The following is a 57,671-nucleotide window of genomic DNA, read 5'->3' as shown; positions in this document are numbered from 1 at the left end:
GACGCATCAACATGCAAGAGACTAGATGCCCGAGCATCATGAGCAGCCACAACACGCGGCGCGTCAGCCAAACAACCGCCATCGCCAGGTACAAAACAATGGCCAGGCGAAAGTCACTGTTCTTGGCCGCACCTGCCAACCACTCGTCAGCCCGGTCGCGCTGGTAGACCACGCGGGCAAACCACATGTTAATTGAGCGAATGATGTAGGTCAGTCGCATGCCGACGCCCTGCGAGAAGTGCCCGAACTCGTGAGCAAAAATTCCGCCCAGTTCGCGAACCGATAGTCCCTTCACTAACGGCATGCCGATCGTCAGCACCAAATCATTGGGCTGGAGCAGACTGAGCCAACCATTGCGAAAAGAGGCAGACGCATTGACATCGGTATCGATATCGATGCGTTTGGGCATCGGAGCCCCAACCGCTTGACAAATGCGCGCCACGAAATCAAACAAGATAGGTTGCTCTTCGCGCGTGACCGAACGCGGCTTGGCGGCCTTGGGCATACGAGCAAAAAACGGCTTGACCATGAAGATGACGGTAATGGTTGCAATGACCAGGGGCGTAAGGTAGATCAAGATCAAGCCACCACCCCGTCGGCCAGAGCCACTCTGTGCGCCTTGGAAGATCGATAGCCCGGCTACGCTGTACAGCGCTGCCCCATAGATAATCAAACAGATCAGACCGATGTAGATCAGCGGCAAGAGGACCATCAACAGTGACACCGCGGTCAACGATAATTTGTAGCCGATCGATACCGGCACCTTGGCGATGCCACCGGTAAAGGCCAACGCCATTTGTTCAGGCGTCAGTTGCGAAGCCGCCGTGGGTGCGACCGCTGCGGCCGATATTCGCTGAGGCTTGGCAGCTGGTTTGACGGCAGCCAGCGGTGCGGCTGGGCCGGCAAGCACTGGAGTAGGTTGGATGACTTCGGGCACGGCTGGCGCGGCCATGCGAGCTACCACCGGCACACTGGCTGGGGCTGCAACTACTTGCACCGCTCGCGCGACAGGAGTAGGAGTAGGAGTAGGAGTAGGAGTAGGAGTAGTCTGGGTAGGGCCAGCAATGGTGAAGCGACCGCCACACTTTTTGCAGTTGGCGTTCTTACCTACGTATTCATCGGGTGCGTTTAGTTGCGCACCGCAACCTGGGCAGGGAAAGCGAATGGGCATGAGTGTCACCGAGAGGGGATAATGACGAGATCGGGCGTTAGGGGGAAACCTCTTTCCGTTGAGCCTCAATTAAGATGGCAGCCCGCAAGCGCGCAATCAAGATCCCATAAGAGGTAAACAGCCGGAATGTCATGGCCAGACAGACCAACGCCAACGGTAACCAGACGACCGAGCTGAACATCAACGTGAAATGCAATGGAATCCAAAAGACCCCCATTACCATGGCCGCTGCCAAACTCAGGCAGACCACCACTAGGAAAGTGCCAAACGATATCAAGCCACCGATCATCGCGCCGCTCAAGGTCACCGCATAAGGCCGCAAGTCAGGCCGATCCACACGCTCCATCAAACTCCAGAGATAGCCTACAAAGGTGCTGGCAGCAATCAACTGCCCCAAACACAAAACGCCCAGGATCGGTCCGCTCAACATGGGCCGCTCATACAGATCGATACTCAGCAACAGGGCCACGATGATGGCAGTCATTTGAGCGATGGTGGATGCGATCAAGCGGTGGCTGCCAACAACACCGCCGGCCATACAGCATATGCGCCCGACACTATCGACCAACAGCGACAGCGCTAAAACTCCGGCTGCCACCCAGATTGGATTACCCGCTCGATACCAGACGACTCCCATCACCAGCGGGACGCTCAGCAGAATCCACATCGCCACGAGTTTCAGTTGCAAACCGCGTGCGACCCAGAGCCAACCAGGGCGATCGAAGACTATTCCGCTGCTTTGGCTGCCTCCACCCATGCTGCTACATCTTCGCGTTTAGGAACAGCTGTTTTCCGCAGAATGCGTTGGCCTTCTTTACTGCCAGCAAACTTAGCAATCTTCGCATGCAAATGAGCCGCATTGGCGCTGGCCAAATCGTCGACCGTTCGGCAATCGACCGCCACCAATAACTGCGACTTATATCCACACAGTATATCTAACTCGCAAACCAAAGCCGCCTGGTCTTGCCAGTCTTCAATCAATTCCGGCGTTATCCAATCTGCTGCCAGCGCCTCGGCCATCGCCGACGCATCGTTATCCAGGAACTCGCCTATCGTATGGACGCCGATAGCCGTAAATCGATCGGCCGTCTTCGGCCCAATCGAAGGCGCATCCACCAGCGGCGACTCGTAACTCACCCTGGCCCCACTAGCTTCTCGCGATGAGGTGGCTCTCGGAGCTCGACGCTTCTCCTTGTGATCGACTTCATCTTCATCAACGACTTCATCTTCATCGTCGGTTACATCTTCATCGTCGGTTACATCTTCATCGTCGGTTACATCTTCATCGTCGGCTACATCTTCATCGTCGGCTACATCTTCATCGTTGACTACATCGTCGTCATCTTCCTCCTCCACTTCAGCTGCTGAATCGTCTTCGTCGTCTTCGTCGCCTTCATCCGATTCTGATTCGTCATCATCGTCGCGATTGTCATCAGCTTCGTCGGTGGTCAGCGGATGCGGAAAATCGTCAGTGGCAAGTTCATCATCGTCTTCTTCAATTACCGGAGCCACCGGAGCAACCAGCGGTAGCTCAGCGGCTTTCGGTCGAGCTGGTACGAGCGCCGCGGCTGGTGCCGGCGCGAGCGGTGCCTGTAATTCTTGGAGATGCTTGGCGAACTCGCGGCGGACAACTTTCTGCTCGGCAGGCAAGTTATCCACGACCTTGCCGGTCTCGGTGAATTCATCAAAGATCCGCTGCACTTCGGCGCGCTGGGCTGCGTCGGTGAATTTGCGGATTACCATCGCCCGAGGCATGTCGAGGCCAGCGATGACCGTTGACAGCGTCAGTGAACAATCGGGCGGCATGGTGGGCATGTCGGCTGCCATGCGCATCAGAATCGCTGCCCAGCCGCCCATGGCCAGGTCGAACAGGTCCGCCAGGATCTGGCGAGCTTCTTTCGTCAGACCGCGCGGAGGATCTGCTACGCCCCGCGCCAAGTTGTAGATCTCGATCAAGCGTTCGTAGTGACTGTTAGCGATGCGTGCACAGTCCAACACGGCAGCAGCGACCCAGTTATCGTCCTCTTGCAACTTGAGTTGGTACGCGGCCTGTTTGAATTGGCACGTAGCATAGATTTCTTCGTACGCTTTACAAACACTCCATTCCAGCGGACGATGCACCACCGATTCTTTAGGAGTTTGACCGGTATGCAGCGGCATAATGGGATCGGTGAAGTAATGGCTCAGCACCCCGCAAGCATAAGCTGCCTCGGACCATTCGCCGCTTCGCAGATGCTGCATGGCTTTGTCGAGCCACTGCTGACATGCGCGCGGGGCGCCGCCCCAGTTGTTTTGGGTGACATGAATGACATGATTCTGAAAGTCTTTGAAGGAGTCGTCCGGATCCTTCGCACCTTTTAAATAGCGGGCGTAGTGTTTGAGCAGAAGCTCGCCCAGACGTCGCCCGCTTTCGGTGCCCAGTCGCTCTAGCGCATCGATAGCAAAGAAGTGATGTGTGCTACGGCAATGCGCAGCCCTCAAGATCGGCACTAACATCGTACTCGTTCATTGTTGAGCGCGGCTATCGAGACCGTACAGCTTTTATGTAGTGCAATTGCATGGCGTTAAGTTGTCCCCCAAGGGATGCGAGCACAACTTCGCATACATTGGCTGCTCAACTGGCTCGCCAACGGCACCACTTCGTTCCATGCACTGGCAATGCTGCGCATAGCCAGTGCCACCCAAAGACCTGCTCTAAGGCGGCTGCAGTCAAGCGGCTCTACTCAATAGGCGTTTCCACATCGCCCTTCTTGATGTACGGAGGTTTGACTTGCTTGCCCTCAACCGGCACTAGCTCGCGTACCCAAATGTTGCGGAAGCGCATAGGATTGCCGTGATCTTGCAAAGCCAAGGGGCCCTTAGGCTCGTGCGCTTCATACTTGGGTGGCCGCACAAATGGTGTGTCGCCTTTGAGCTGAAAGTGATTGAGGATCAGCACGCCGTTGTGGACCGCGGTGATATAAGCAGGCGATTCCAGGGAACCATCCGCCTTGAAACGCGGCGCAGTCCAGAAGACGTCATAGGTATTCCATTCGCCTGGCGGACGCGTGGCGTTGGCCATGGGTGGCGTTTGTTTGTAGATCGCGCCGGCCTGGCCATCGAAGTACGTTTCATTATCGTAGGAATCCAAAATCTGCAATTCATAACGGCCCATCAAAAACAGACCGCTGTTGCCACGACCTTGTCCACTGCCGCGAGCTGGCGTCGGAGCAGACCATTCAATGTGGACCTGACAATCACCAAAGCTCTCTTTGCTGGTGATCTGGCCGCCGCCCACAACCATCGCTCCGTCGACCAGTTTCCATTTCTCTGCACCGTTCCAGTGCGAAAGGTCTTTGCCGTCGAAGAGGACAGTCGCATCCGAAGGTGGATCCGAATTGTTGGCTCCTGGTGTAACCATCGCAGGCTTCTTCCACTCAATGCCGTTCTGATACTCTTGAGCTGGAACAGAAACCGCCGCAGTTAGTAGCCCTAAAAGAGCCGGGAGAATTTTTCGCAAACGCATGCGATGAGTTCCTTTGGGGGGAAGTACGTGAGAGTTAGTCCGAAGATAAGATTCTAGATTTGAAATCTCAAAATTCAAACTTTGGGCAAGTCAAAATTGAGACTTTGAGATATCAAGTTTCAAATTTCAAATGGAAACAGGGGTTTTCTGCGATGCTTGAAATCCAGCTCATCCAGATCGGCACAAGTCGATCCAATAGTATTAACACGTATGAACTTGTCGCACACGTCGCGATATGCGGCAATCGGCGCGTTGACTCCTTTGGCCACCAGGATTCGAAAATCCTTGGGCTCGACCTGACAACTGGTTAACTGTTTCAGACTGAATGGCACCATGCGCCGACTGGTCAACATGACCGTCAGATGTCCATCGACGGATTCGACCACAGCCGTCGCACCCTGATCGAACTCTACGATACCACCGTGCCGTGGCTCGTCTTCGCGAAAGCGTCCCGAGTGCAACGACAACAACCGCGCATCAAACTTCAATGGCTTGCCATGTTGATCATCGACCTTGCCACCCACGGTGATCGTCAAGCGTGATTCGGCGCCGGCCGCAATGCAAGTCTCAACAGCATCAGGATCGTAGATACACACAAAGCTCGGACCAAGGCGCTTAGCCAGTAACGCAGTGGCCAGCGCCGTGCCATCGGCGGCTGAGCCTCCGCCGACGTTGTCCCCCATGTCGAGCAAACAATAGCGAGTTTGCGGATCAGCGCGACATTGCGCGAGGGCTTCTTCAATTGAAACCAGTTTGCCAACTAGTTCCTGGCGCTGTTGCCAAAGTTGGTCAGCCAGTTCGTCGGCCAACTTCTGAGCCAAGGCGGGATTGTTATCGGTGACCACGAGCGTGGCTGAACCCATCTCAGCCACATCCGCATACGGAAAGCCCAGCAAGATGCTGTTAGAAAGCACCTCGGCCTGTTGTAATTGTGCATCCGCGTAATCGTAGATTGGTTTTAAGTGTGGCTCGCTGGTGCATTGACGCTCGATGTTAATCACCAGATCCGCGAAACTGGCCGCCATGGTTGGATGAATTTCGCCATGCACGGTTCGCACCATCAAGTTGGCGGCTTCGATGCCGCGTTCACGTTGATCCAAATGAGGATTCGTGCGATATGCGACCCAGGCATTGCAGGCGGCCACCATATGTGTAGAGAGATTGGCATGCGCATCGAGCGTGCCGATGATCGGCAATTGTGGTCCAACTTGTTCGCGAAGCTTGCTCAACCAATAACCATCCGCATCGGCCGCCACTTGACTGACCGCCGCGCCATGGGGTGCCACTAAAATTCCATCCAATTCTGGACAAGCCTGCACGAGCGTCAGGATGCGTTCGGTCAGTTGTTGCCAGGCGTCTGCTGTAATGATGCCAGCCGGCGTGGCGCGGGCGGCTAGAATAGGTACCGCTTCGACACCGGCGGCCTCTAAACCTGCGAAAAAGCCACCTATTTCGTGGTGACTGCCCGCCAGTTTTTGCCGAATCGACTCACCTTCCAGATAGAGATCCTCGCGAAAGCGATCCAGCGTTGTGGGTTGGAGTACAAAGGTATTGGACTCGTGGAGCAGGGCGATGATGCCGATACGCATAGTCTGGAATTGGGCAAGAGTTTGGGGAACAATAGGCGGGGCAAGTATGGCAGATTAAACACTATGGCACCAGCAAGGCATAGCACACATGACTCGTTCGTTGGACCAGCTACGATCACAACTTTACTCGGCCGTGGTGGCCGACGCGCTCGATAAACTTGGCTTGACGCATCAGTCGCCGCGCATTCCGTTGCCACCTCTGACCAGGCCTGAGGCGGTTCTGATTGGTCGTTGCAAGACCACCTTGTGGGCTGATATGGCTCATGTGGACCCCAAACCCTATGAACTGGAGCTCCGCGCAGTGGACGAATGTCAAACGGACGATGTGCTAATCGCAGCGGCTGGCGGTTCCATGCGTTCGGGCATTTGGGGGGAACTGCTCACGACCGCTGCCCTCAATAGCGGCTGTGTCGGCGCGATTATCGATGGCGCGATCCGCGACCTGGTAAAAATAACTTCGATGAATTTTCCTGTTTGGGCTCGTGGCACCTGCGTTTATGACAGCCTGAATCGCCAACGTGTGGTTGATATCGATGTGCCAGTGGAAATCGAGGGTGTCACGTTCAATCCTGGTGACCTGGTGATCGCCGACCGCGACGGCATCGTAGTGATTCCACAAGCGGTCGAAGATCAAGCTCTCGAATTGGCACTGGAAAAAGTCCAAGGCGAGAACGTCGTGCGCGAGGCAATAGGGCAGGGCATGAAAGCCACTGCCGCGTTCCAGAAGTATGGCATCCTATAAATTCTGCTCACTGGGTCAACAAGGTAAACACCATGTCCACCAATCGCCGCGATTTCATTCGCCAATCAGCCGCAGTTAGTTCCTTGGCTTTCCTGCCTCTGGCTGTGCCTCAGTTGCCCAAGAAGCGTATGGCTGGCGTCATCACCATCTATCGCAAGAATTCACATGCCGATGTGATCTTGAGCAAGATTCTTTCAGGTTGGAAACACGACGGTGGTGCTGGACCGCAGTTAGAACTCGTATCCCTGTATGTCGATCAATTTCCGGAGGACGATCTAGCCCGTGACCTGGCCAAGCAGCATGGGTTTCGCATCTACCCTTCGATTGCTGAGTCGCTGACGTTAGGCAGTGACAAGCTGGCGATCGATGGAGTGATCTGTATTGGCGAGCACGGAGACTATCCACACAACGCGATCGGTCAGCATCTGTATCCGCGACGTCGCTTCTTTGAAGGCATCTTGTCCACCTTCGAGAAGTGTGGCCAGGTTGTCCCAGTCTTCCACGATAAACATCCTGGTCCAGAACTCCAGGACATGTTGTGGATGGCACAGCGAACCAAGCAGTTGCAAGTGCCTTGGATGGCAGGTTCATCGTTACCGGTGGGTTATCGCGATCCACAAGTAACCTTGCCATGGGGCGACAAACTACTTTCGAGCGTGGCCGTCGGCTACTCAGGGCTGGATGTATACGGTTTTCATACGCTGGATGTTATGCAGAGTATTCTGGAGCGCCGGGCCAGCACGCCTGGAGCTACACCGCGCGAGCGCGGGGTCGAGTGGGTTGAAAGTTTACCACTCAGCAAACTACAGTCGCTGATCGATGCTGGTACGATCGACGGTGAGGTACTCGATGCGGCTCTCAAGAGCAGTCAAACGACGCGGGCCGCCGTGCTGCAGTCGCCACCCGAAGCGGGCGCTCTCTTTTTGATCAAGTATCTCGATGGTTGGCTGGCACCGGTGCTGATGCTTGACAACAGTGCCCAGGCGATATCGATGGCTTATCGCAAATCGGATCGCCAGGTAGAAGCCTTTCGCGCCGAGGAACGCGTCGAACCTCGCTATCCGCACTTCGCCTGTTTGCTAAAGGGCATCGAAAAGATGATGCTCTCCGGGCGGCCAGCATACCCGGTTGAACGCACGCTACTCGCAGCCGGCATGCTCGACCGCTTGTTAACGTCTCGCGCTAAAGGTGGCGTGCGCTTGATGACGCCGGAACTGGCCATCCCATATTCACCCGTCGACTATCCGTTTGGCGAGCAATAACCGCAGGTTCTCCCCTGCGGTCGACTTTTACTTTATGCATAAAGTAATTAATCAGAGAACGGGCCCCGGGAGGTCAAGGTGCGCGCATGATTTCGAGCAAATTGTTGAAGTCGTCGGTCCAGTTGCGAAAGTTGGGCCGCGCGTGGGGCTCGAAGCGATAGTTTACTAAATCCGGGTGATCGAGCAGTGATGAGCTTCGAGTGACCAACATCCATTCGCAGGATGCTATATGGATGCCCTCAGATCTGTCCTGGCTTATGTGCGCCGCTTGTAAGTGGAATTCTTCGGCCAGGCCGGCTACCACTGGCAATAGCTCCACATAACGATTGCTGACGTGAACCGCGATGACACCGTCGGGTTTCATGTGACGCAAATAAACCTCCATGGCTTCGCGAGTCAACAAGTGCACGGGAATGGAATCGCCACTGAAGGCGTCGAGCACCAGCACATCAAACTGCTGATCCGTTTCGCGCTCCAGTGACAATCGAGCATCACCAGGAACGATCTCTACTTGTCCCTGGCAAGCTCTCAAGAACGTGAAATCACTCTGAGCCAACTGAATGATCAGTGGATTAATCTCGTACATGCGATACGTATCACCAGGCTGTGCGTAGCTGGCCAGCGTACCGATACCCAGACCAACCACGCCCACTTTCAGAGGACCGGAGCCGCGTTTGGTTAACAGCAGCTTGCCCACTCCGCTATCTTCCGTGTAATACGTAGTCGGCGTTTGCTCTTCCCCCGGGCTGAGGAATTGATAGCCGTGCAAGATCGCCCCGTGGTAAAGTCCAACGCCGCGCAGTGGATGATCATCTGGATACCAGTTGCGCACGGTCAGAGCGCCATAAAAGTTTCGATAGTGCTGGGCATAGGGCGAATTCTCCATGGCTAACCATTGGGTCAAGATGACGATCACTAGTATCACGCTGGAAAGCAGCCCCAACAACCAGGGCGAAACGCGCGAGCGCAGATCGGCCGGTGATTTTTGGGCGGTAGTCGCGGCCCGCTTTTTGGACGCTTTGACCGCCACCGGCGCTCGGGTTTCACTTGAGGCACCCCAGCGTAGCCGGGACAATTCTCGACAGGTGACGGCCAGCGCTAAACACAGGCACAGCACTAACCCGATGCGGATCTCCATAAAAGTCGAGAACACGGCTGGGCAAACAATCGCCACGACCAGCCCGCCTAAGGCTCCGCCAGCGGCAAGCGTTAAATAGTACTCGGTCAACTTCGAAGCCTTGGGGCGACAACGATAAACTTCGCCATGACAGAGCATGCAAGCGAAAAAGAATACTGAAAGATACACGCCGATCAAAATGCGGACATCGTAACGCAGCAGGAACATCAGTCGCGATAGCGGTTCTTCAGCCTTGGTCGAAAGATAATAGACATATGCCAAATCGGTCGCAGCCAGAATCGTGATAATCGAACCGACGCCAAACCACAGCGGTCGATACCACTGCTCGCGATCAAAGCAGATGATGAGCGTAATCAGATAGATGCTCAAAGGTACAATCCACAGGAATGGTACCACTGCCACGTCCTGACAAAGGTGGTTGGTCACCGCCATCAGCATCATCGAACTGAGCGCGGGCAGTAGCAACCAACTGAGCCGCCTCTGCCAAGTCACCACTTCTAAATCTGTGCTCTGGCTGCGGCTGGAAGCTGTATTGCCCGTTGTTGGGGCAGTGGTGCCCGACTCCCAACTCCCGGCTGCCAGTTTCCAAGCAATCACTGCCGAGACGAGTACGTAGAGCACAAAAGCTCCGCTCCAGATCCAACCTTGCTGCGAGGTCCGCAGAGCCGGTTCGACCAGAAATGGATACGCCAGTAGCGCTCCGAGCGAACCGATATTGGATAGCGCATACAGCCGGTAGGGCGATCGATCGGGATGTACTTGCGCAAACCAGCGCTGGACAAGGGGCGAATTAGCCGACAACAAAAAGTAGGGCATGCCGACGCATACCAGCAGCATGATCAAAATGCGCTGCACGGGTTGTTCACCATCTAGCGGCTTCCATGTGGCGCTGGGCGTTACCGGTAAGAGGCACATCGCACCGACAAGCAAACTCAAGTGCAACCAGGCTTGATGTTTCGTTTTCAACCAGCGGGTTATGGCTGCGGCGTAGGCATAGCCACCCAGCAATAAGACTTGAAAGAACAATAGGCAAGTCGTCCACACCGCCGGCGTACCGCCGAACCAGGGCAGAATCATTTTGCCCAACATGGGCTGCACCAGAAACAACAAGCAGGCGCTGAGGAAAATCGATAAGGCTGCTGCAAAACCCATGAATTTAAAAGTGTGTATCTAGAGCTGTGTGAGGAGTTTACGGTTTGGAGAACGAACGCTCGACTTGATCGTTTGGATCGGTGGAGACCCCATGATCACGCCACAGCCAGCGCATCATGTCGGGCATGATGGCTCCACCGTGCTGTGAACTATGACCGCCAATACCCCAACAATAATTGATGTCGTAGTTTTTCTCTTGCATGGCACTTACCAGCCGAACATTCTGCAGGAACCAGTCGCGAGTTTCATCATACTGGCCGCGGCGCTGGCCACGATTGTCGTTGCGCCCATCCTGAAAATACACACGAATTGGTTTGGCTGGGTTGTCGCGAATCATCTCGGGATAAACATGACCACCGCGCAAATTCGTGAAACTGCCAATCATGCTAACGACCTTGGAGAACTGTTCCGGACGATGCCAGGCAACGGTAAAGGCTGCGATCGCACCTGAGCTGGCACCGCCGATGCCATGGTCCTTGGCTTCTTTCGAAATATTGTACTTGGCATGCAGAGCCGGCATTAACTCGTCCACGATCACGCGTGCATAGCGATCATCGAGCGAATTGTATTCAGTCGGCCGATTGGTGTTACTGTCACCCCAGTTCTTGGGCGTTGGTTCAGGTTGATCTGGCGTGCGCCCCGGATTGATGAAGACGCCGATCATGACCGGAATTTCGCGACGATGAATCAGATTGTCCATGACATGCTGAGCGCGGATGGCCCCATCTTCTTGCTTGAAGGCCTGGCCATCGTTGAAGTTCATCAGGGCCGCGGGCTTGTCCGCCGTATATTGAGCTGGAACATAGACCCAGTAAGTGTGCTGCGTCCCTGGATAGGCTTGACTTTGAATAACCTCCGCGTCCGAGAGCGTACCGTGCGGGACACCTTCTTGGGGCAGTGAATCTGGACCAAGTTTATAGTGTTCGTCAAAGTTCTGACTATGCGCCAGTCGAGCGAAAACCATGAGGCTAAAAATCACTAGCAGTCTAAACCTGTGTGTACCTATCATTATTTCTCATCCAGCAGGGTAAGCGCGTCGACACATCCAATTCGGGAGTCCGCATTGTAATTGCTGAGTGTCGCTACACCGACTCTGGGATACGAAACTCTTTGCGACCTTCGCGTTTGAAGAGAGCGTTGACTTCGTCGTCGCCGACACACTGCTGCGACTTGGAATCAAACTGCAGTGAGCGGCCTACGCGGAATGAGAGATTGCCCAGGTGAGCCAGCAAGGTGGACTTGTAACCTTCTTCGATATCGCAGTTCGGTGTCTTGCCTTCCTTGATGCAGCTCACGAAATTCTTCAGGTGCGGAACTTCCGAAAAGCTCGCCTTTTCCTCCTGAGCGACTTTGTTGCGTTTCTCGACGACCTTCCAACCTTGACGGCCGGCGATGATGTATCCATCGGTGCCATAGAATGCTACACCATTTTCGTAACCTTCCACGAAGTAAGGTGACCAGAGGCGTTGTTCGTAAACCAGCATCGATTGTTTTTCGGGAAAAGTGAAGGCCACGATTTGAGAGTCGGGCGTCTCTTGTATGTCGCCGGCGAACACCAGTTTGTCGGCCGTGCAATTGATGTTGGTTGGATAGTCGACGCCGAGGCCCCAGCGAGCGATGTCCAGGTCATGCACGCCATCATTGCCCATGTCGCCGGTACCGTAGTCCCACAACCAGCGCCAGCCGTAGGTGTAACGGTTCTCGTTAAAAGCACGCTCCGGCGCTGGTCCTTGCCAGATATTCCAATCGAGTCCCTCTGGCACAGCCGCATCCGGCTTGGCAGGCACCTTGCGTCGCAGTTGACTGTTCCAAGCTTTAGCCATATGAACTTTGCCGATGCGGCCGGCGGCTAGTTGTTTCATGATCTCGATATAGTGATCGGCGCTGCGACTCTGTGTGCCAACTTGCACCACGCGATTGTATTTACGCGCCGCAGCAATCATCTGCCGACCTTCATAGATGTTGTTGGAGATCGGCTTCTCCACGTAGACATGTTTGCCTGCCTGGCATCCCCAGATCGTAGCCAGCGCATGCCAATGATCGGGAGTTGTGACGACGATGGCATCGACGCTCTTGTCATCCAGCACGCGTCGCAAGTCTTGAACGGCTTTGGGAGAGGACTTTTGAATCTCGGTGATCTGTTTGCCGAAGTCACCCATCAGTGGTTCGTTGACATCGCAGATATGCGTTACTTGGGCTTCGGGTAACGCGGCGAAGTTTTTGCCCACACCCTGACCACGCCCGCGCACGCCGATCACACACACATTCACTCGTTCATTGGGGGAAGCTTTAGTCGGGGTCGAGCCCAGGGCGGCGGTGGCGATGCCAACCATCGAAGCGGTCTGAACAAAGCGGCGACGATTGGGAGTGATCGAAGAACTCGAGCGATCGGCAGGCAGGTGAGACATGGTCAATATTCCTGTGATCTGAAGGTGGGGCTAGAGCAACGGGGCGCGAAACATTGTACTATGAATTCGGTGCCGAATTTGCAGCGATTTCGATCTGGTAAGCACGTGGACACATCCAATTCGGGATTAGGGCACAAACAGGAATCGAGGATAGTGGTTGGCACAGACCATTTCCGAGTGAATAACACGTGGTGAGCTTAACAATTCCAATAAAGCTTGGAGCATTGGTGAATGGAGTTCGCAGCTGCTACCGTTGGTGGGGCTGCTAGTCGGTAATGTTGTCATGATCGTAGACTTTTGGCTGGAAAAAAGGGGCCCTGATTGCAGGTTTGGTTGGAGAGGAGGATGACTTGCGGCCTGGCGGTAGTCCCGCACCAACGCAAATCTGTCCGCAGAGCTTCCCATATTTTCTTTCTTAAGAATCCTTAGTTCGTTCGGGGCTTAATTTGCCCTGACACGAAGATTGCCCTAATCCCGAATTGGATGTGTTCACGTGCTTAGTTCAATTCTCTAATCCCAATCAGAACCGTAAACATAAACGGCTCCGTAGACGAGGCTCCAAACATGCGAACCTTCACGCTCCTCTGGCTGAGTTGCCTGGCTTGCTGCACTTCCCTGGCTCATGCGCAAGATTACCAGCAGCAGTTGGCCTCCGTCCGCAGCAAGGCCATTGATTATTTGAAAACCCGGGGTCAATCGCCAGAGGGTGCCTTTAGTCCACGCGTGGGGATTGGTGTGACGGCGCTGGCTGCCACGGCGCTAATGCGTAGCGGCGTACCGGCCTCTGATCCGACGGTCAGCCAGGCTCTGAAACTAGTGGTCGCAGCCGCCAAGCCCGATGGTGGAATCTACGCTGACAATTCGCGCCTGATCATGTACGAGACTTGCGTCGCCATCACTTGTTTGCAGACGGCCAATGACGCAGGCAAGTACAAAGAGATCATCGACAAGGCGGCCAAGTTTGTGCGCGGCCAGCAGTTTGACGAAGGCGAAGGTAAAACGCCCAGCGATGTCGACTACGGTGGTGCAGGCTATGGCGGAAAATCGCGACCGGACCTTTCCAATACCGCCTTTATGGTCGAAACACTGCAAGGCTTGCAGTCGCCCGAAAACGATGAAGCCATCGAACGAGCATTGCTCTTCGTATCGCGCTGCCAAAACTTGGAATCGCCGTACAACACCAGTGCCGAAGCGGCCAAAATCAATGACGGTGGATTTTACTACACGGTATCCGAAGGCGGCGCATCACCGGCGGGCGAAACTTCCGAGGGCGGTTTGCGCAGCTACGGATCGATGACCTACGCCGGTTTCAAAAGCATGATCTACGCGGGGCTGAAACCCGATGACCCACGCGTCAAAGCCGCGCGCGAGTGGATTACCAAAAACTACTCCGTGGAAAACAATCCAGGAATGGGCGATGCGGGGTTGTACTATTACTACGGTTTGTTTGCCAAGGCGCTGCAGGTGGCGGGCATGGATAAATTAACCGATGCTCAAGGACAGGAGCACAATTGGCGCAGCGAACTGGTAGCGCACCTGGCATCGTTGCAAGCCGAAGACGGTTCCTTCACCAATAAGAACAACAAATGGATGGAAGGTGATCCCAACCTGGCCACGACGTTTGCCCTGTTGGCGCTGTCTCACTGCCAGTAAGGCACTGCAATCAACATTCGAGCAAACGAAGATTTCTGTCCAACTAGATTTCGCTAACGTGGCGGAGACTATATCCTAGAGGCTCGCACAGGTACGGGCGGGTATCGACAGTGCAGATAGACTCGCGTTTCTATTTGACTGGAAGGAATGGTATCTTGCTGACTGTCGACGATCTCAAGATCAAGACGTTGGGGCCTTGCCGTGTGGATTCGCCGCTCATGCCGCTCTTGGCCAAGCGGCAGCACTCGATCAACTATGCAGACGAGTCCGATCGCGTGCTGATCGATACGACGCTCTCGGCGGTTAGCCAACTGGGCCAACCGCTGGACCAGTGGCCTGGTATGGAACCAGCCGGCGCCCGCAAGAAGATCTACTTTGATCCATCGAAGACGCGCGCGGGCATCGTGACCTGTGGTGGATTGTGCCCGGGCTTGAATGACGTCATACGAGCCCTGGTATTGGAACTGACCAGGCTATATGGCGTGCGCACCGTGTACGGATTCTGCAATGGCTTTCAGGGCTTCATTGCCAGTTATAGTCGTCCGGTAATTCAGCTAACGCCAGAATTGGTCGATACGATCAACGAGCATGGCGGTACGATCCTGGGATCCTCCCGAGGCAAGCAGGACCCGGCTGAAATCGTCGATTGCCTGGAACGCATGGGTATCAACATGCTCTTTGTGATCGGCGGTGACGGCAGCATTCGCGGAGCGATGACGATAGCCCAAGAGATCGAAGCCCGCGGTGCCAAGATCGCAGTGGTGGGTGTACCCAAGACGATTGATAACGACATCAAGTACATCGATCAGAGCTTTGGATTTCAGACGGCTTTCAGCGAAGCGGCCAAAGCCATTCGGGCGGCGCACGTAGAAGCGCAAGGCGCGCCTAATGGCGTTGGCCTGGTGCGGCTGATGGGGCGGCACAGTGGCTTTATCGCTTGTTATGCTTCGTTGGCCATGAGCGATGCGAACTTTGTACTGATCCCTGAAGTCCCGTTTCAACTGGATAGTGAAAACGGTTTGTTGCTGTCGTTGCGTCGTAGACTGGAACGTCGCGGCCACGCTGTGATCGTGGTAGCTGAAGGTGCAGGCCAAGACCTGGTGCCACCCAGTCAAGGCACCGATGCCTCGGGCAACAAGAAACTAGTCGATATCGGAGTTTTCCTGCGAGATCGGATTACCCACTATTTCCAAGAGAATCATGTAGAACTGAATCTCAAATACATTGATCCCAGTTACGTTATTCGCAGCGTGCCAGCCAATCCTTACGATAGTGTTTTGTGTATGCGACTGGCACATAATGCCGTGCATGCGGCCATGTGTGGTCGGACTGAGATGATCGTTAGTCGCATGCACATGAGATTTGTGCACATCCCCATGGAGTTGTCGATACGCGAACGAAACTCAGTTGATCCCCATGGCGATTTATGGATGACGGTTTTGGAATCTACGGGACAAAACATCCAATAAATCGCGATTGGCCGAGAGGGCTTGTCACAGCCTGGGCGGAGCCTGCTACACTTAGGACAAATCAGCGCCCCCCGATCGGACGGCCTCACCGTCGCTTGAGCTGAAGTTGCCCTCAATGTCACACACCGCGAACGATTCGCCTGCACGTCTAAGGATCGATAGTACCCACGTCCACGGACTGGACACACGCCTGCTCGATTCACTACCGGATGCATCCATACTGACTGATACAGCTGGCGTTGTGGTGTACTGGAATGACAGCGCTACACGCCTGTTTGGTTGGACCGCGCAGGAGATGGTCGGCCAGTCCTATGGTCAGCGATATGCTGAACCGATGCGCAGTTGGATCGCGCAGGAGATCTCCAAACGAGCGGCGGGGAATGATTGGGAAGGAGAATTCGAGGACTATCGTCGCGACGGTAGCCGCGTTTGGATCCATTCCTCGGTCAGTCGCATCCTGAATGGACTAGGCCAGCCGATTGCCATTCTGGGCATTTCTCGCGATATCTCTACGCGCAAACAGACGGAAACGCAACTGCTCGAAAGCCAACGACGGCTCGACGAGGCCCAGCGCATTGCGCGGCTGGCCAGCTGGATTTGGGAGCCGCACACCCAACAGGTCTGGTGGTCCGACGGACTGTATGACTTGTTTGGAGTCAGCAAAGGTGAAGTGCAACCGAGCTTCGAAGCGTTTCTAGACTTGTTGCACCCGGAGGATCGACCGTTCGCAATGGAGCGTGCCAAGGCGGTACATGCAGGCACCGAGACGATTGCACATGACCTTCGATTAATTCGGCCTGACGGAACCATGATTTGGATTCACAGCCGTTCTCGAGCGACACGAGACGCCGCTGGCAACATTGTCCGTGTTGAAGGAACCGATCAAGACATCACCGAACGCAAACTAGCCGAGCAAGCCTTGAAGGAAAGCGAAGACCGCTATCGAATCCTATTTGAAGGGCTGTTCGACGGCTTGGCAATTCACGATGCTGACGGCGAGATCATCGATGTCAACTCGCAGATGTGCAAACAATTAGGCTACGAGCGGCATGAACTGATCGGCCAATATCCAGATCTCTTCGATCCAGAATTTTCACGTCTGAAGCTGAGCCTCATTTCTGCCCCGCGAAACGTAGGTAAACCGGTTTACTTCGAAACCACGCATCGCCGGCGCGACGGTCACGTTTTCCCCGTCGAAGTTCGTATGCGCCGCATTCCCATGCTCGGTGAGAATTGTTCGCTGTCGGCTACTCGCGACGTCACTGAGCAAAAAATCTTGGAAGAGAAATTTCAACAGGCACAGAAAATGGAAGCCATCGGTCAATTGGCCGGTGGCGTTGCGCATGACTTCAATAACTTGCTAACCGTGATTCGCAGTTACAGCGATCTGCTACTGGCTCGTTATCCAACACTCGATGAAACCGCTGAACAGATCATCGCCATACGCGATGCGGCCGAGCGGGCGGCAGGCCTGACCGCCCAACTCTTGGCTTTCAGTCGTAAAGCGATCATCGAACCGAAAGTGATCGACTTGAATACGTCAGTTGAATCTGCGGCCCGTTTGCTGGGGAGGTTGATCGGCGAAGATATCCAGCTGATCACCCGCTTGGCACCTAATCTGTGGAAGACCAAGATCGATCCAGTGCAGCTGGAACAAACGCTCATGAACCTGGCCGTAAACGCGCGCGATGCCATGCCCCGCGGAGGCACTTTATCGATCAGCACTGCCAACGTGGAATTGCCCGATGTCAATTGGCCGGAGACCAACTTATGCAGCCCCGGCCCTTACGTACTGTTGACATTTGCCGACGACGGTTACGGCATGAGCGACGAAGTCAAACGCCATTTGTTTGAACCGTTCTACACCACTAAAGGAGCCGGTAAAGGAACCGGACTTGGGTTAGCCACCGTCTACGGTATCGTGCATCAAGCTGGAGGTGTGATCGGTGTCGATAGCCAACTCGGTCAAGGTGCCACGTTTCGGATTGCGTTACCGGCGGTCGTTGCCGCGCAACCTGCCGGAGAAGTTATTGCTGACCCAGCGGTGATGCGGGGAAACGAAACAATCCTGCTGGTCGAAGACGAGCAAGCGGTTCGGCAGTTAGCCAAGTTGATACTGGAGATGCAAGGCTATCGAGTGATCGCGGCCAGCTGCGGCGCCGAAGCATTAGCGGCTGCGCAGATGCATGATGGGCAAATCGGTCTGCTAGTTTCCGACGTCGTCATGCCCGATTTGTCTGGCCAAGAACTGGCCGATAAAGTGCGACAGTTGCGACCGAATCTGCGTGTCTTATACATCAGCGGCTACACCAACGACACGCTCGTCCGCAGCGGCGTTGCTACCGCTGCCGAAGCCTTCCTGGCCAAACCGTTCACCCCAGTGAGCCTAACGCAAAAAGTCCGCGAAGTGCTGGATGCACCTTGAAAGTAACTAAACCAGCGAGGTACCCCCGGGAGGAATCGAACCTCCATCTGAGCTTTAGGAAAGCCCCGTTCTATCCGTTGAACTACGAGGGCAAAAGTGTATCGCCAAACGGACTGCCCCAGTCTACCACCGCAGGCAGAGATTCGAAAGTCTATCACCTTCGCGGCCAGTCACCTCTCCATGCGCAGCATGGGGAGGTCGAATCGAGGCTTTGCGAGATTCGGGAGGGGCGCGTCCGCGGAAATAGATAGGCGGACGAACTGTTCGCAGGGTGAAGTAACATACAGTCCTTCGCACTGATGACTTAAAAGCTGTACCATCTCTATAGTATGTGGTGGGCGTGGTATTTTGGATGGTGCTTTGCCTTTTGCGGAGCGAAAGCAGACTATTTTAGAAAGAGTTCAATGACAGCAGTTGAGATGCAGGTTTGGCGAGTGCTGGATGCCAATGCCAATCGAGCGGCCGAAGGTTTGCGGGTTCTTGAGGAGGTCGCGAGACTGGTGCGCGAAGATGCACCACGGGCCGCTCGACTGAAGGCCTTGCGCCATGATTTGGCGGCCGCTACTGCTGGCCTGGATCGAGGCCAGCGACTCGCAGCCCGCTCGACGGCCGCAGATGTAGGTACGCGCATCACCTGCCTCACCGAGGCTCAGCGCACTTCAATGACCAGCCTGATCAGCGCCGAAGTCAGCCGCGTCGGTGAAGCCCTGCGCGTACTGGAAGAGTTCGCCAAGTTGATCGACGACCAGGCGAGCGCTGCTCTCAAACAACTGCGCTATCGCGCGTATGACGAGTTGGCCGAAATCGAATTGGCTTGGACAACTCATGCCTGGCTAGTGGATATGAGGCTGTGCATTTTGATCGACGCCACGCGACCACTGGACCAGTTTGCCGGGTACGTCCAGTCCTTGGCGACCGCCGGTGCAAACTGTTTGCAACTACGCGATAAAACGCTCGACGGTCGCGAGTTGGTGGAGTACGCGCGCTGCGCAGTCCAAATTATGGCCCAATGCGGTGGGCATGTGATCGTTAACGATCGCCTCGATGTCGCCTTGGCCAGCAATGCTGCCGGTGTGCATGTAGGCCAAGAGGATATGCACATCCGCGATGTGCGTCGCATAGCCGCCAATCGATTGTGCGTGGGCGTATCTACTCACGATATCGACCAGGCTCGCCAGGCCGTTAGCGATGGAGCTGACTATATTGGTTGCGGTCCAACTTTTCCTAGCCAGACCAAGAGCTTTCAAAGCTTCGCTGGACTAGAGTTTCTGAAACAAGTCGCTGGCGAGATCCGCCTGCCCGCGCTGGCCATCGGCGGTATCGGGCGAGACAATATTCAGCAAGTCATGGCCACCGGCGTGCGCGGCGTGGCAGTCTCGGGTGCAGTGCACCATGCACCAGAACCAGCCCAAGCGGTCGCAGAGTTGATCTCAAAATTAACTGTCTGAATTCTCAAATCGTATTGAGTTTGGTTTGCAATTCTTTGACCAGTTGGTCTGCCTCGGCCAAGCCTTGCAGGACGGTCTTCCTGAAACGCATGTTGTTGGATTCATCTTTGAACTTCTCGCCAATCAACGTCCTCAAGTCTTTCATTTTGGCGGCGTACGTTTGTAGCGTGGTCACGAGGGGCGGTCGATGCGTTGGGCTCAACTGCGCTGGCGGTGAGGCAGCGAGCTTTTCGCAGGCTGTCTGCAGCGTTTCCAAGCGGAATTTCAAGGCGTCGCGAATCGTCGGCCGACGCGCAAACCAGTCGTCCAGCGATTGGGCTAACTGCTGCGCGTAAGCGCTGTCGCTGGCTGTCGAGGCAATCACTTCGGGACGAGCCGGTCCCCACGGCCGCAGTTGATAACTGATCCAACTGCTGATGCCCAAATACACGGCCAAGGCAATCAACCCCACTACGCCTACGGCTTGTAGTTTGGAACTTGTGCTCTTCAAATTGGCAAGCCGTTTATAGATATAGGGCATCGCGAAAATTACACCTGAGGAAATCAGGCAAGTCGTCGCCAGGAAATAGATGCCGATATCGTACGAACCAGTCAGCGTCTTTACCTTGCCCACAATGGCTGGTCCCAAGTAACCTCCGAGGTTCCCCACAGAATTGATCAGGCCAATACTGCTGGCCGCGGCGGCAGCGGTGAGATACACATTGGGCAACGACCAAAAGGCTGGCATGTACGATTTCATACCCGTAGCCGCGAGCGTAAAGCAAATCATGGTCAAGACCAGGTTGCCTTGAGTCAATGTCGCGCCTATCAGTCCACAAGCACCCACCACAATCGGCACAATCGCATGCCAACGTCGCTCATGAAAATGATCCGAACTCCATCCAATCGCTAGTTGTCCAGCGATTACCAGAAAAGATGGAATCATAGCCAGTTTGGTCACGGTCGATGATCCCAGACCATACCAGTCTTCCAGAATGCTGGGCAAGAATATCTCGACCCCATAGTTGCCCGTCACCACGCCAAAGTAAGCCAAAGCCAACATGAGCACGTTGGGATTGCTGAGTCCTTGCCAGATCGACATGTGTCCCGACGATTTATGTTGGGCTTTCTCTTCGGACAGGCGCGTAGTCAATGCATCGCGTTCATCATCGGTCAACCACTTGGCCTGCTGCGGCCGATCGGTCAATCCAAACAACACGTAGATCCCCAGCAGCACGGCAGGTATACCCCAAAAGATAAAGACCCACTGCCAGCCCTTCAGTCCCAAGAAAGGCGGATTGCCATTTTCGCCGATATCGAGCATAAAACCCGATATGAAGTTGCCAACGATCATCGCAATTGGAGAGGCAACTAGAAAGATCGACAGTGCCTTGGCTCGGTCACGCTGAGGAAACCAGTGTGTCAGATATACGATAACACCTGGAAAGAACCCTGCTTCGGCCAGGCCTAGCAAGAAACGAATGCCATAGAAGTGAGTGGGAGTTTTAATAAAGGCAGTCAGGGCCGCCACGATCCCCCACGTGACCATGATCCGACAAATCCACTTCCGCGCACTCCACCGTTCAACCAAGATGGTGCCGGGTATCTCGAGTAGGAAGTAGCCAAAAAAGAAGACTCCCGCACCATAACCAATCACCGCTTCATCAAAAGCCGGTAGTGATTCTCGAATGCGCAGGGCTACGACGCTGACGTTGTTTCGATCGATGTACGCAATGATGTAGCACAAGAACAGCAGCGGCAGTGCTCGCCAGTAGACCTTGCGGCGCGCACTATCCAGGGCAGGAGAAACAGGTAGGCTTTGCGACACGCGGACTCTCCACTGGCATTGAGTGCGGCATTGAGTTGCTCGTAAGGGAGGAACGCTGATTGTAGCCACCTCTCCCAGGCTTCGCCTGGGGGAAGCGCAAATCGTGCATGTAGCGTTAAGGGTTCTGGGTGGCACTGGCTTGCCAGTGCTCCAAACGAAGCGTTTGATATTCGGTCTTTCGGTTGCATAAACCATGCACTGGCAATGCTGCGCATAGCCAGTGCCACCCTAAGGCCTTTGTATCTCGATAGTTAAAAGCTGTACGATCTCAAAGCTCGGTGGGAGTGGCGATACATATGGCTTGGTTGCCGATGCGGATGACGAAGCGGTCTGGGGCTACGGCCAGGCCATACAAGGTGGGTCCGCTGAACATAGCAGCTCCGCGCTGACGATCGGGAGTTGATTCACTGGCTGCGTAATTCGTCTCGGGCTTGAGCTGACTGGCGTCCCAGGTTTCATTTTCCGTCAAGACTTTAAATTCTGGCCCGGCAGCCAGCACGGTGCAAACGCCTTCTTTGCCGAACAGATAAATGCGATCTTCCACTGCGGGCTCGGACGAACGGGGGACAGACACCGTGTCGATATGCTGGCATTGCATGCGGGCTACCTGTGCGCGTGCTCTGTCCCCAGACGCGATCGGGGACAGACACCAGGCTGCGATCCGGAAGTTTGGCGACTCCGGCTATGGTGCTAATCAATGAGCGGCCCTGGAGAGCCGCTCTACGGGGGGAGCAGATCGGAAGATCGGGGACAGACCTCGTGTCGATATACTGGCATTGCATGCGGGCTACCTGTGCGCGTGCTCTGTCCCCAGACGCGATTGGGGACAGACACCAGGCTGCGATCCGGAAGTCTGGCGACTCCGGCTATGGTGCTAATCAATGAGCGGCCCTGGAGAGCCGCTCTACGGGGGGAGCAGATCGGAAGATCGGGGACAGACCTCGTGTCGATATGCTGGCATTGCATGCGGGCTACCTGTGCGCGTGCTCTGTCCCCAGACGCGATTGGGGACAGACACCAGGCTGCGATCCGGAAGTCTGGCCACTCCGGCTATGGTGCTAATCAATGAGCGGCCCTGGAGAGCCGCTCTACGAGGGAGCGGCTCGGAAGATCGGGGACAGATCGGACACACCACTGGTCTTTTTGCTAGCGTTACCCATGTGCGCGGGGGGACAGACCCGGCCGTTCGTGCTGCCGACTCGACTACTTCGGCATGCCGCCCCCTCCCGGAGCCTAGCTAAACGCTGGCTCCGACCTAGTATATAGCGGCCAACTAAGATGTTCATGTTCGACGTCGTTGCAACGGTGTCGGACTCAGCTACCCAGACAGTTTATCGACCCCGAACGAATGTACACATTTGTAGCTCGTGGGGGAGCGAAGTCGGGCAGCTGATTGTTTTCTATCCGAACGGTCGCTGAGTGCTCTTCGCCAAGTGCGAGGAAGCCTGAATTTACTAGGTAGGAGTTTACAATGACAACATATGATCGCGTGATCGGCATTGATGTAGCTTCCAAGAAGCTAGACATTTCCGATTCCCAGGGCAAGCTGCCTTCAACGATTAGCAACACGGTCTCGTCCATTGGCAAGTTGATCGAGCGCATCCAAGAGCCTGAAAAGACACTTGTGGTTTGCGAGAGCAGCGGTGGTTATGAGAATATCATGGTTGACCTGCTACACGAGGCGAAGGTCAACGTGGCGGTGGTCAACCCGCGCAAGACTCACTACTACGCCAAGGCACACGGGTATCTAGAAAAGACGGATACCATTGATGCCAAAGTAATTCGGCATTTTGGTGAGCAGGTCAAAGTCCATTTGACCAAGCCGCTTACCGAGCGAGAGAAGAAGCTTCGGTCGCTTACGCGTCGTCGAGTACAGGTCATGACGATGATCAACCAAGAGAAGAATCGCTTGCGTTTTGAGGATGAGACGGTCAAGCAATTCGTTGAAGAGAGCTTGAAAATGCTGAAAAACCAGCTAAAAGCTCTGAACGAGCAGCTCAAGGAGCAAGCCAAGGAGATGAGCAAAGAGACACCTAACGTAAGGATCATCTCCAGCGCGCCAGGCGTGGGTCTCATCACGACAGTCACTCTGTGTGCTGAACTTCCTGAACTTGGAAAAATCTCTCGTACGGAAATTTCCAAGCTTGTTGGTGTAGCTCCGATGGCCAACCAAACCGGTCAGAGCGATGGCAAGAGACGCATTCGCGGAGGTCGATCAACGGTGCGTCGTACACTATACATGGCGGCCTTAGTGGCAACCAAAAAGAATCCAGTGGTCGAGAAATTCTATTCGAGGTTATTAAGCCGAGGAAAACCGAAGAAGCTGGCGTTGATCGCGAGCATGCGAAAGCTGCTCCTGATCCTTCACGAGATGGTACGTACGCAAACGATGTGGGACCCCGAGAAGAAGGCACGTGACCAAGCTGTCGCCAGCCTGGCCACGGGCGCTACGTGCTCGGCGGGTCATTGACTCACCGGCGACTAAGTTATCCCTTACAAAGTTGCGTCCCCGCAGAGCTTTGCTATGTTTCACTTAGCACAGTTCATAGTAATGCTGCGCCTGTAGGAAATCAAACATTGAGTTACCGGCGCCATGCCTTGAAAAATCCCGGGGGTTTGGGGGCTGGCCCCCAAGATGCCCAAGCGAAGGGAAGAAATTTAAGATTCTTCCTTGACTACCAACTAGACGGTCGCTCCCCCAAGCAAAGCTTGGGAGAGGTGACATAATGCCCTCCGTACAACTGACTTAAGAGCTGGACGATTTCAAAGCTTGGGAGAGGTGACAGCGCTTCAGCGACCAGTGGCGATACACATGGCTTGGTTGCCGATGCGGATGACGAAGCGGTCTGGGGCTACGGCCAGGCCATACAAGGTGGGTCCGCTGAACATAGCAGCTCCGCGCTGACGATCGGGAGTTGATTCACTGGCTGCGTAATTCGTCTCGGGCTTGAGCTGACTGGCGTCCCAGGTTTCATTTTCCGTCAAGACTTTAAATTCTGGCCCGGCAGCCAGCACGGTGCAAACGCCTTCTTTGCCGAACAGATAAATGCGATCTTCCACTGCGTATGGCGTGGCCCAACAGGATTGCTTGGTGCGCTGGGTGTAAACAGTCTTGCCTGTAGTGACGTCCAAGCAATTAACGACACCCACGCGATTGATCCAGTATGCATAACCTTGATGGACGATTGGCGAAGCCCAACTGACATTGGCTTCTTCGGCGACCCAAACTCGCTCGGCGGTCCATTCAGTACCCTTGCGTTTGATTTGCATCAGGCAGTTTGATTTCTTAGCTTCCGCCGCATTCTCTCCCTGTCGACCAGCTGATGCACCTACTAGAAACTTACCGTCACCGGTATCGATGGGCGTCACCCCCGTGTTGCCACCTACTTCCGTAAAGCTCCACAACAATTTGCCGCTGGCAGGATCGTAACCATCGATGCTGCCAGCTGAACTGACGACGACTTGAGGTTCGCCTTCGACGGTGATGATCGCTGGTGAACTCCAACTGCGGCGCGACTTGCGTTCAGCTTTCCAAGCCGTCTTGCCACTGGCTTTTTCCAGTGCGATAAGTCCACTAGGACCGTCATGTTCAATCAACACAAGTACATGAGCAGCAGTTTGACAGGGTGAAGCGCCCAATCCAAACTCCGATACCAGCGGAGCCAGTTCTTCAGTCACGTTGCGTTTCCACAACTCTTCGCCTGCATGTGAGTAAGCGACTATATCACCACTTTCGAATTGACAGATGATTCGCTGGTCGTCCAGCACAGGTGTGGGTGCCGCGCGACTGACATAGACGCTGTTATCGACCGGACTGGAGTTCTTAAGCGTTTTGTGCCACAGTTCTTGGCCACTAGCCAGGTCCAGGCAAGTGGTGTGATATTCGTCTTTCTTCGGTCCATCGACGCTGGTCAGATAGACGTGCGAACCTGAGATAACGGGGCTCGATTGACCGTGGCCCCGAATATCCGCTCGCCACGCGATGTTCTCTTTAGGCGACCATCTTATGGGTAGGGTAGCGGCGGACTGCTTGGATGCGCCAGCTCCCAAAAAAGCTGGCCAGCTGGAGCCTTCGGCCAAAATCAAACTCAGTGCCAGCAGAATGGATGTTGTCATTCGATTTTCTCTTCTTAAGGATTGATTGTTCAGCACAAATTGTAGCGGAAGCCGTCAAGGCTTTCGTTCCCGCAAACCCGAAATGCTTGACGCAATCCGCTACCGGCAAACCCGAAATGCTTGACGCATTCCGCTACGGGTTAGGAGAAGATGCCGGTGATCGGTTCGCCGATGGTCAAGCGATGTGGGCGCTGCAGGTGATCGTAGATGTGCTGCGTGTGATCGATGCCAAAACGCCAATAGATGGTGGCGGCAAGGTCACCGGGAGTTACGGGATCGCGACTGGGATAAGCACCATGCTGGTCGCTAGCGCCCCAAATTGCGCCGCCTTGAATACCGCCACCGGCCATGAGAATCGAGTAGCAGTGTGGCCAGTGATCACGACCAGCTTGAGCGTTGATCTTGGGAGTGCGACCGAATTCGCCCATGGCCACCACGAGTGTCGAATCGAGCAAGCCGCGTTGGTCGAGATCTTCGATCAAGGCAGACAGCGATTGATCCGCGGGTGGCAACAAGTGGTTCTTATGTTGACTTTCGCAGTTGACATGTGCGTCCCAGTTCTGGCCTTGTTGTTTGTAGTCGTAGACATTTACAAACGGTACACCAGCTTCGACCAAACGTCGCGCGACCAGCAGATTCTGGCCGCGCATTTCGCGAGCCACGCCCATTTCGCCACCGCCGCCATTGACCTCGCCAGCACCCGTGGGTGCTGCATAGTAGCCGTAACGATTCCGCGTTGCCTCGCTCTCTTGTGTGATGTCCAGCGCCGTGCGCAGCGCTTGGCTTTCCAATAGCTGTACGGCTTTGCCATAGAAGCGACTGAGCGAACCTGGCAAGTTGGCTTCGCTCAGCGACGCTAACAAGTCGAGCCGTTGACGATGCCGCGATGGGTCCATGCCTTCGCGCTGACCAAGCGCATCGATGCGATAATGCTTGTTGGACACATCGACGTCGATACACAGTGGATCAAAGCTAGTGCCCAGAATACCACCGCCTTGGCATGGTGTCGGTACAACATTTTGAAACACGTAGGGCAGGGCAGCAAAGGGGACGTCGGAAGGTTGCTGACGTTTGGCCCAGGCGACCGTGCTGCCGTAGCTAGGATAGAATTGCGGCAGCGGAGCAAACAGTTCGCGATCGGGGCCTTCCAATGGACGACCCGTCAGTGCATGAATCGACGCGGAATCGTGCAACGTCGCTTGATGGTGCACCGAGCGAATCACCGCCGTCTTGTGCATCCACTTGGCCATCATCGGCAAGTGCTCGCAGATCTGCAGTCCCGGCACACTAGTACCGATCGAACGAAACGAGCCACGAATCTCGGCAGGTGCTTGCGGCTTCATGTCCCAAGTATCGAGATGACTGGGACCACCGTAATAGAAGACCAGTATGCACGCTCGTATCGGCTTGGGCGTTATCGAGGGCAGCGTATCACTACCGCAGGCCAGTTGAGCTCGCCACAACGAACCTAGTGACAAACCCAAATAGCTGGTCGCGCCCAGTTGCAGTAGCGATCGACGGTTGATGGCTGAGTGACTCATAGACTTCGCTCCGGCCTACCATCATAACCGGAAAGCATCCCACTTGGGTGGCCCGAGCCCCACGTAGCCGAGTCTCTCCGAGACTCGAATCTCTACAACTCGCAAGACTCTAGCGGCAGCTAAGCTGCGTCTCGGAGAGACGCAGCTACGTGTCCCACGTAGCCGAGTCTCTCCGAGACTCGTTCTATTCAGCGCCCGCGGAGAGACGCTGCTACGTGGCTATGAAATGCGACTATAATGCTCCTCATGGTCTTCAACACCCCCAGTCGAATATTGGTAACGTGCAACAGTGGCTTGGCTCCCTTTCTGGCGCAAGAGCTGAAAGAGTTGGGCTACGATGCGGACGAAATGCTCAATACGGCGGTGGCTGTATATGGCGATTTGATCGATTGCATGCGGATGAATTTGTGGCTGCGCTGTGCCAGCCAGGTCATGTACTCCGTCCGTAGCTTTACCTGTCTGTCTCCTGAGCAACTGTACGAGGTCGTAAGTTCCATCGCTTGGGAAAAACTCATCCCAGCTGACGGGTATTTCACCGTCCATGGCAATGTGTTTCATCCGTCGATCCGCTCGGGGATGTTTGCCAACGTCAAAGTCAAAGATGCCATCGTCGACCGCATGCGTCGCCAAACCGGCAAACGGCCCGATACGGGTTCCGAACTGCGTGGTGCAGTCGTCTATCTATTCTGGCGCAACGACAAGGCTGAAATCTTTTTAGATACGTCGGGTGATACGCTGGCCAAACATGGGTATCGCAAACGCCCTGGACCAGCCCCACTGGTGGAAGCACTGGCCGCGGGGATGTTGATCGCTGGCCATTGGGATCGGCAAATGCCGCTGGTCAATCCGATGTGTGGTTCCGGAACGCTGGCGATCGAAGCGGCCCTGGCCGCCACCAACCGTCGACCAGGTTTGCTGCGCACCAGTTATGCATTTCAGCATTTGCTGGGTTACGATCCCAAAGCGTACCGCCACCAGGTTCAACAGTTAAAAGCGGCCATCATCGATCCGGCCAGCAGTGGGACACCTCTGACCATCATCGCCAGCGACATATCGCGAGGCGCGATCGATATTACCAAAGCCAACGCCGATGCCGCCGGCGTCGGTAACTTGATCGAAACTCAAGTTTGCGACTTCCGCGAAACACGCTTACCACCGCCACCAGGCGTGATTATCTTCAATCCCGAATATGGTCAACGTCTGGGCGAAGAAGAAGAGCTGATCAGTACCTACGCCAGCATCGGCGATTTTATGAAACACCAATGCGGTGGTTATTGGGGCTATGTTTTCACCGGCAACATGCTGCTCTCCAAACGCATCGGTTTGAAATCGAAACGCCGCATCGAATTAGCGACCGCGCAGTTGGATGGTCGCTTGCTCGAGTTCGAACTGTACGCTGGCAGTAAGAAATCAGTAACCCCTGAAACGCAACCACCGTCGCCGTAGCCACCTTTACCGTAGCCACCGTCGCCAGACGGTGGACGCGTCACGTTTGACCATCCACCGCTTGGCAGCGGTGGCTACGTTTAGTGCGATTCAAACCTGCCGAGTCCGCGTTGAATGGCGAGTTTACCGAACTTGTCGCGGATAGCGTCGGTGGCGCGGTCGATGCGGTCGGAACGATCACGCTGCTCTTGATCGAACAGAGTCAATTGAACTGGGCGGCCGATGGACAACTGCGATACGCCCATACCCACCAGGCGAATGCCACGCGACAGATCTAAACCACTGGCTTGAAAGATACTCACGACGGCTTCGGCCAGGCGGTCGGTCGCGTGCGTAGGCTCATCCAAGGTGCGACTGCGGGTGATGGTCTCGAAATTTGAATAACGCAATTTCAAGTGAATTGTGCGGCCCACCAAATCATAGCGACGCATGCGCCGCGCGACTTGATCGGTCAGTTCTAACAGCCAGGCGACCAGCGACTCGCGATCACCAATGTCATGATGAAAAGTGGTTTCATGCGAGATAGATTTCGCGTCACGATCAGGCACCACCAGTCGCGTATCCAGGCCGCGAGCGAGTTCGTAAAAATGCTGGCAGTTCACGCCGACGACGGTCTTGAGCAATTCGAGCGATAGTCCGCGCAGGTCACCAATCGTCTTGACGCCATAGCCGGCCAGCCGTTTTTGCGTTTGAGCGCCTACACCCCAGACACGTGAGACCGGCAGAGGATCCAGAAACTCTTGAATCTTGTCAGGCTGAACCACGACCAGTCCATCTGGCTTTTGCAAATCACTGGCTACCTTGGCCAGGAATTTATTGGGAGCCACACCTGCGCTGGCTGTCAGATTTACTTCATCGCGAATGCGTTGCTTGATCTGTCGAGCAATCGAGACGGCATCGCCGAACAGTTTCTGACTGCCCGTAACGTCGATGAACGCTTCATCCAACGACAGCGGCTCGACCAAATCGGTGAAGTCGTGAAAGATCGCGCGCAATTGCTGAGCGATCGAAGCGTAGTAATCCATCCGTGGCCGAATGAAAGTCGCATGAGGACAGAGTCGCACAGCTTGGGCCGCAGGCATCGCACTGTGGATGCCATACTTGCGCGCGATGTAGTTGGCGGTCGAGACCACGCCACGACCTTGGGGTGTGCCGCCGATGACCACAGGCAATGTCGCCAGCGCGGGATTATCGCGGATTTCGATGGATGCATAAAATGCATCCATATCGATGTGCAGAATCATCAGCTGCCCGACCAGTTCCGGGGCCCAAAGGCGCTCACGGTCGCTGCTACAGCCGAGGTCGAATGCGTGCGCACGTTTTCAAACATGGGGCGATTTTCCGGCGCGATCATATCTTGAATTTCGCGCAAGGGAGTGGCGATGTCCAGCTGCTGCTGTTCGGCGGCGTACCGCAGTAGCACCAGCGATACGGTCGTATCGCGATAATCGCCACGGCCGCCTTCGATGGCGGCTATCGCCAGACCACGCCGAATGCACTGTGCGTCACCATCGTTCATCAATCGCCCTGCTGCGCGGCGGACGTACAACCACATCGTATCGAGCATCTCGCGATGGCCTGTGAAGTAATCGCGGAGCTCTTTGCGGCGGTGCGAGTCGGAAGCCAGGTACAAGTCGGCCAACTTATCCAGACACACATCGGTATCAGCTTGTCCCAGATTCTCCCAAGGCCCCAGGCCCCGATAACCATCTTGACCTGGCAACGAATTCCACTGACGAAAATAAGTGGTCTCCTTGAGTGGTTTTTTGGGTGCCGACAATTCGCTGAAGACATGTTCAATGTTCTCTGTACGGCTTTGGGCTTCCATACCCGTCCATTCTTTGTAGAAGGGAATTTCGATTGATGTTTTGATCTCGTCGAGTCCTTTGCCGGCGGCGATCAACTTGCCCACTTCACTACGCAGTTCGGTGAAGTAGCGTTTCTGATTGGCTACGATCTCTGGTCCCCCCATCTCTCCGTGGCCTGGACAGAGTTTCTTAACACCCAATTCTTCCATGCCGGCCAAGGCCGCGATCCAACTCTCGGTGCTGCTGTCGCCGGTGTAATTGAAGGCGCCGTTAACGCAAGCATCACCCGTAAACAGCACGCCATGTTTCGGTAACCAAGCCGCCGCATCGCCCGCCGTGTGCGCATGACCAAAGAACATCAGCTCCACTCGCTGCTGACCGTCATCAAAGATCAGCTTGTGCGAGAAGTACATAGAGGGCACTTCGTACGATAGCTCGGCATATTCTTCCGCGCGATCCCGCTTGGCATTCTCGAATCCAGCAATGCCTTTGGTCATGAACAGGGGTTGGCTGCGCTCCTGAGCGATGATGGTCGCGCCCAGCTTGACATACTGCATGTTGCCGTCGGCATGATCACCGTGATAGTGGGTATCAAAGACAAAACGAATGGGCTTGTCAGTCGTCTCGCGTATAGCTGCCATCACTTCATCGGCTTGACCAGGAAAGTTGGCGTCGATCACTAGCACGTAATCGCGAAAAACGACCCAGCCTTGGTTGCAACCGGTAAAGACAGGGGCCGTTTGAGCTTTGCGAAAGTACACGCCCGGTGCAACTTGGGTGACCTTCGTAGCTTCGGGCTGAGCCCAGATAGTTGATGGCCAGGCGACAAGAGCAATCAACACAGCACATAGGTTACGCAACATGGTGGGGCACTCAGCTAAGCAGGGTTAGGGACAGCACCGCTTCAGGTAGCCACTGCAGCCAGGCGGTGGATTTCGCCGGCATGATTGTCCACCGTCTGGCGACGGTGGCTACCCGGTGTCCACCGTCTGGCGACGGTGGCTATAGTGCGTAGATTTTAGAACGGCAACTGGGCCTAGGGAACGCACTGCGCTCGCAAAAAGCACAATTTGTTCCGCGGTCCAATCATCAGTCTGACCAACGCCGCAAATTGCGAGAATGGAGCAGAGACCTTACCCTAGGCCGCCTGGGACTCAGCTACAATAGTGTGCTGAAAGGGCGGATTGCATGTTACGATTTTCGCATCATCGTCGCGAGTTCTTGCGCGTGGGCTCTGGCCTGGCGGCACTGGGACTGGCACCACAGCTGGCATGCGCCGCTGATAAGCCGTTGTTGAAGGATCGTTCGGTTGTCTTTTTGTTTATGCACGGCGGTCCATCGCAGTTTGAAACCTTTGATCCCAAGATGGACGCGCCGTCGAGCATTCGCTCGGCCACGGGTGAAGTTTCCACCAGCATTCCCGGCGTGACGTTTGGCAGTACCTTTCGCGGATTGGCTAGTCGCGCCGATCGATTAAGCGTGGTTCGCTCGTTTGTTACGGGCAACGGCAACCACGACATCAAGCCCATTCTGAGCCCAGAGACGCTCAATGCGAATCTCGGATCGCTCTACGCTCGCATGGCGGGACCGATTCGCCCAGCGACGGCCATGCCCACCAACGTGGCCCTATTTCCCCGCGCGGTTGAACCCGAGGCTGGTCCAGCCATCAACAGCTTTGGTAACTTCGAATCGGCTGGTCCGCTGGGCAATGCCTTTGCGCCGTTTGTCCCTGGAGCGGGCGGCGACTTGCAACAAGATTTGCAATTGAATCTGCCGCCCGATCGCCTGGAGGACCGCCGAGCCCTGCTGGATGCTTTGGATCATTGGAAACGCTCGGCCGCGGCGCTAACGGCATCGGAGAGCACCAGCGCGCTACAGCAATTGGCCTTTGATGCCCTGACCAGCAACGTAGCCGATGCATTTGATCTGTCGAAAGAAGATCCCAAGCTGGTCGCTCAATACGATACACGTTCGCGCTTCGCAGTTTCGCGCATCGATAAGAAATGGAATAACTATCCACACTATACCGACCATGGCACATCGATCGGTAAGTTGCTATTGATGGCGCGACGACTGTGCGAGCGCGGTTGTGGCTTTGTAACGGTAACGACCAGCTTTGTGTGGGACATGCATGCGGACGTCAACAATGCCACCATGACCGAAGGCATGGACTATGTGGGCGCGCCGTTCGACCATGCCGTTTCCACGTTCTTGGATGATGTCCAATCGAGAGGCCTAGCCGACAAGATCTTGTTGGTCTGCTGCGGCGAAATGGGACGCACTCCGACGATTAACCAGGCTGGTGGCCGCGATCACTGGGGCAACCTGGCTCCGTTACTACTGTATGGTGCAGGCGTTCCGCGTGGCCACGTTATCGGTCAATCAGCTCGCGATGGAGGCACACCTGCCTCCAATCCCATTACGATCCCCGATCTGATCGCCACCATTATGCATACGCTGGTCGACGTCGACGTAGCTCGGGTGACTGGTGGCCTGCCGAAGAATGTGCTCGAGATCTTGACCAAGGGACGACCGATCTTTTCTTAAGAACTGCAATTCATGTACTGCAATTCTTGATTTGCAATTCCTGATTTGCATTTTGCGAGTCGCGATTTCGGATTCACCATACCTGACTGGTGGGTCGTAAATCAATTTCTGCGTTAATCAAGTTCTGCGTTTGGGCATTTGTGCGCCAACTGCTTGTCGCCATTTGCTCAACTTATCTCGCAGTTTATTGACCAACTCCGGTTGGTCCTGGGCGAGGTTTTGTTCTTCACCAGGGTCGTTGTCCAGGTCGTACAACTCAACATGTCCGTCTTCGAACCATTCGATCAGCTTGTGACTTCCGTAACGCACCGCGGCGCAAGGAGTGGTGGCAGGCGCGTGATAGTAGTGCGGATAGTGAAAGTAGAATTCATCGCGCACAGGTGCCAACTGCGGGTCGCCCAGAGTCTGGCTGATGTCCACGCCGTCCAGTGGTTCAGGTAGTTCCGATTGGACTTGGCGGAGCAGGGTGGGAAACAAATCGGTCAAGACGACGGGCGTGTCACTGCGACTACCGGCCGGTGTTTTGCCGGGCCAGTTGACAATCAAAGGCACGCGCAGCCCGCCTTCGTAGAGTGAACCTTTGCCCGATCGCAGTGGCCAGTTGTTCGTGATAGGCAAGACCTGTCCATTGTGTTTGGAAGTACCGATATAGCCGCCATTATCACTAGTGAAGATCACCAACGTGTCGTCTTCAATATTCAATTGTCGCAAGCGCTCGACCACTCGCCCTACGCTTTCGTCCAGCGAGCGAACCATGGCCGCGTAGACGGGGTGCTGGTGATGTAAAGTCGGCTTGAGCTTGCCTTCGAAGTACGCGACATCGTCGGCTTGGGCTTCGATGGGAGTGTGCGGCGCGTGATGAGTCAGGAAAAGGAAGAACGGCTTTTGAACTTGATGCGCATGATCGATGACCTTCAAAGCTTCGTCGGTCAAACGATCGGTCAGGTATTCGCCAGGCTGGCCGAATTCGAGATGCGGCACGTAGCGAAACTCGCTGCCAAAACGGCCTGCACCGCGATAGGGCCACCAGAAGGTTTGCGGCGCTCCCCAATGCGTGCCTCCAATGTTGATGTCAAAGCCTTGCGTCTCGGCCGCGTGATTGGCGTCTCCCAAATGCCACTTGCCGACGAGTGCCGTCAGATAACCTGCTGACTGAAAATGCTCAGCCAAAGTCACTTCGCTAAGCGGCAGATCATGTAGTGAATCGGCTTGCAGCAGCGTACGATCGGTGGGTCCCTTCAGCGAACCTTCGGACCAGATAGTCAAATGCAACCGCGCGGGATGCTTGCCCGTCAAAATCGACGCACGCGTGGGCGTACATACTGGCGCCGGCACATAGGCCTGAGTAAACCGCATACCGCTGGCCGCGAGACGATCCAAGTGGGGTGTTTCGTGCAGATCCGAGCCATAACACTGCAAATCCGACCACCCCAGATCGTCGGCCAAGATGAACACCACGTTGCGCGGTTTAGCCTGAACGCAGAGTTGCGTGGACAGCAACATCACCAGGAAGACTATTGCTCGAAGCGACATAAGCACGTGGACTCGTCCAATTCGGGATTAGAGTTACATCAGCTCCAAAATGGGTTTGCCTTCGTCGAGCAATTGATAAGGTCGGCCTTGCGTATCTTGAGCCGAGAGGTCGGTGATGCCCATGGCATGATAAACCGTTTTGGTAACATCAGCCGGAGTAACGGGATTGAGAGCGGGATACTCACCGAGTCGGTCGCTGGAACCATAGGTCTGACCACCGCGAATGCCGCCGCCCGCCATCACGTCGGTCAGGCAGTGGGTCCAGTGATCGCGACCTGCACCGCTGACACCACCGGAGCGTGGATCACCGATTTTTGGCTTGCGGCCCATTTCGCTGGTCACTAGCAGCAAGGTCTGATCCAACAAACCGCGGCTGGCCAAGTCCTCTACCAAAGCTGAGAAGCCCTGATCGAATTGCGGTAACAGATCCTCCTTGAGACACCCAAAATTATTGCCGTGTGTATCCCAGCCGCCACCGCTAGCACACTTGCGTTTGTCGGCCGCTTGTAGATCGCCCATCCAGAAGAGGGTTATAAATGGCACACCTGCTTCGACCAGGCGTCGCGCCAACAATAAACTCGTACTGTTGATGCCTTCGCCATATCGCTCGCGAATGGCCGCAGGTTCTTGTTCGATGTTGAAGGCATCAGCCGTGCTGGAAGACATCAGCAGGGTGAGAGCTCGCTGTTGCTGTTGATGCCAGGTAGTGCCTTGCAAAGTTTGATCAAAACTTCTGCGAGCCATATCAACGGCATCGAGAAGTTGATGGCGCTGCTGCAGGCGCTGCACCGTCATGCCGGCTTCTAGTGTAAGAGCCGGTGCTTGGAACTTAAGCGGATGTTCGCGCGAGCCATTGACGACCAGTGGATCAAACTGGGTACCGATGCGAGCCGCGAACTGGCCGGGCCGCGTGTAGGTAGGTGCACCTTCGACATGAGGCAACGTAATAGCGTTGGTCAAATGGGGATGTGCAGGACGCTTGGCCGCCACCACGGCACCCATATAGGGCCAATCGTCTGGGTAGGGCGTGCGATTGTTGCCCAGACTCAGAAACGTCTGATCGGGAACGTGACCCGTTAAATTGTGATAGTAACCGGCGTGATGATCGTTCGTGTTGACCGTCGCGCCCACCGAATTGATCAGAGCCAAATGATGCGCCTGTTTAGCCAGCAACGGCAAGTGTTCGCATAAACGCACCTCGGGTGAGGAAGTAATGATCGGCTGAAATGGACCGCGATACTCCAGCGGTGCTTGGGGTTTCATGTCCCACATGTCGACGTGCGAAGCGCCACCGCTGAGAAAGAACAGAATGGTTGATTTGGCTCGGCCGCCCCCTGCGTTGGCAGTCGTGGTGGTAACCGGCGATTGCGCCAGCGAACGCGCTGACCCATAGGTCATGGCTGCGGCAGCAGAGGTCGAGGCCACCAGGAAGGTGCGTCGGTCCATGGTACTCAACTCTTTTTCTTGCTGGTTATGCGCTGCGCGATGGCCTTCAAATCATTGCCACGCAGGGCCCCTTCGATCAGTTCGGGCAGATGTTGCGGCGTACAGCCAAAACATGGAATTCCCATAGCAGCCAACTTCTTGGCCAGTCCTTCATCATAACTCGGCTGACCACTGTCGTTGAGAGCCAGCAAGCACATTACGCGAACTCCAGACTCAACCATCTCACGCAAGCGACGCACCAACTGCGACTCGTTGCCACCTTCGTACAGGTCAGTCAGTAGTATAAACAACGTGCGGGCAGGTTCTTGGATAAACTTCTCGCAGTAGGCCACCGATTTGTTGATATCGGTGCCTCCGCCCAATTGCACACCGAAAAGCATATCGACGGGATCGTCACCGCATTGCTCCGTCAAATCTACGACTTCCGTATCGAAGGCCATCACATGGGTATCCAGTGCCGGCAGACTGGCAAAGATCGAACCCACCACCGCCCCATACACAACTGAATCGGCCATCGAACCACTTTGGTCCATATCCAGAATCACGGTCCAGTTGTTTTGACGCTGCGCGCGTGAGTAGAAGTAAACACGTTCCGGAATCAGCTTCTGCAATTCTTGATTGTAGTTCTTCAAGTTGCGACCAATGGTCCACTTCCAATCAATCGATGCGGCATTGGGTATCGGCGAGTGTTCGCGTCGATTGAGCGCACCCATAACGGCTTGCCGAATCTTTTGCTCCAGGGCAAGTTTGATTTTTTCGACCACAGCTCGCACAACCATGCGAGCCGTTTCTTTGGTGCGTTCCGGAATTTGACCTTTCAGACTCATCAACGTCCCAACCAGTTGCACGTTGGGTTGCACATTCTTGAGCATCTCAGGTTCGAACAGCAACTGTTTCATGCCTTTACGATCGATGGCATCCTGCTGAATGACCGTCACGACGTCTTCGGTGAAGTAGGTGCGAATATCTCCCAACCACTTGGCCAGCCGCGGGGAACTGGCCCCCAGCCCTGCGCTTCGCGATTTACTCTTTTCCCCGTCTTCGGTCTCGTCGTAGATTGCAGCCAGGGCTTCGTCCATCATGCACTGGTCCGAAGACAAATCGAGCTGCCCACCACCCAAGCCCGCCAGTTGATCTTGCGTCGAAGCGCCCAGGACCAAACGCCAGCGTTTGAGTTGCTCTTGATCCAGCGTCATCGCCTATCTCCCAGGTATCGTAGCGGAAGCCGTCAAGGCTTTCGAATGTGTCTCGTTGTAGCGGAAGCCGTCAAGGCTTTCGAAAGTGGTTCCGATAATTAAATACGATTCTCGAAATGCTTGACGCATTCCGCTACGATCAAAACTCGCCGAAGTCGAAATCGTTTAGTTCGCTGAGGGCTTCTTCCTCTTTCTCGCTGAGCGGTTGTTCAATTAGTTCGCTCAACTGATCACCGCCGACGCCCCAGTATTGACTGAGGTTTTCGACGATCGAACGTTTCTCTTGCGGGCTAAAGTTCCCGAATGCCCGACGCAGAAAGACCAGAGCGCGTTTGAATTGATCGTCATCCAGCGACGAGATGTATTGACCTAACTGTTCCCACAATGCTTGCCGAGCCAGCAGGGCGTAGCGATTGCGTTTGGACATACCTTCAAACCAACCAGCTCCCAAGTCGGCTGGTATACCTGGCGAGAGGCGGCGTGAGACTTCGCGGGCCAATTGTGTGGAATCGATCAGCGAGCGCTCCAGTAGAATGGAACACGCATAACCTGAAAGCACCGGATTGCGATCATCGCTGTCGGATAGCTTGCTCAGTTGATCAATCCACATGCTTTCATCGACCAGGTCGTGATACTCCTGGGCCACGCGATTGAGTTCCTCGATCCCGACCATGACAGGGATCGCCGCGGCATTGTCGCAATTGGCCGCAGCAAACAAGGCCAAACATCCTTGCACGAATAGTTGCTCAACCAGCGGTACCAGCGGTGCCGGATCGAATCGACGAACATCGCCATAGCGAATAACCAATGCCAGCTGATTAGCCGCGTGCGCGACTGGGACAAAGGCTGTACTGCCCGCTGACAATTCCTGGAGTCGCGCGCGAGCTAGTTCCAGCGAATCCCACATGCCGCATTTGCAGGCCAGCGCCACCGCTTCGGCTGCCGCATCGATCGAAGCGCAATCGTCGAGCATCGTCTTAAATTTGAAACTGCTGGCCAGATCGATCGTCTCTCCCAACAGGACGGCTTCGACCAGTGCGATTTCTATTTCAGGCGTCCATTGAACCTGCCAGTTTTCAGCCCAAGTAGCTGCATCCTGTCGCGTTTTGGCTGGCACTCCGAAGTTGACCCCCAACAGCGACAGTCGATGCAAGAAAGACGAGCGATGCAAGTCGAGAAAGGCGGCGGCCTCGGTCTTGGCTTGTCGATTCTCGCGAAGGTCGAGCGCTAAATCTTGTTTGACCGCTGTGCGATACTTGGTCAATTTCAATCGATCCAGTTCACGATCGAAGTCGTCTTGAATGGATGTCTTGCTCACCCCGGCGGGCAAGCTACCGATTTCGGTTCCCACTTCAACCCGACTGAGGGACTCTTGGATGCTGGAGCGTTCTCCGTGTCCGATTACGGTAATAGCCGCGTCTTGCAGATCGCGCAGCGTGGGAGCACTGCCACTCTTGAGCGCCGACAAAGTGCGCGCCAGACGAACGCCTTCGATCACTTCAGCGGTCGAACGGTGTGTACCGGTGCGCCGCAGATCACGCGCGACCATCGTCAAGTAGCGGAGGGCGACATGTGCCGGCTGCTCAGCCTCTAGTGCGTCCCATATCAGTTCGTAATAGGCGGGAGCTTCGTTGCCTGCGCCGTAACCGGATTGCGACGAGAGCTTGAAGTACGAATAAGGCATCAATGTCAACTTGCTAGGCAAGCGTTTGAGACCCGCCAACTCTTCATCGGTCATCGCTGGCAGCGCATGCGTTAAAGCCGAGGCATGGTAGGCGCCCACGACGGCGACGATCTTGTCGGGATCGTGACCTGCCTGGATCGTTTCAAGAATGCGGCGACGCATGAAGGCTTCGCGCACCAGGTTCTCGGCCACGCCCAGGGGCGTATCAATATCGAGCTCGCGCAGACCGCGGCCTAGCTCATATGCACCCAAGCGATAGCTGTGCGGTTGCCGGTTGTGTTCGAAGTTGCGTTCCCAGTAACTGTCATAGTCCGCTTCGCCGTTCTCCGTGGCGATGCGATGATACAATTGGCCTCGATTCTCAGGTCCCAACTGCTCAACACGCTGTTCGTCCAAGCGTTTCTTGGGAGGTGACTTCTGTGGATCTTCGGCTGCCGGGTCGGGCAGATCTTCTTCGTCATCCACTTCGTCGAGGTCCGGTGCAGCCTCGTCGGCGTCCGCTTGAGTATGGCGATGCACCACCAACAACTGCAGAGCTAAAAAGACATCCGAAGGCAGGTCAATGAAATCAACTTCGACCTTGTGTTCCTTGGCCCAGCACAGCGCCTGATACTCGGGACTATAGCGAGCTAGCGGATACACCAGCGTGCGGACTGGCGGTTGTTGCGTATAAGCCAAAATGGCAATGGGCAGCTTGGTATCGCGACGCGTCATGTCGCCAATCAAATCGCGCGCGTCCGCTAGACCTTCGATCAACACCGCGGTCGGCTTCACTTCATCCAGAAACCGACGCAGATGCCACGCACCCATCGGCGAGAGGTGCCGAACTCCAAAGATTTTGGCGAGAGGTTGTGCGTTTGACATAACGTTGGGTGCCTGATTCGGAACTGCTGCGCCGAGGCATCAGCCAGCAGTGAGTTCGTAGCGCTGGGCTAGATATATGATTAGGCGTTGTGTTCGGAGCAGGATTTGAATAGCTCGCGCCACTCTGCGCCGCGTTTCTTCATGATGTTGCTCAGGTACTCGCCCCAGACGACTTTATCTTTCTCTTCGTCTTTGACGATCGAGCCTTGAAGACCGGCAGCCACATCGTGATCGGTGATCTTGCCCGAACCAAAGTTGCCAGCCAGCGCCATGCTGTTGGCCAATAGCGAGATAGCTTCGGCGGTCGACAGCACGCCCGAAGGTGTCTTCAGTTTGTTCTTGCCATCGAGCGTTTGACCTGTGCGCAGTTCGCGGAAGATCGTCACCACTTTTTCAACCACATCGGCCGAGGGCATTTCAGCGTTCAGATCGAGATTGCTGGCCAGCTCGCGCACACGGTTGTTGACGATCTCAATTTCCGTTTCAATTTTTGCGGGAGTCGGCAATACGATCAAATTGAAACGCCGTTTCAAAGCGGCCGACATATCATTGACGCCACGATCGCGCGTATTAGCTGTTGCGATCACCGAGAAACCTTTGGCGGCCGGAACTTCTGTAGCCAGTTCGGGAACAGAAATCCGTTTTTCGCTCAATAGCGAAATCATGGCATCTTGAACTTCCGATGCACAGCGGGTGATTTCTTCGAAGCGCGCGATTGCCCCGGCCTCCATGGCACGAAATATCGGGCTCTTGATCAGCGCTTGATGACTTGGGCCATGGGCGATCAACATGGCATAGTTCCAGGTGTAACGAATTTGCTCTTCGGTCGTACCGGCGGTACCCTGCACGACTTTGGTCGAGTCTCCGTTAATGGCAGCCGTTAAATGCTCCGATAACCAACTCTTGGCTGTACCCGGCTCGCCGATTAGCAGTAGTGCACGATCGGTGACTAGCGTTGAGATAGCGATCTCAACCAGTCGATTGTGTCCGACGTATTTGGGCGTGATGTTCAAGCTGCCACATTTGCCGCCCACGATATACGTGTACACCGAACGCGGAGACATGCGCCAACCCGTCGGTTTGGCATGCTTATCCGCTTTGATCAGCTCGTCGATTTCGTTAGCAAATAGTTCTTCGGCCGGTTGCCGCAATACCGCCCCCGCCGAGCCGTTTGATGCACTAGTAGCAGCCGTATCAGCCGCGGCTTTCTTGGCCATGAACTCTGTCCTTTGCGTAGAGCTGCCTGAACCCTGGAACCCAAAGTATGCGACCAATATATAACAACCAATCGCAGCCGTGTACCTGGAGTGCAGGCACCTTGGAGTGCGGGGCCCTCGGGCACCGCTTTGATGTAAGTAGAGTCTCATGCCGCAGCCTGAGTCACTCTGAAAGTTTGGACTCACCTGTTTCGTGCAGGCTGCGGAACAGTCCACGCTGACATCAAAGCTACGGCTGCGCCGCAGCACTCCAACGAGTCACTTCTTTAATTCGACCAGGTGCGGCATGATCTCGTCGATGAGTGAGTCGGGTACGCCTTGTAAGGCGGCTTCGATCGTTGCGACGCTGCTCTTGGGTAGCTTGGCGACCAGAGGAGCTAAGAAGTAGGACGAATAGTAGTAACGTGTCTTCACCTTAACTAGTTTCTTCAAGGTATCGATCCAACACTGGGTCGCTTCGGGATAGTTGAATTTGACGATCGCTTGCAGCGCCCAATAGGCATCGTAGTCAATGTCGCTCTTCTTTAGTCCACTGGCGAAACGCTCGAGCAGATACTTCTTCAGGCCAGCGTGTTTGGCATTGCCCAAGGCAATTGCGGCGGTCAATTCGTCGGCGGCGATCGCCACTTCTAACCAACGTGGGTCCAGACTCTTTTTCTCGATTTGCTCGATCAAGCTCTGAGGCGTTGAGATGTGTCGATGGAAATAGTACCAACCACCACGGCGGCCGCCTTCCTCTGTGGGCATCAGTGAATTGAGCGCGTCCCGCGGTGACTCCGAGCGAGCGGCTTTGTTCTTGGCGGGCTTCTGCTCATAGAACTTCGAATACTGATCAAAGAACTTGGTCGGCGAGAGCGTCAGCATGCCGGCCATCGCGGTGCAAATGAAACGATCGTCAACCATCTGCTCGCGATCGGCGACCAAACGCTCGTGCATCGATTTCTCACCTGTGCACAGCATGGTTTCGCACACGGTAGACAATACATCAAAGCCACTGACTGGCGTACCTTTTAGTTTCTTAAGTTCTTCGCGCCGATCATGAAGGGCGGCCAACTGAGCGATCGCATCCTTGTCGGATCTTTCTTGATAGCAGGCCAGCAGTTCATCGAAGCGAGCCAGCGCCTTGTCGAGCTTGGCCTTGTCTTTGAGCTTAAAGAGTTCTTCAAACTCTTTCCGGGTGGTCTCGAGCACCGTTGTCCACAGCGGTTTATTTTGACTCTCGCGAATCGATTTAGTCACCAGTTCTCGATCCGCACTGCCGAGAGCTTTGATCAGGAGATTAATACTGACCTCTTCGTTGAATTTCCCCAGCCGACCGAGGGCAACGCGACGGACATCTTTCGATTTCGCTTCGGCCTGTTCCAACAAATGCGGCAAGTCTTCTGGTGAATCGCCCAGACAACCCAAAGCCGCGATCTTCATCTCCTTGGAACCATTCTCGAAAGCATCCAACACAATGGGCCGCGCCAGGGTTGGTTCCAGTTCATGTAACAACCGCAGACGTCGCACATTGCCGGCTCGACCCTTAATATCGATTTTGTCTTTGATCTCGGCCACAATTGAGCTGCCATACTTGGGCAAGATCTTGTCGGTCACAAAGTCGGCGATCTCGCTGTAACTATCGTCGAGCGCCCGGATGGCTGGGTTGACTAACCGAATATCATCAAATGCTCCGCGTTCAAATCCTTCTTTGATGGTCTCCAAGCGACCGCTACCGGTGGAGGTCAAGGCTTCGATTAGTGGCTTGATCAACCTGGCTGGCACCTGCGTCGTGCTCAACGACAACTCTTTAGACTTTATCGGTTCAGGCTTTCCCTCGAGCGACGTCTGCCCTTGTGTATAGAGAATCGCCAAGACCAGAGACGATAGATCCAAGAGCGATTGCGCCGTCTCTTTTTCTGGACCTGAGACAAGTTTGTCAATCGCTTTGGCAACGGTTCCAAAGACTGGCGCCTTCTGGGCAGACTTCTCTAATGGCTCGACCAGTTTCTTGAGCCGAAAATCACCCGCTGCCAGGTTACTGCCAGCAATCGACAAGCGACGCGCTTCCGTGTAGACCTGGTTGAGGACCGCGATACTCATAAGGAACCTCACAGTGTCAATCGAAAGATCTGACTTGGGGTAACGATGCTCAGTGGTTTGACGCGAAGCGATCCGCCATCGATGTCGTGGTGGAAACGTGCGATGAGGGTTTGATTTTCGAACATGGTCTTGGGCAGGAGCCACAGCAAGTGGCAGCTGGCCGGCTCTTCGGCCAGGCCGGTTTCGGTGAAGACGATGCGTTCGCCTTTTTTGTCTTCGACAATCAGCGTATCTTCGCCCACCTGGCTGATCTTGGCGTAGTTGATAGCGACCACGGGATGGCGGTCCGCTAAGGGACTTTTCAGATGCGTTTTGATTTCTTTGATCAACGCCGCAAAATCGCTGGCCGCATGTTTGCGAATGGCTTGCAGGTCAAGTGGTTCGATCGATCGGTATGTCAATCCGTCCCAGCGCACGCGTCGATTCAAATCACCCGGATAGATGCACAGTTCGGGAATCTTGGCAATGCGAAAGCAACTGTCTTCGCCTTTAACAAACTTGAGCGCTTGGTAGGGTCGATAGTTCTGAGTCAAATAGATTTTGCCGTCACCCAAATTCATCCACACGCCTGTGTCGACCAATTCACGTCTGGCCACATCGTCGTACGAGTTAAATGCCAGTTGTACCAGTTCGACATCTTTTTCAATCAGTCCCGCATCGCGCAGTTCGCGGAGTTGCCAGGCGTGTCCCAGCCAGGCGGCAATGGCTGACTCGGTTTCCGGTGCCAGTTCTGGATCATCCAGTCGAGCTTGCAAATACTTGCGGCCCTGTTTAACGAGGGCGTTGAGTCGGGTGAGTTGGTCGAGAGCCTGGCTGTAGATGCGTTCGCGTTTCTGCGAATTCACTTCACCTTCAACGTGTCCGTCTTCGCTAGCGAATAGCTTCGTGTAGTTGTGCAAGGCAGCTTGCGCGCCGGGTAGAAACGCATTGCCCAACTGTTTGGCCTGTTCTTCGATCTGCTTGGCAGTCTTGGCACTGGTGTTACCCATGCCGGTGCGCACCAGGTCGAGCGTTAGTTGTTCCAGCAGGTCGAGCCCGTCCAGTTGAGCTCTGATCTTTTTGGCTAGCGCCGACTTGTTGACCTTCACGGGTTTATCCGCGTCAGCCTTTTTCTTCTCGACCTTCTTTTCAATCTTGTCGCGTTTGGCCAACAGATCTTCGGGGACGTCAGCCACTGAAAATTTCTTGCCATCGACCCAGGCCAACATCAGCGCAATGGAATGTTTGCAAGGAAACTGGCGACTGGGGCAGGTACAGCGGTATACCGGTTTGCTGGGTTCGATGAAGTCACACGAACACTGGTACGGCGAAGCGCCGCTCCCCTTGCACTGGCCAAACAGAACGGTCTTGTCTTCGCTGTGTTTCAAGGCCACAAACTTGCCTTTGACGATCAGCCCCCGACCGTTGGCCAGTGCCGCCGCATTGATCGCGGCCGACTCGACAAAAGAGAGATCGATATCAATCATCTAGGATGCCCTACCTATGCGTCTAGACTTGATCGTACCAGTGCTTTGGGAGGATTATGGCGAATCGCTATGGGTAAAAAAAGCAGGGTGCCACAAAATCTGTAATTAGGCGTTTCTAATTGCAATTCTCGTCTGACTACAATGTACGCATCCGTTCTGCCCCCTTCTTACAGAGGCTCCATCATGTCGCCCCGCTTCTTGCTTTCGTTCTTCTGCACGGCCCTGGCCGTCGGCTTGACTAGTACTTCGCTGTTGGCCCAGATCTCAACTCCTGGTGGACCTATCTCGCCGGTCGGTGGTACCACCGCGCCGGATACGGGCACCATTATCTCTTCGCCAAGTGCTGATCCTCAGAAGGTGAAATGCTGGGTCAGTCGCAACATCGACTATGCATTGGCCGCTTGCATTTACAGCGATCCGAGCTTTCAAGTTCCCATGGCCAACATTCGACTGTACCAATTGGCCGGTAATGGTTTTGTAGCCAAGCAGATTTCATTTAAGGAACCCTTGGCCAATGGGAATACACAAAACTATGACGTGGCTGTGTTGAATGTCCGGCTAGAAAAGGTTGAAGACAGCCTCGGTCGTTTGCGCTACTACGAGATGGCCTATTATCCAAGTGGCTTCAATACCAACGGAACGGGTAAAGATCCGCGCGTCATGGTCGGTTGGGCCAAGTTTGCTGGCGGCAAGAACGGCCGCGCCTCGTCCGATGCCATCTTTCGTTTCCAAAAAAAGATTCAGCAAGCACTTGGTGGCAACTTGCCGCTGGCAGCTCCTGCCGGGGCTGGCGCTGCCAATGGCGGTGACCCATGCGATGGTCCACCGGTCGATGACATGGGCGAAGAAGAAGATATTACTGCCGGGGCCCCTCTGACACCTGGCCCATCCCTGAGCTTGAAGCCTTAATCGTTCGCGCCAGTCGTATCCCAGAAGTTGTCGACATGTAATTGAGCACGTTGACCTTATAGTTGCGATGACTCATCGAGGCGGGCGATAGTGTAAATCGTCCGCCGAGTTGGTATGCGTAAGAAGTGACGCGCACTTCCTGATTCGCGCTGTCCTCCAGCCAGTAATGATCACCATCGCGCATTGGCGGGCGGTATAGCGAATCGGTCCACTCGACCAGGTTGCCGCCCATATCGTACAGTCCAAAATGATTGGGCAACAAGCCGCCAACGGGGTGCGGTTCTTCCTCGGCATTCGTTTGCGACCATTCAAAATGATTGGCCGCCTGAACGTCACTACCGAAGTGCCAATTCTCAGTTGAGTTTGCCTGGCAAGCCACAACCCATTCCGCGTAAGTGGGCAAACGATAACCGGTGCGCTGCAGATAGTTTGGCTCGGCGATGGGCAACGAATCATCTTCATTGAAGACGTTGCGATAACACCATTGATCGGCTGGCACGTTTTCGCGTTCGTTCAGCCACTGTGTGTACATGATGGCCATCAGCCAACTAACCTTGGCCTGCGGCAGTGGTCCTTCGTCGGCGCCCAAGCGGCGATCCGATTTCTGGCGAAGCATCCAACGCTGAACGCGAGGATCCTCAATAAAGGCTTGCATCTGCTGGCCCGTAACTTCGGTTGCTCCGATGGCAAACTTGCGGCGGATTCTTATCCATACCCGTTTATAATCGTTACCCAATCCGACTTGCTCGTTGGCGTCGATCACGACCAACTGTTGTCCCAGCGAGTTGACAAACCAGTTAGCCTGCGACTTGTCATTAGCTTGGTTGACCATAAACGTAGCCGCATCCAGCGAACCGGCCACCTCGGGCAGGCCCTCGTTCCATTTCGACAAGCACCACCGAGCATGATTCATCAAAGTGGCCTGAGTTGTTCCAGCTGCCCATTCTCTGAGCCGCAGGAGCACATAGTCACGTGCCTCAGAGCTTAAGTTGCTGACTGGATAGTTGCCCAGTGCAATGATCGAATTAATCTGAACGGGCAACAGGTCGGACTTTTTCAAAAGCTTGACGAATACTTCGGCGGGTACCGTACGCCAAGCATTGAGGGCGACGTAGATCGCTTGACCGCGTCCATCTTTTTCTGCGAGCACATCTTGCAGCGCGTCATCTTCACCTAAGTGCGCCAAGGCCAGCACCAGCTTGGCTCGACTCTCGGCCCGGCTGGCTAAGTCATGGCTTCCGTGCTCGGGTTGTCGCCAGACCGACATCGACTTGCGCTGCGATTGACTGGGCATTACGTGCCAGGCGATAGGCATGTATCCCCGCGCATGAAGATTGTTGGCTTTAGCCCCATGTGCTTGACTCGATTCTGGCTGGAGGCAATACGCGGTTGTATCCGTAGCGGGTACGGCGGCCACCGACCAGCGCTGCGTTAGTTGCTGAGCATGCATCAGACTTCGCCACTGCGGTTGTGCCCGCAGTCCGTCAAACTCAATTTCTAAAAACTCCTGTCCCAATCGATCTTGATTCAATGCATTTTGAGCTGCGGCGAGCAGTTCGTTCATCGCGCCTAGACACTTTTTTGTTAGTGGCGCATCCACTGGCAGTCCTAGCTTCTCTGCCGTGGCCGCATCGGGAACCTGAGCCGCCACCAGCGCCAACATCTTCAGATAACGCAGCTCGTCGTCCTTTCGCTTTTGAGCCGCTAGCGCGAGCTTATCCAGTTGTGCCGCATCGAGTGCAGGAACACCACGCGTCGCCAGGGCCACGCGAAGCTGCCAGTACGCGAGTTCAGAGTCCGAGAGGTTTTCCAAACTCTGCAGCGTCTCCAATTGCGATTCGGCCATCTCCGGCCGCTTGCTTTGGATCGCCATTTGGATCCGCAAACCGGCGCGCAGTTTTTGTAGTTCGGCCTGCGTGCCCGCCGATTCTTTGGCGATTTGTTCGTCCGATAGTGCGGCAATCAGTGGTTCGGCCAGTTCGGGTTGGTTGACTGCCAATAAACGTCGCGCCGTGCTGGCCACACTGGCCAGCGACAGTTCTTTACCGGCCTGCCAATCTTCGAGGTAATAGTGAATGTCGCGCCACAACTTGCCGCGATCCAATTGATCAAAGGTCCACTGACCGCGAATGTCGTTGTTACGGCAACTTGGATAGATGTCACCATTGGCCCGCGCGATCCTCGACCAGTTGACCGAACGCAAGGGAGTTGCGTGACGTTGGTACAGGTTCAGGACCTGAACATCGCTCTTATCATCCAACCAATCGACCGAACGGACGATCTGAAACTTTTGCTCTTCGCCGCTCAACTGGACATCATCGTCGCCGCGCTGCAGGCTCTGCATCTCCAGTCGTTGGGGTGGCACCTCTGCCTGGTGGGGCAACTGATGCCACACGCCCAACCAGCGTGACTGGCCGTCGATTTGGTATCGCGCCAGGTCGACCAATAACTTTCGTTCCAATGACAACTTGTCAAACTGCTGCTTGAGTTGCTCGAAGCTCATGTCGCGTTGGATCAGCGGTGGATGATCGGTTCTGTGCCAGACGACACACACCTCCAGCTGCGCAGGGCTGGAGCCGCTGTCGGTCGCCAAGGGCCGCACACTTATCGGGCTGTATCCAAATTTTTGTAGATCGGCAACGCACTGATCCAAACGATCCCAAGGTATAGCTTCTGACCACGCACAATTGGATTTAACTACACCGCCGAACTGGGCCAATACTTGTTCAGCTGCGGGCTCAACCGCCGACTGATGATCCCCAAATGTCCCGGGACTGCGAAGTTGATTGAGTTTCTGGCGGACGTTGATGGCCAGCCGCGAACTATTTCGCGATTGCTCGACCATGCGTTTGAGGCGCTCAATGGGCGCCCAGCACATGGCACTGGCTAAGATTTCCGAATCTTCGGCGGCCAGCGCCATAATGATCGACACGTAGTTGTCAGCACCTTCCGCGGTCAATTGGCCGGTGGCACCGATCTCTATCAACTCTGCTATCAATTGATGCTTGATGGGTTTGAGCAAGCCCGTCCAATGAGCGACATCCAAGTGATTCTTAGAAGCCAGCAAGGGGCCCAGTTGCTGCAGAATAGATGGCCGACTAGCAGACTCTGCATTCAAACTGGCTAAAAGCGCCGTCAGAGGCAACACATGCCCTTGGCCTGTCGCAGACTGATTGATCAAGGAAGTGGTTAACAGTTGTTCGAGGCCGACCAGTTCTTCTTGTTTGTACCGGCGCGTAACGTACTCAATAATTGGCGCTAGATAAGCATCTTCGACCAGTTTGAGATTATCGATTATTTGTTGCTGTGCCGAGGGTTCATTCAATCGCAGCAAGGCCAGGTGAAATTGCTGCTGAGGAGCCAACGAATCCTCAGACGAGCCCTGACTACTATTTAGTTTTTGGGCGACGCTTGGACCATACTTGCCCATCTCTTCTAATACTTCTGCCACTCGGCTGGTGTCTGCTTCCAGCAAGCGGGTGCAATAGCTGTTCACTTGCATGCGCCAATCAGCTTGCCGATAGGCAAGCCAACCCGCGCCCAATACTCCTGAGAGGCCGAGAGCAAACATGCCCAACCGCTTTTCGAGTACGCGCATCATGCGTCGTTCGGCTTGACTCCAATGTGCCCCCCTGGTGAACCAACGTATGGAGACCCACTCACCCAGCGACGGCAAGCGTTTGATTGAAGGTGAGGCATTCCACGAGGCCGCCAGGTCGCGGAGCAGCACCCGCACGCGCCCGGCTCGCGTACCTTCTTCAGCCGCAGCCAACCACTTACGAATCGTGGGTACCAGGTAGTCGTGCGTCAATTGATAGGCGGGCACAACCGAGCCAGTAGAACCCGTCGAACCATACGCACTGCCTGTCAGAGTCATGGCACCGCTGGTCGGAGTGATCAAACGCACTTCGGTATCCAGCAAATTCAAAACTTTATCGATCGTTTCGGGCGAAGCTAAGCCACTTAGGCGTTCGACGAGCATTTGTTCGGTGCAAGGTTGAGGTTTAATCACCGTATCATCAGGTGGCAAGAGTTCACCCAACACGCGGCGCACGGTTTGAATTTCCGATCGCAATAGCGGATGCGCCCCGGGGCCGGCTAGTCGATCCTCCAAGAAACTCACGCCCAGCCCCTGCAAACCACCAAGCGCTCGAAACGTAGCGCGATTCCATGGTTTGTCTTTGATCATCTCCGACAACAAAGCCAAATGCACCGGTTCGAAGTTACCCGCGCGACTGAGCTCGTTGACAACCAAATCCAGAAAGGCTTCTTGCTCACCACTAGTAATATCTTGCAGTGCGCCATAAGCACGACCGAAAGCAGACAGCACACTCCGCGCATGCGCCGGCCCAAAGCGTTCCATCGTGGCGAAGTTTTTGTTTTGTAGAATCGGCTCTTCGATTTCATCCATGAAGTTTGTTAGACCCAACATGAAATCATCGCGCACCAACAACATGGCTTGCAGATGTGTACCATCGCATTGCCGCAGGGCTTCATGCAGTGGAGTGACCTTGCCATCACGATGAGTATTGAGCCATTGTTCGAACTGATCGATGACGATCAACAACTTCATACCCTGACTATCGCCGGGCGTTTGACGAAAGCGAATCAGCGAATCGACCAGGTTACCTTCCATCTTCAATTGAGGCAGACGTTGGGCGATTTGTTTGAGCAAGGCCGATTCCAGACCATCGGGTTTGGCTTCGACAAAAACCGAGTGCACACTTTCGCCTACCAGTGGCAAAACGCCAGCCCGAACAAGCGATGATTTGCCACTGCCACTGGGGCCCAATAGCACTCCCACGCGAAACGCATCACTTGTCTGGCGTGAAAGAATGCGGGAGCTCCAGAAGTTGATACTGTCGGGGACCCCATATCGATCCCTCGCACCAGGCAGCAGAAACTTGAAGAAGTCCGCATCGTGAGCATCGAAGGGGCGCAGTCCATGCGGTACCACGACAATATTGCTCAGCTCTGCTGAGCGCACCGCACTATCACCGGCCGCGCCCACCGTGTCGGCCAGCGTTGCCCGGGAGGCAACTCCCGATGTAATCGATGACTGTGACCAACTTCGTAGCTCTTCAGCCATGTCACCGGCAGTGGCATAACGATCGACAACCTTCTTGGCCAAGGCTTTCAAGCAGATGCGTTCCAGTTCGCGGGGCACATCGGCGTTGAGTTGTCGCAACGGTCGCACTTCGACCGTGCGAATGCACTCCAATAACTCTTCTTGATTATTGGCACGAAACGGCCGCTGACCGGTCAGGAGTTCATACAGCACGACGCCGAGACTATAGATGTCGCTGCGACCATCGACGCGATGCCCTTCGCGCCGAGCTTGTTCGGGACTCATATAAGCGGGAGTGCCTACGAACTTGGCACCCTTGCCATACCGTTCTTCGGACAGAGCCAAACCGAAATCGGCGAGTACCGCTAAATCATCTTCAGTCAGCAAGATATTGCCGGGTTTGATGTCTCGATGCATAACATGGCGATGATGCAAATAGTCAAGCGCCTCAGCCAGCTGAATAATCCAGGCGATCGCTGGCTTGGTCTCTACGCGTTCTTTCGCCAAGCGACTAGATAGCGTGCCGCCGCCGATAAATTTGGAGACGATGTATGGCTGACCAATCGAAGTGCGTCCAATGTCGTAGACCGGCACGATCGATGGGTGATCCAGACCAGCCAACACGCGAGCTTCGCCCAACCAACTATCGATCTCTTGTTCGCTTTCGAAGCGAGTTAGCAGTTTGATGGCCACCAGTCGACGCAGTGTACTGTCCGAAGCGCTATAGACCACGCCATACGATCCGGCACCGAGTCGATCGATCAATTCATATCGACCAATTACCGCTTGAGGCGGCATCGACTCCGCTTGGGCATGCAATTCGTCGTACAGATGCGTTGGGATCGACTCCTCCTTGGAATCCGACGCAACGGTAGACTTGATTTTCGGCTGATCGGGCTGGCGCATACAGGGCACTGAAGAGTCGGGGCAGGACTGGGGCGAGGAGAGTATTCTAGCATGCCCTTGGAGTGCGGTGCCATTTGGCACCCTTGGAGTGCGGTGCCCTCGGGCACCGCTTTGATGTAAGAAAAGTCCTTCGCCGCAGCCTGAGTCACCCTGAGCGTTTGGAGTCACCTAGTTCGTGCAGGCTGCGGTACAGTTGGGTTATTACATCAAAGCTACGGCTGCGCCGCAGCACTGGTATGTTGGTCAGAAATCCCAATAACATACGGGAACTGCTATCTGGACAGTTGAGTAGAGGTTTTCCCTACTTAAGGAGTAGTCAGATGTCGGTTAAGAATTCCGTACCCTCGAAGCGTCGTTCCAAGAATCGTCAATCTCTTCACAAGCCCAGCGGGGTCATCGCCCCACGCGTCAAGGCTGTCGGCGCAGAGCACTTTGCGATCGTCTGTATTGATCCGGCCAAGCTGCGGTCGGAGTTGATGATGGCCGACTATATGGGCAACATCCTGATCGATTCCACGACGGTAGAGCATCAACCCAATTCGATCGGAAATGCAATTCAACTGGTCAAGGATCAAGCGGAAAAGCATTGTATCAAGGATCTGATCGTAACAGTCGAGCGGACCGGGAACTACCATCTCATTCTGAAGCATGCCTTTGATCGTGCGGGTTTTGAAGTACGGATAATTCATCCGCTGGCAACCAAGCAATACAGAGTACCAGCCGATCCAGAGAACAAGACAGATCAGACCGATCTTGCAGCACATCATCGAGCAGCCATAGCTGGTTTCGGTTTATGCGAACTTAAGCTCCCCGATGTCTACGAGCAGTTGAGACTGCGTGTCCGTCATCGACGCGACTTGGTGGAAAAGTCGACAGCCATAGCTTGCCAGATTCGCGAGCACTTACACTTAAGCATGCCTGGTTACGCAGGTGTCTTTAGTGACTTCTTTAGTCATCCGCCAGCGATAGAAATTGCAAGGAAAGCCGATTCGGCCCAAGCGGTTTTAGCACTCGGTCCCAAAGGCCTGGGCGAGCACTTGGCTAAACAGAAAATTCGTTTTCAGCAATCAACGATCGATAAGGTCATTGGCTGGGCACAGCAAGCCGTCAAGCTGGAAGTTGAATCACCAATCCTGCATCATTCTATGTGGACAGAACTACATGACTTGTATCAGATGCTTGAAAAGCAGATTGCGCGTTTGGAAGTGAAAATTGCAGGGAATCTTGTGAAAACTCCTTACGTGCGACTGTTGGCAATTCCTGCAATCAACGTCGTTTCGGCCGCTGATTTTGCAGGAGAGATGGGCCCCATCTCTCATTACGCCAATGCCAATGCAATTACGGGCCGTAGCGGAATCTTTCCCTCACGTTACCAGAGTGACCAAACCGACAACTCTGGTTCAATCATCAAAAACGCCAATCGTCGCCTGCGAGCGTCCCTAATGCGCATCGCTGATAATCTTGCCAAGCTCAATGGCCACTTCAGAGTGGTTGCTGCAAGCGATGCGATACAGAATATCGACAAGCGCGCAACTCGAGTCAAAATCGCTAAGCGTTTCAGCAGAATTGCATTCGCTTGCGTGGCTGGCGACGCTCCGCTAAAGCACGAGTGTTGCCGTGATCCCAATTCGATTCTTGTTAAACTCCGGATATTCCATGACCATCATGCAACTCCTCTCGATCAAACCTTGATCGACATGGAAAACGCTGTAGCGCAACTTCCACTAAAGACGCGTGGGTGTGAAGCGGAACTCGTTGCTCAATCGCTCGAGCAAGGAAGTACCCGACGCGGTCCTAAGCGAATAGGAGAATTACTGACAACGATTCTCGCACGACTAAAAGCTGAGAGTACACTTACAAACGAGGAACAGACGGCTTCAAGCTGATTCTCATCCAGGTGAGTCAAATCCACACCGCCTTCGAGCACTATGGCACTCGCTGCCTTCTTGGAGCTTGGCGCTCTGTCGGATCACCACCGCCTGATAAGGCAGTTTGAGGCCGTCCCTCTTATGATTACCAGTATGGCGATACCTGATCAAAGAACGACCGAGAACGATTTGGCTCACCAATTTTGAGAAGCAAACCGTCTCTACTCAAAAATTTTTTTCCTGCCAGCGGCGGGACCGCTAGAATTACGTACTCGCCTAAAATCCCCTCTGCGCAATCGCTCCTACATAGCAGCTCCAAAGGCAGCACTCCAAAGGCACCTTTCCTACTGGCCTTATCTCCGGTAGAAGTAAGCTTGGGCCGGCTTCCGTTGAATTTCTTTTAGGACTCGCGCGCATGACTACGAAAATCCATGTCATTTTTTACAGCATGTATGGGCACATTTATAAGCTCAGCGAAGCGGTGGCCGAAGGCGCTCGGTCGCTGGAGGGTACCGAAGTTAAAGTGCTGCAGGTACCCGAGCTCGTGCCGTCGGAAGCGTTGGAGCGCACAGGAGCGTCCGCGGCGCGGTCGGCGTTCAGCCATGTGCCGATGGCCAAGACCAGCGATTTGGTCGACGCCGATGCCATCATCTTTGGTACGCCCACGCGCTTTGGAAACATGTGTGCCCAGATGCGCAATTTCCTGGATCAAACCGGCGGGCTGTGGGCCAAGGGAGCGTTGATCGGCAAAGTCGGTAGCGTTTTCACCAGCACCGGCACGCAGCATGGTGGACATGAAACAACCATCACCAGCTTTCATACTACGTTGCTCCACCACGGCATGATCATCGTGGGCGTGCCTTATGCCTGCCAAGAACTGACGAATATGAACGAAATCACTGGTGGCTCACCCTACGGAGCTGGTACGCTGGCCGGCAGCGACGGATCGCGTCAACCGTCGGAGAACGAACTGGCCATCGGTCGTTTTCAGGGGAAACATGTCGCCGAGATCGCCAAGAAGCTAAAGGGCTAGAATAAACTGGTGACCAATATACGACAGCCGCCGCGGCCGGCGGCTCACGTCTCCTCGTAGCCGAAGTCGCCAGACTTTGGAAGCGTTACCATTCGCTCATCCAATCTCTGGCGAGATCGGCTACGAGGTTCACTTGCCTTGAGTAATGCTCCAATGAAACCAAATTGTCTTGTACTGATACTTGCACTGGTTGCAGCCAACGCCGCCTGCTGGGCTCAGCGCCAAGCGTCTAGCGTCGTAGCCTTCAAGAACATCGACGAAGTCATCGACAAGTGGACGCCCGAAAATCAAGTATACGTCCGGGGCAATTTGGGAGTCGCCGCTCGGCAATTATCGGAGCTAGCTGCGTGGCTGCGCGAGAACGGGCCGCACTGGACCATCGTGCTTATGGAACAAGCTGGTGACCAGACATTTTCCGCTCAAGATGGGCGCACGTATCGCGGCTTAGACGCCGTCGAAGCCGCGTTGGGACTCGGTCTGAACAACCGCACTAGCTTTGGTACGCTGGTTCATCCAGAGACCAAAGAATCTGATGGAGCTGTGTTCGTGCTATTCTTGCGCGAGCGCAAGTTCAGCTACTACGCATCCGATGCGCAAGATGCGCGCAATCTGGGCGAAGCCCACTGGGTGGGCCAACTCGATCAATCTGCCTTCCGCGCCATGCGCAATGGCGGGCGGATCTTGGATGCAGTCAAAGACACCGTCAAATCGATTAATTCTCGTCTGGCAAACGCTATTGATGCTGAAAAGAATGCCAAGCTCCGCATCGAAGAACAGCGGCAACGCGAACTGGTCCAAGTGCAAAGCAAGTTGGCCGATCTGAAGACCAGCATCGGCCAAATTACAGCCAGCAGCCAGGCTTTTGTAAAAGAGTTTCCGCAAGCTACGGGCGAAATGGCCAAGCCGCCCGTGGACAAGTGGTTGGATAAAGTTGCCGAATTGGAAAGCCAACTATCCACCGAAACAAGTTCGATTGTCGAGCAACAAGTATCCAAACTCAATTCGGAAATCGATCGCTACGCCAACGCCTTCGCAGCTCAAGCTGGTTTCCAGCAACATATCGAATCCACCAAAACCCAGGCTGCATATTTCACCGGCTCGTCCAATCCCAATGTCAAGGAACATGGCCAATTCCTACGCCAAGAAATCGACACCGCTCAAAGTCAGCTACAAGCAGGCGAAATCGAGTTTATTGATGCGCTTTCTAAAACTGAAGAACAGTTGCATCAGGCCCAAGCCGCAGCTGAAATCGATCGACAGCAACAAGCTCTGGCCCACCAACGTCGCGTCTGGATTCGTGGCACCGTGATCACCATGCTCTGGATCTTGGCCGCCATCATCGCGGTCATTCTGTGGTGGGCCAATCGCCGTCGCGCTACCACCATGCGCAAGGCGATCGAACAATGGGCACAACGCAACGCCTCGGTCGTTAAAGAAACAGATCAACTCGATCAACTCTTTCAACGCAACGACGACGTGCTGGGGTCGCGCGACCAAATAGAACAACGTGGCTATGAAGGTGCTACGCGCACGCTGGCTCTCAAAGCCCTCGACTATGTTGACGATTTGTTCATCATGTCGAAAGAAGTTAAACGCGTGCTGGTGGAAGCCAAGCAGTTAATCTATCCAGGCGATCCCTGGAATCAGCTGGTTAACTTCTTCAGCAGCGGCCACTATCAAGATGCCATCAATCACATTACGGGCAGTCCGCTAAAGTTCCAGCGCTCGACTGGCATTCCGCTGATCATTCGCGATATGAGTATTGGCAAGGCCACGGGAGGTCAATCCGCAGAGTTGCCTGATGAAGTACAGCTAACCTTTGAAGAGATCTTCACCGCGTTTCAAAAACGCGGCCTGGAAGCCCAACAAGCTCTGGGTACCATCGAACATTGTCTCTCCAGTGTCCAAGATCTATTAACGCAAAAGCAACAGCAGCTTGATGCCGCTGCCAAGCAAGAGAAAGAGTTGGATGCCCAATCGACAGCCGATGGCATCTTCGACGTACCGGCTTACTTTTCGGCGCTCATACCATCCATCCAAAGCAACCTTAAGCAAGCGGATGATTTGGCGGCTTTCGACGCAGTACAAGCAGTGCAGGGCCCCTTGGCAGTGGCCGAGCGGCAACTGAGCGAAGCGATGGACCTCGGCCGCCTGCTTCTGCAAACTCGTCAGCAGCTCTTTCCCAAACTGCAAACCAATTCCCAGACACTTAAACAACTGGGTTACACATCGAACTGGATCGGCACGACGCTGAGCGCCATCACAGTCCAAGCCAACCAACTCTGTGAGCAAGCTGTACAGCAGTCGATCAGCGACGGTAACCAAACCATCGCCGCCGCTGTGAGTGACATTGAAAAGCGAAGTCAACGCGTGGTCGAGTTGGCCAAGCAGATCCATGAAACGTGGCTGCCCGCACAAACGCAACTAGCCGCTGCGATCGCCGAGACGCGCCGCGATCTGGCTGGCAGTCTCAAACTCTCAGTCGATGCCGTGCTGCATGAACTCGACTTGGATCCCGATGACTCACTGTCGCGCGCTCGTAGCAGTCTAGAGGCCGCCAGAGCCATGCTGCTGGACGGCCGTGTGTCGGCCATTGAAGAAGCCATCGCGACCTTCACATCCGCGAACCAACAAGCTCTGCAAATACTGGCCGCTTCTAAAGAGGCCGTCAAGAACTACGAAGCTCGCTCGCAGCGACTAGCGCAACAATTGCGAGACGGGCAAGCGCGCGTGCCCGAGCTGCGCAGTGGAATCGAATCGGCTCGCCGAGCTTACGCGGCTTCGGCACTTCTGGTCGCACCGCAGGCAGAATTAATCGGTGGACCGATCGTTACCGCTCAAGTTGTATCGAGTGATTCCGAGACACCGGCCGCTGCAGCCGCGGCCAAGCGTACGGCCACCAAGTCCGTCGATTGGTATCTGGACCAAGCTGAACAAGGACATTCCGAGATGGACCGACTGCTGCAGTCTGCTGGCAGTCGCCATACAAGCGGCCAGATACTGGCCGCCGCCAGCGATCTGGATCAAACCGATTCCCTCCTGAAAACCATCCAAGGGCAACTGTCGCAGGTTGCCGATCACCTGCAGCTACTTCAACAGCAAACCGAAGCCAACGTCACGCAACAGCAGCGCAACGAAGCTCAACTAGAACGACTGCAACTGGCCAAACGCA

At 54.9% G+C, this 57,671-nt stretch carries 35 protein-coding genes and 1 tRNA gene (2 of these 36 running past the window's edge); 13 read left to right on the top strand and 23 right to left on the bottom strand.

The genetic code is table 11. The annotated features are described in order from the left end of the window. The 5 genes from SH573x_RS06470 to SH573x_RS06450 all read right to left on the bottom strand — a co-directional run. Positions 1-1,171, bottom strand: the start of a protein-coding gene (locus tag SH573x_RS06470) for a M48 family metallopeptidase (protein ID WP_479353513.1). Its footprint begins 1,337 nt before the window's first position; only the first 1,171 of its 2,508 coding nucleotides appear in the window; it begins with the start codon at positions 1,169-1,171; the stop codon falls past the left edge of the window. 37 nt (positions 1,172-1,208) lie between these two features. Then, entirely contained in the window at positions 1,209-1,928 is a 720-nt protein-coding gene (locus SH573x_RS06465) for a hypothetical protein (protein ID WP_479353512.1), read from the bottom strand. Continuing rightward, positions 1,898-3,667 carry a DUF4332 domain-containing protein gene (locus tag SH573x_RS06460; protein ID WP_479353511.1) on the bottom strand — a complete coding sequence of 590 codons (1,770 nt, stop codon included), beginning with the start codon at positions 3,665-3,667 and terminating at the stop codon, positions 1,898-1,900. The genes SH573x_RS06465 and SH573x_RS06460 overlap by 31 nt, the downstream gene beginning before the upstream one ends. 223 nt (positions 3,668-3,890) lie before the next feature. Beyond that, complete coding sequence (locus SH573x_RS06455; RefSeq protein ID WP_479353510.1) at positions 3,891-4,676, bottom strand: 3-keto-disaccharide hydrolase; 786 nt, start codon at positions 4,674-4,676, stop codon at positions 3,891-3,893. 119 nt (positions 4,677-4,795) lie between these two features. After that, entirely contained in the window at positions 4,796-6,265 is a 1,470-nt protein-coding gene (locus SH573x_RS06450; protein WP_479353509.1) for a M81 family metallopeptidase, read from the bottom strand. A gap of 88 nt (positions 6,266-6,353) precedes the next feature. Here SH573x_RS06450 and SH573x_RS06445 point away from each other — a divergent pair, with 88 nt between their 5' ends. Both SH573x_RS06445 and SH573x_RS06440 read left to right on the top strand, forming a co-directional pair. Continuing rightward, positions 6,354-7,007: an RraA family protein gene (locus tag SH573x_RS06445; RefSeq protein WP_479353508.1), complete on the top strand. Its 654-nt coding sequence runs from the start codon at positions 6,354-6,356 to the stop codon at positions 7,005-7,007. A gap of 32 nt (positions 7,008-7,039) precedes the next feature. Next, a complete protein-coding gene (locus SH573x_RS06440) occupies positions 7,040-8,269 on the top strand; it encodes a hypothetical protein (RefSeq protein WP_479353507.1) in 1,230 nt (409 codons plus the stop codon). A gap of 73 nt (positions 8,270-8,342) precedes the next feature. Here the strand turns inward: SH573x_RS06440 and SH573x_RS06435 are convergent, their stop codons facing one another. The 3 genes from SH573x_RS06435 to SH573x_RS06425 all read right to left on the bottom strand — a co-directional run bounded on the left by SH573x_RS06435 (position 8,343) and on the right by SH573x_RS06425 (position 12,967). Then, positions 8,343-10,559, bottom strand: coding sequence for a fused MFS/spermidine synthase (locus tag SH573x_RS06435; protein WP_479353506.1), 2,217 nt, complete (start codon positions 10,557-10,559; stop codon positions 8,343-8,345). Positions 10,560-10,596: 37 nt separating this feature from the next. Next, complete coding sequence (locus SH573x_RS06430; RefSeq protein ID WP_479353505.1) at positions 10,597-11,523, bottom strand: alpha/beta hydrolase; 927 nt, start codon at positions 11,521-11,523, stop codon at positions 10,597-10,599. Positions 11,524-11,641: 118 nt separating this feature from the next. Beyond that, positions 11,642-12,967, bottom strand: a complete 1,326-nt coding sequence (locus SH573x_RS06425; protein WP_479353504.1) for a Gfo/Idh/MocA family protein — start codon at positions 12,965-12,967, stop codon at positions 11,642-11,644. 564 nt (positions 12,968-13,531) lie between these two features. Here SH573x_RS06425 and SH573x_RS06420 point away from each other — a divergent pair. From SH573x_RS06420 to SH573x_RS06410, 3 genes are all read left to right on the top strand, one after another. Beyond that, positions 13,532-14,620: a prenyltransferase/squalene oxidase repeat-containing protein gene (locus SH573x_RS06420; protein WP_479353503.1), complete on the top strand. Its 1,089-nt coding sequence runs from the start codon at positions 13,532-13,534 to the stop codon at positions 14,618-14,620. Positions 14,621-14,775: 155 nt separating this feature from the next. Then, a complete protein-coding gene (locus SH573x_RS06415; RefSeq protein WP_479353502.1) occupies positions 14,776-16,089 on the top strand; it encodes an ATP-dependent 6-phosphofructokinase in 1,314 nt (437 codons plus the stop codon). 115 nt (positions 16,090-16,204) lie between these two features. Continuing rightward, positions 16,205-18,514, top strand: a complete 2,310-nt coding sequence (locus SH573x_RS06410; protein WP_479353501.1) for a PAS domain S-box protein — start codon at positions 16,205-16,207, stop codon at positions 18,512-18,514. 20 nt (positions 18,515-18,534) lie between these two features. Here the strand turns inward: SH573x_RS06410 and SH573x_RS06405 are convergent. Then, positions 18,535-18,606 (bottom strand) — tRNA-Arg (locus SH573x_RS06405). Between the two features lie 312 nt (positions 18,607-18,918). On the opposite strand from SH573x_RS06405, the gene SH573x_RS06400 reads away from it, so the two are divergent. Then, the gene (locus SH573x_RS06400) at positions 18,919-19,962 is read left to right on the top strand and encodes a thiamine phosphate synthase (RefSeq protein WP_479353500.1); all 1,044 of its coding nucleotides are present in this window, start codon (positions 18,919-18,921) and stop codon (positions 19,960-19,962) included. Positions 19,963-19,966: 4 nt separating this feature from the next. Here SH573x_RS06400 and SH573x_RS06395 read toward each other — a convergent pair whose 3' ends face one another. Both SH573x_RS06395 and SH573x_RS06390 read right to left on the bottom strand, forming a co-directional pair. Further along, on the bottom strand, positions 19,967-21,769 hold the full coding sequence (locus SH573x_RS06395; protein ID WP_479353499.1) for an MFS transporter: 1,803 nt from the start codon (positions 21,767-21,769) through the stop codon (positions 19,967-19,969). 268 nt (positions 21,770-22,037) lie between these two features. Further along, the gene (locus SH573x_RS06390; RefSeq protein ID WP_479353498.1) at positions 22,038-22,367 is read right to left on the bottom strand and encodes a hypothetical protein; all 330 of its coding nucleotides are present in this window, start codon (positions 22,365-22,367) and stop codon (positions 22,038-22,040) included. A gap of 873 nt (positions 22,368-23,240) precedes the next feature. Between SH573x_RS06390 and SH573x_RS06385 the strand changes: the two genes are divergently transcribed. Next, positions 23,241-24,239 (top strand): IS110 family RNA-guided transposase, encoded by a 999-nt coding sequence (locus tag SH573x_RS06385; RefSeq protein WP_479348882.1) that lies wholly within the window; start codon positions 23,241-23,243, stop codon positions 24,237-24,239. 320 nt (positions 24,240-24,559) lie between these two features. Here the strand turns inward: SH573x_RS06385 and SH573x_RS06380 are convergent, their stop codons facing one another. Both SH573x_RS06380 and SH573x_RS06375 read right to left on the bottom strand, forming a co-directional pair. Further along, positions 24,560-25,885 carry an outer membrane protein assembly factor BamB family protein gene (locus tag SH573x_RS06380; protein WP_479353497.1) on the bottom strand — a complete coding sequence of 442 codons (1,326 nt, stop codon included), beginning with the start codon at positions 25,883-25,885 and terminating at the stop codon, positions 24,560-24,562. A gap of 140 nt (positions 25,886-26,025) precedes the next feature. Further along, entirely contained in the window at positions 26,026-27,426 is a 1,401-nt protein-coding gene (locus SH573x_RS06375) for a DUF1501 domain-containing protein (RefSeq protein WP_479353496.1), read from the bottom strand. A 237-nt stretch (positions 27,427-27,663) separates the two neighbouring features. On the opposite strand from SH573x_RS06375, the gene SH573x_RS06370 reads away from it, so the two are divergent. Next, positions 27,664-28,872, top strand: a complete 1,209-nt coding sequence (locus SH573x_RS06370; RefSeq protein ID WP_479353495.1) for a THUMP domain-containing class I SAM-dependent RNA methyltransferase — start codon at positions 27,664-27,666, stop codon at positions 28,870-28,872. A gap of 80 nt (positions 28,873-28,952) precedes the next feature. Here the strand turns inward: SH573x_RS06370 and dinB are convergent, their stop codons facing one another. Both dinB and SH573x_RS06360 read right to left on the bottom strand, forming a co-directional pair. Continuing rightward, entirely contained in the window at positions 28,953-30,116 is a 1,164-nt protein-coding gene (gene dinB, locus SH573x_RS06365; RefSeq protein ID WP_479353494.1) for a DNA polymerase IV, read from the bottom strand. Further along, positions 30,116-31,543, bottom strand: coding sequence for an MBL fold metallo-hydrolase (locus SH573x_RS06360; protein ID WP_479353493.1), 1,428 nt, complete (start codon positions 31,541-31,543; stop codon positions 30,116-30,118). The genes dinB and SH573x_RS06360 overlap by 1 nt, the downstream gene beginning before the upstream one ends. Before the next feature lie 325 nt (positions 31,544-31,868). Here SH573x_RS06360 and SH573x_RS06355 point away from each other — a divergent pair, with 325 nt between their 5' ends. Continuing rightward, a complete protein-coding gene (locus SH573x_RS06355; protein WP_479353492.1) occupies positions 31,869-33,227 on the top strand; it encodes a DUF1501 domain-containing protein in 1,359 nt (452 codons plus the stop codon). 117 nt (positions 33,228-33,344) lie between these two features. Here SH573x_RS06355 and SH573x_RS06350 read toward each other — a convergent pair whose 3' ends face one another. From SH573x_RS06350 to SH573x_RS06320, 7 genes are all read right to left on the bottom strand, one after another. Further along, entirely contained in the window at positions 33,345-34,760 is a 1,416-nt protein-coding gene (locus SH573x_RS06350; protein WP_479353491.1) for a sulfatase, read from the bottom strand. A gap of 33 nt (positions 34,761-34,793) precedes the next feature. Further along, the gene (locus SH573x_RS06345) at positions 34,794-36,206 is read right to left on the bottom strand and encodes a DUF1501 domain-containing protein (protein ID WP_479353490.1); all 1,413 of its coding nucleotides are present in this window, start codon (positions 36,204-36,206) and stop codon (positions 34,794-34,796) included. 5 nt (positions 36,207-36,211) lie between these two features. Next, entirely contained in the window at positions 36,212-37,402 is a 1,191-nt protein-coding gene (locus SH573x_RS06340; protein WP_479353489.1) for a VWA domain-containing protein, read from the bottom strand. Between the two features lie 139 nt (positions 37,403-37,541). Next, on the bottom strand, positions 37,542-39,950 hold the full coding sequence (locus tag SH573x_RS06335; RefSeq protein WP_479353488.1) for a DUF5682 family protein: 2,409 nt from the start codon (positions 39,948-39,950) through the stop codon (positions 37,542-37,544). An 80-nt stretch (positions 39,951-40,030) separates the two neighbouring features. Next, the gene (locus SH573x_RS06330; RefSeq protein ID WP_479353487.1) at positions 40,031-41,167 is read right to left on the bottom strand and encodes an ATP-binding protein; all 1,137 of its coding nucleotides are present in this window, start codon (positions 41,165-41,167) and stop codon (positions 40,031-40,033) included. A 258-nt stretch (positions 41,168-41,425) separates the two neighbouring features. Further along, positions 41,426-43,249, bottom strand: a complete 1,824-nt coding sequence (locus SH573x_RS06325) for a HEAT repeat domain-containing protein (RefSeq protein ID WP_479353486.1) — start codon at positions 43,247-43,249, stop codon at positions 41,426-41,428. A gap of 8 nt (positions 43,250-43,257) precedes the next feature. Then, the gene (locus SH573x_RS06320; protein WP_479353485.1) at positions 43,258-44,715 is read right to left on the bottom strand and encodes an SWIM zinc finger family protein; all 1,458 of its coding nucleotides are present in this window, start codon (positions 44,713-44,715) and stop codon (positions 43,258-43,260) included. Positions 44,716-44,898: 183 nt separating this feature from the next. Here SH573x_RS06320 and SH573x_RS06315 point away from each other — a divergent pair, with 183 nt between their 5' ends. Beyond that, entirely contained in the window at positions 44,899-45,624 is a 726-nt protein-coding gene (locus SH573x_RS06315) for a hypothetical protein (protein ID WP_479353484.1), read from the top strand. On the opposite strand, the gene SH573x_RS06310 is transcribed toward SH573x_RS06315, so the two are convergent. Continuing rightward, positions 45,572-51,598 (bottom strand): protein kinase domain-containing protein, encoded by a 6,027-nt coding sequence (locus SH573x_RS06310; protein ID WP_479353483.1) that lies wholly within the window; start codon positions 51,596-51,598, stop codon positions 45,572-45,574. The genes SH573x_RS06315 and SH573x_RS06310 overlap by 53 nt on opposite strands. Positions 51,599-51,918: 320 nt before the next feature. On the opposite strand from SH573x_RS06310, the gene SH573x_RS06305 reads away from it, so the two are divergent. The 3 genes from SH573x_RS06305 to SH573x_RS06295 form a co-directional block, all read left to right on the top strand. Then, positions 51,919-53,484 (top strand): IS110 family transposase, encoded by a 1,566-nt coding sequence (locus tag SH573x_RS06305; protein WP_479353482.1) that lies wholly within the window; start codon positions 51,919-51,921, stop codon positions 53,482-53,484. Positions 53,485-53,881: 397 nt separating this feature from the next. Further along, positions 53,882-54,499 (top strand): NAD(P)H:quinone oxidoreductase, encoded by a 618-nt coding sequence (gene wrbA / locus SH573x_RS06300; RefSeq protein ID WP_479353481.1) that lies wholly within the window; start codon positions 53,882-53,884, stop codon positions 54,497-54,499. Positions 54,500-54,652: 153 nt separating this feature from the next. Then, positions 54,653-57,671, top strand: partial view of a coiled-coil domain-containing protein gene (locus SH573x_RS06295; protein WP_479353480.1) — the 5' portion only. The gene runs 905 nt beyond the window's last position; the window shows 3,019 of its 3,924 coding nt (coding positions 1-3,019); it begins with the start codon at positions 54,653-54,655; the stop codon falls past the right edge of the window.

It is taken from the genome of Rania fehmarnensis (genome assembly GCF_056494185.1).
This window is presented reverse-complemented; position numbering and strand designations above follow the sequence as displayed.

Bases quoted from the DNA above. Each gene is read 5' to 3' on its own strand.
- SH573x_RS06465 (WP_479353512.1), bottom strand. From the start codon at position 1,928: ATGGGTGGAGGCAGCCAAAGCAGCGGAATAGTCTTCGATCGCCCTGGT.
- SH573x_RS06460 (WP_479353511.1), bottom strand. From the start codon at position 3,667: ATGTTAGTGCCGATCTTGAGGGCTGCGCATTGCCGTAGCACACATCAC.
- SH573x_RS06455 (WP_479353510.1), bottom strand. From the start codon at position 4,676: ATGCGTTTGCGAAAAATTCTCCCGGCTCTTTTAGGGCTACTAACTGCG.
- SH573x_RS06450 (WP_479353509.1), bottom strand. From the start codon at position 6,265: ATGCGTATCGGCATCATCGCCCTGCTCCACGAGTCCAATACCTTTGTA.
- SH573x_RS06445 (WP_479353508.1), top strand. From the start codon at position 6,354: ATGACTCGTTCGTTGGACCAGCTACGATCACAACTTTACTCGGCCGTG.
- SH573x_RS06440 (WP_479353507.1), top strand. From the start codon at position 7,040: ATGTCCACCAATCGCCGCGATTTCATTCGCCAATCAGCCGCAGTTAGT.
- SH573x_RS06435 (WP_479353506.1), bottom strand. From the start codon at position 10,559: ATGGGTTTTGCAGCAGCCTTATCGATTTTCCTCAGCGCCTGCTTGTTG.
- SH573x_RS06430 (WP_479353505.1), bottom strand. From the start codon at position 11,523: ATGGTTTTCGCTCGACTGGCGCATAGTCAGAACTTTGACGAACACTAT.
- SH573x_RS06425 (WP_479353504.1), bottom strand. From the start codon at position 12,967: ATGTCTCACCTGCCTGCCGATCGCTCGAGTTCTTCGATCACTCCCAAT.
- SH573x_RS06420 (WP_479353503.1), top strand. From the start codon at position 13,532: ATGCGAACCTTCACGCTCCTCTGGCTGAGTTGCCTGGCTTGCTGCACT.
- SH573x_RS06410 (WP_479353501.1), top strand. From the start codon at position 16,205: ATGTCACACACCGCGAACGATTCGCCTGCACGTCTAAGGATCGATAGT.
- SH573x_RS06400 (WP_479353500.1), top strand. From the start codon at position 18,919: ATGACAGCAGTTGAGATGCAGGTTTGGCGAGTGCTGGATGCCAATGCC.
- SH573x_RS06390 (WP_479353498.1), bottom strand. From the start codon at position 22,367: ATGCAATGCCAGCATATCGACACGGTGTCTGTCCCCCGTTCGTCCGAG.
- SH573x_RS06385 (WP_479348882.1), top strand. From the start codon at position 23,241: ATGACAACATATGATCGCGTGATCGGCATTGATGTAGCTTCCAAGAAG.
- SH573x_RS06380 (WP_479353497.1), bottom strand. From the start codon at position 25,885: ATGACAACATCCATTCTGCTGGCACTGAGTTTGATTTTGGCCGAAGGC.
- SH573x_RS06375 (WP_479353496.1), bottom strand. From the start codon at position 27,426: ATGAGTCACTCAGCCATCAACCGTCGATCGCTACTGCAACTGGGCGCG.
- SH573x_RS06370 (WP_479353495.1), top strand. From the start codon at position 27,664: ATGCTCCTCATGGTCTTCAACACCCCCAGTCGAATATTGGTAACGTGC.
- dinB (WP_479353494.1), bottom strand. From the start codon at position 30,116: ATGATTCTGCACATCGATATGGATGCATTTTATGCATCCATCGAAATC.
- SH573x_RS06360 (WP_479353493.1), bottom strand. From the start codon at position 31,543: ATGTTGCGTAACCTATGTGCTGTGTTGATTGCTCTTGTCGCCTGGCCA.
- SH573x_RS06355 (WP_479353492.1), top strand. From the start codon at position 31,869: ATGTTACGATTTTCGCATCATCGTCGCGAGTTCTTGCGCGTGGGCTCT.
- SH573x_RS06350 (WP_479353491.1), bottom strand. From the start codon at position 34,760: ATGTCGCTTCGAGCAATAGTCTTCCTGGTGATGTTGCTGTCCACGCAA.
- SH573x_RS06345 (WP_479353490.1), bottom strand. From the start codon at position 36,206: ATGGACCGACGCACCTTCCTGGTGGCCTCGACCTCTGCTGCCGCAGCC.
- SH573x_RS06340 (WP_479353489.1), bottom strand. From the start codon at position 37,402: ATGACGCTGGATCAAGAGCAACTCAAACGCTGGCGTTTGGTCCTGGGC.
- SH573x_RS06335 (WP_479353488.1), bottom strand. From the start codon at position 39,950: ATGTCAAACGCACAACCTCTCGCCAAAATCTTTGGAGTTCGGCACCTC.
- SH573x_RS06330 (WP_479353487.1), bottom strand. From the start codon at position 41,167: ATGGCCAAGAAAGCCGCGGCTGATACGGCTGCTACTAGTGCATCAAAC.
- SH573x_RS06325 (WP_479353486.1), bottom strand. From the start codon at position 43,249: ATGAGTATCGCGGTCCTCAACCAGGTCTACACGGAAGCGCGTCGCTTG.
- SH573x_RS06320 (WP_479353485.1), bottom strand. From the start codon at position 44,715: ATGATTGATATCGATCTCTCTTTTGTCGAGTCGGCCGCGATCAATGCG.
- SH573x_RS06315 (WP_479353484.1), top strand. From the start codon at position 44,899: ATGTCGCCCCGCTTCTTGCTTTCGTTCTTCTGCACGGCCCTGGCCGTC.
- SH573x_RS06310 (WP_479353483.1), bottom strand. From the start codon at position 51,598: ATGCGCCAGCCCGATCAGCCGAAAATCAAGTCTACCGTTGCGTCGGAT.
- SH573x_RS06305 (WP_479353482.1), top strand. From the start codon at position 51,919: ATGTCGGTTAAGAATTCCGTACCCTCGAAGCGTCGTTCCAAGAATCGT.
- wrbA (WP_479353481.1), top strand. From the start codon at position 53,882: ATGACTACGAAAATCCATGTCATTTTTTACAGCATGTATGGGCACATT.